Genomic DNA, 55,570 nt, shown 5'->3' with positions numbered 1-55,570 from the left:
GAGGGCTCGGTGTAGTCCGTGGTGGCGTGCGGGGTGAGGTCCTTGCTGGTCGTGCCGTGGTCGCTCAGCTCGAAGATGTGGTCGTGCCCGTCGACCGAGCGGACGAACACCACGTCGTCACCGTCGGGGGAGATCGCGGGCTGGGAGCCCTTGGCGATGGCGGAACCCTGCTGGCGCAGGTAGTCGTCGCGGATGAACACCTCGCCGGTCCGGGTGTTGGCGTAGACGGCGGCGCCGTTGTGCCCGCCGCCGTTCGGCCAGGTGTTGCCGGTCGTCGGCAGCGGAGCCACGTCGGGATCGGAGAGGTTCCCCAGCGGCAGGTCGGCCGGGGTGCCGTTGACGGCGGTGGCCGGCACGGTCTTCAGCCGCGAGACGCCGTCCTTCGAGACCGCGAAGAACAGGTTGTTCTTGCCCTGGAGCTGGTACTGCGAGTCGGCCGCGGCCACCTGCCAGGCGGGGTGGGACCAGGTCTGGCCACCGGGGTTCCTGGCGACGACGACCCGGCCACTGCCGTCCGGGTTGGCGACCACCAGGTCTCCCGAGCCGTCGATGAAGGCGGCCTTGGCGCCGTTCGGCGACCAGGAGAGGTCCCGGACGGCGGTGCCGAAGTCCACCGAGGTGCCGTTCATCAGGACGTACCGGGTCCCGTCGCTGATGGTGAGGGCGCTGTGGGCGGTGCCGTTGACGGCGGCGGCGGGGGTCGCGGCGGCGGACGGTGCGGCGGTCGACGGGCTCGCCGGGGCGGACGGCGAGGGGGCCGCGGAGCCGGGCGTCGCGGAGGCGGACGGCGAGGGAGCGGCCGAGGGGGTGGCCGAGGGGGTGGCGCCGACCGGGCCGAGCGGGGCGGCCGAGGCGGTGGTGGCCACGGCGGAGGCGGCCGAGGACGTCCCGTCGGTGGTCGGGCCGCAGCCCGTCAGCAGGGCGCCGCCGGTGGTGACGGCGAGGGCGACGGCGATGGCGGTGCGGCGCAGGCGGATGCGAGCGGTCATGACTGGTTCCCCCCAGTGGTGACGACGGTTCGGGTGGTGCGTGTTCGGTCGAGCCGCGCCGTCACGTCAGGGACTGTCGATTCACCTGTTCGACCTGCTGCTGCTCTGTTCGATGAGAGAAGTCTGGCAATCGAACGTCCGTGGAGTGTGTGCCAACCGTCACGGCTCTGCAACGCGCCAGCGGGGGCCGAAACGGCTCGCCCGCCTCCGCGCCGGCGGGCCGGCTCTGTGGTTCTGTGGAAGGGCAGGTCAGAGCTCTACGACACCGGAGGCAGCGACACCGTGACCACTCATCAGAACTCCGCCGGCACCGAGCGCGCCGACCTGCTGGAGACCCTCGCGAAACACCGCGGCTTCCTGCGGCACACCGTCCGCGGACTCGACGACGAGCAGGCCGCCCGGCGCACCACCGTCAGCGAGCTCTGCCTGGGCGGCCTGATCAAGCACGTCACCGGCGTCGAGGCACGCTGGATGCGGTTCGCGGTCGGCGGCGCCGAGGCGATGCGCAGCGAACCCGTCGACTGGGAGGGCCAGTTCCGGATGCTCGACGGCGAGACCCTGGACGGACTGCTGGACGCGTACGACCGGGTGGCACGGGACACCGACGAGCTGGTGGCCGCCCTGCCCGACCTCGACCTGGTCCACCCGCTGCCGGAGGCGCCCTGGTTCGAGCCGGGCGCCGCCTGGTCGGTGCGCCGGGTGCTGCTGCACGTCCTCGCGGAGACCGCCCAGCACGCGGGCCACGCCGACATCATCCGGGAGTCCCTGGACGGCGCGAAGACCATGGGCTGACCGCCCGCCCGCCGCCGCCGCTGCCCGCGCGGGGCACCGGACGAATGGTTAGCGTGAGGAACCGGACCGCCCGCGGAGCAGGAGAGGAGCCGGCACCATGGCCGTGCAACCGGAAGGCACACCGTGCTGGGCCGACGCGATGTTCGCCGACGTGGAGAGCGCGAAGGCGTTCTACGGCGACGTGCTGGGCTGGACCTTCGGCGAGAGCTCGTCGGAGTACGGGAACTACACCCAGGCCTACTCGGACGGCAGGGCGGTGGCCGCCGTCGTCCCGCCGATGCCCGGCCAGGAGAGCCCGTCGGCGTGGTGCCTGTACCTCGCCTCGCCGGACGTCGCCGCCGCCGCACGCCGGATCCGGGAGGCCGGCGGCGAGGTGGTCATGGAACCGATGCGGGTCGGCGAGTTCGGCTCGATGCTGCTCGCCCGTGATCCCGGCGGTGTCCCGTTCGGGGTCTGGCAGGCCGGCACCCACGAGGGCTTCGAGAAGCGCGGCGAGCGCGGCGCGTACTGCTGGGCCGAGGTGTACACCCGCGACCCCGCGGCGTCGGACGCCTTCTTCCCCGCGGTCTTCCCCTACCGCGTACGGCGGATGGACGACGGCGCGATCGACTTCAACGTCTTCGAGCTCGCCGACGAGCCGGTGCTGGGACGGATGGCGATGACGCCCGACTTCCCGCCCGGGCTGCCCCCGTACATCGGCGTCTACTTCGCCGTCGAGGACTGCGACGCGGCGGTCGCCAGGACCACCGAACGCGGCGGCAGCGTGGTCTTCGGCCCGCTGGACAGCCCCTTCGGGCGCTTCGCCGCCCTGATCGACCCGCAGGGAGCGGCCTTCGCCGTGCTCGACCTCGCCCGGACGACCGGCGAGATGCCCCGGATCTCCGACGTCTGACGGGACGGGCCGGGGCCGTCCCGTCGGGCGCGTTCCGGGTCGGTGCTGCCGCCCGCCTCCGACTCCGCCTCCGGGAGAGGGAGCCGATGACCACCTGGGAGACGGCGCACCGCGCCGCCGCCGAGCGTCCCCTGCGCGACCTGCGCACCCTGTGCCGTCCGGTGGTCGCCGCGACCCTGCTCGCCGCCGCCCTGCACGCGGTGTGGGCGCTCTTCCTCGCGTCCGACACCGGGGACCTGGCGGCGCAGTACGCCTGGACGGGGTTCATCCGGCAGCACCCGGACTCGGCCTACAACCTCTCCTGGTACGGCGGGATGCACCCCGCCTCCTACAGCCTCCTGACGCCCTACCTGATGGGCGTTCTCGGCGTGCGGACCACCGGGGTGCTCGCCGGGACGGCGGCCACGGCGCTCGCCGCCGGCCTGCTGGTACGCACCCGGATCGCCCGCCCGATGCCGCCCGCCCTGTGGACGGCTCTCGCCCTGTGGTGCAACGTCGTCTCGGGCCGGGTGACCTTCGCCGTCGGCATCGCGTTCGGGCTGGCGGCGGCCTTGGCGGGCCTCCCGCCGACCCGGGCCGGACGTGCCGCGGGAGCCTTCGCGCTCGCCGCCCTCGCCACCATGAGCAGCCCGGTCGCCGGGTTGTTCCTGGGCGTGGTCGCGGCGGCGCTGTGGCTGACCGGCCGGCGCCGGGGCGCCGCGGCGCTCGCCGCCGGACCTGCGCTTGTGGTCGCCGGCACCGCGCTGGTCTTCCCGTTCGAGGGCGTCCAGCCCTTCGACTGGTGGGTGGCGGCGCCGGTGACGGCGTCGGCGGTCGCGGTCGCGGTGCTGGTGCCGCGCGGCTGGCGCACCGTCCGCGCGGGGGCGGTGGCGTACGCGCTCGGGGTGGTCGTCACCTGGGCGGTGCCCTCGCCGGTCGGCAGCAACGTCGAGCGGCTGTCCCTGCTGTTCGCCGGTACGGTGCTGCTCGCGGCCGCCCTCGAACACCGGCAGGCCGGCCGCCGGGCGGTCGCACTCGCGGTGGCGTTCCTGGCCGTCGCGGTTTGGCAGACCGGCAAGCCGGTCGGAGACCTGCTCGCCGCCGACCCGTCGGCCCGGGCGGCCCGCTCCACCGTGCCCCTGCTCGACGAGCTGCGCCGGGTCGGCGCCGACCGCGGCCGGATCGAGGTGGTGCCGCTGCGCTCGCACCGGGAGGCCTCCGGCCTCGCGCCCTACGTGAACCTGGCGCGCGGCTGGAACCGGCAGGTCGACGTGGTCCGCAACCCGCTCTTCTACGACGACACGCTCACCCCGGACTCGTACCACTCCTGGCTGCGGCACTGGAGCGTCGGCTACGTGGTCCTTCCCGCCGCCGAACTGGACGACGCCGCCGTGCAGGAGGCCGAGATCGTGGCGCGGGGCCACACCTGGCTGGACCAGATCTGGCGGGACGACAGCTGGCGGCTCTACCGGGTCACCGACACCGTCCCGCTGGTCGATCCGCCGGCGACCGTGCGCGAGGCCGGCCCGGCGACCCTCACCCTGGACGTACCGCGGGCGGGCCCGGTGCTGCTGCGCATCCCGTGGTCGCCGTGGCTGGGCATCGAGGACGCCGACGCCGACGACGCCGACGACGCCGGTGTCGCCGGCGGTCCCGGCGGCTCCGGCGGGCTCACCCGGGGCTGCCTCACCGAGGCGGGGGAGTGGACCGTGCTGTACGCCCCGGGGCCCGGCACCTACCGGATCGGCGGCCGTTACGGTCTGCCCCGCGGCAACCCGTGCGCGCGCGACGGGGGCGCCGTGGACACCCGGGCCGCCGCGGGCCGGGGTTGAGCGGCCGGCCGGCGAACGGCCCGGGGGTCAGCGGGCGCGCAGGGCCCCGGCCGTGCTGCCGGTGCGCTCCCGCAGCAGGATCCGCAGCGTGTTGGCGTGCTCGTACCCGACCTTGCGGGCTATCGCCTCCAGCGACAGGTCGGTGGTCCGCAGCAGGTGAGAGGCCTGCTCGACCCGCAGGTCCTGGACGAAGCGCACGGGGGAGGTGCCCAGGGTGCGGCGGACCGTCCGCTGGAGTGTGCGCTCGCTGACTCCCAGGGCGCGGGCGGCCGCGCCCATGCTCACCGGCCCCGCCAGGTGCAGCCGGACCCACTGTTCGAAGGCCGCGACCACCGGGTCGGCCTGGGCCAGCGCACTCGGGATCGTGTACGCGGACTGGGACGGCCGCTCGTCCACGACCAGGTACCGGGCGACCAGGTCCGCGAGCGCGGGGCTGCTCATCCGGACGATCGCGAGCGCGAGGTCCACATGGCCGAAGGCCGCACCCGCCGTCGTCACCCCGTCGGACGTGGTCACCATCCGGGTCTCGTCGACGGTGACCGCCGGGTAGCGCAGCCGGAAGGTGGGGGCCAGCCACCAGCTGGTGGTCGCCCGGCGCCCGTCCAGGATGCCGGCCTCGGCCAGCAGGAACGTTCCGGTGCAGGCCGAGGCGACGGGTGTCCCGCGGTCGCGGGTGTCGGCCACCAGTCGGCGTACGGCCGACGACGCGGGCCCCGACACGTGCTCGACCAGGGCGTCGGGGCGCCGCTCGGCCAGCGCCGGGACCAGCAGCAGGTCCGCCGCGGCGGCCGCCCTCGCGGCCGGGACCGTGGTGACCGCGTGCCCCGCGCCGGTGCGCACCGTACGCCGGAAGCCGACGGTGGTCAGCCGCCAGGCGGGCGGCGGCTGCGGGAGGTGTTCGCGCATCGCGTTGGCGCCTTCGATGACGTCCAGCACGGCCGCGAGTCCGGAGTCGAAGACGCCGTCATAGGCCAGCACTGCTATCTCCATGGCGGAAACGGTATCCGACAGGTCGTTCACGACACTGGGCGAGCTCCGGGTACGGGCCTAGGTTGGAGGTGTTCCCGGACAACCGGGCACGATCACGACATACGGAGCGAAACCATGAAGATCGGACTTCTGGCCCGGATCGAGGCCAAGCCCGAGTACGCCGACAAGGTCGAGGGTCTGCTGCGGGACGCGCTGCAGCTCGCCCGGGAGGAGGAGCACACCGTCACCTGGTTCGCGTTCCGCGAGAACGCCACCACCTTCGGGATCTTCGACACCTTCGAGGACGAGGCGGGCCGCACCGGCCACCTGCAGGGCCGGATCGCCGCAGCCCTGATGGAGGCGGCCCCCACGATGCTGAGCTCGCCGCCCGACATCCGCCCGGTCGACCTCCTGGCGGTCAAGCTCCCCTGAGCCTGCTCCGGGCCTGTCCTGAGCAGCGGCGAGGCCCGGACTGCCATTGCAGTCCGGGCCTGCGGCAGGTCACTCGCAGTTGGTTCCTCCCGGCCCGCCGAAGAAGAAGTACTCGTTCCACGGGGCGGCCGCGTGGCCGACCGCGACGGTGAAGCACTTCGGAGACGGCTGGGACCCGGTCAACGACGCGGACAGGGCGCCCCCGCCCACCGGGAAGTAGTAGACGTCGCGCTGGTAGGCGGCGAACTGCCAGCCGCTGCTGGCGAACGCGCCGCTTCCCATCGGCGGCCATGCCGTGGTGTCCACGACCTCGCCGCCGTAGTCGATGTCGCCGGCGTTCCTGGAGAGCGGACCGTTACCGAACAGCGAGCCCCGGTAGTAACCCACCGCATTGCTCGCAGCGGTGCCCCCGAGATAGAGCCACCAGTTTCCGCCCGAGAAGTACCAGGTCGTCTCGATCTCGTACTGCGCGCCACCCGAGACACTCGACGGGCTCAGCGTTCCGCCGATCGCCCAGGCGGAATTCGTCTGGGTGAACGCCGAACAGTCGAGGTTGTAACACCCGGTGTTCTGGTACCCGTCGGCCGTCCAGTAGATGAACAGGACCGGCTGGGTGGTGCCGTATTTCGCCGGATAGATCTGGGAGCCGCACTCGACGGTCTGGACCGGCGATCCGGCGGCGTACCACTGCTGGGAGAGCGAGAATACCTGCGACCCGATGTTGGGGTCCCAGATGTTGATGAAACTGTGGCCGCCGAGGTTGTCGACGATCTGGAACGCGTGGGCGTACTTGTGGACATTCGCCTCGATGGCGGCCGGGCTCATTCGGGGGTGGCGTCCCATCCCGGCGGGTGATTTCTGAAAGAAATCCTTGAGGGAGCGCCCGCGGGCCAGTTCCTCAAGCGTGATCCGGCGCATGGGAATCGTGCCGGGCGGGCACGACATCGCATGCCCGAACTTGTCCAGGCGGTCTGACCGCAACTGTGGCTGCACCGACAGCGCCGGGCCCTCGCCCTGTGGGTCGGGCCGGGGTGGAGCGTCCGGCGGGGCGGCCGGGCCCTCGCTGCCGCCTTTGAGCGCGGGTTGATCGCCGATGGGGACGCAGTCGAAGATCTGCCCGTTGTCGTCGACGAAGCTGTGCGGGACATCGACCCCTGAGTAGAGGCCCAGAATGTGCTGCCGCATTGCGGCGAATTCATCCGCACCGGCGGTCGCCGACCTCGATCGCCTGGCGAACTCGTCGTGCCTGGCCGAGGTGACCTCGTCGATGAACTGGGCGAAGCTGGGGAATGGTGATTCGTCCTGGGGTGCCATGACCGGATGCTCCCTCGCGGCCGTGCGGGCGCTACCGTTTCGGCGCGCGACGCACGGACGCCACTGGACTCGGTTGGGGTTGGCGTGACGGTCGGTAGCGGCCGCCGCTATCGGTGAAACTTCATTCTTGAAGCTTCGACGGTTGCGATCCGAAATGATGGCCGGACCACGCGTCGGGGCGCCCGTCAGAACTGTCTCGGTTCCCGCAGGACTCCCCCTCGGCTATACGATAACTCCTGTCCGGACGGCCTTCCTGTCGGGCGTCGCGGATTGTGGAATGTGCAACGGATCCCGGCGGTGAAATCCGGCGCCGGATTCGATGCGGCCGTCGGGGGCCGGTCAGCGGGCCTGACGGCGCCCTGCGTCGAGGACGTGCTCGGCGAGTTCACGGGCGGCCGCCGCCGGGCGGGTGTCGGGTCGGGTCGCTCCGGCCGCCAGCAGACCGTCGATGAGCAGGAGGAGCTGGTCGGCGGCGTGCGCCGGCCGCGGATGGCCGAGCTCCACCAGTTCCCGTTCGAGGAGACGGTGCACGCTGCCGCGGTAGTCGCGCGTGACCTCGTGCCCGGGGTGGCCGGGGTCCGCGAGGGCGAGGTCTGCGGCCAGGTACCGGCAGCCGCGGAAGCCCGGTGCGTCGACCACCCCGGCGAGGTTGTCGAAGACGGCCAGCAGGCGGTCGCGCGGATCCTCGCCCGCCGCGCGCATGGTCTCGCGGTAGCCGGCCTCGTCCTCGGCGGTGCTGCGGCGCAGCACTTCGGCGATCAGGCCGTCCTTGCCGCCGAAGTGCTCGTACAGCGAACGCCGGGCCACGTTCGCGGCTTTGAGGATGGCGTCGACACCGACGCCCATCCCCTGGCTGTACGTCAGTTCCTGGGCGGCCTCCAGCAGACGTTCGCGGGGGCCGGGAGCGGTGCGTGCGGTCACGGCGCCACCCTGTCACCCATTGACCGGTAGATCAACCGGTCTATATGGTGATGGTAGACCGAATGGTCTATCTATCGCGCCAAGGGGGAACCATGTCCGTCCGCACCACGGCCGAGGTCGTCGACCGCTTCAACCACGCCTTCGTCCGCCACGACGCCGGCGCCCTCGCCGATCTGATCGGCGAGGACTGCGTCATGGAATCCGTCCAGCCGGCCCCCAGCGGGGAGCGCGTCGAGGGCCGCGCGGCCTGCCTGGCGTGGTGGCAGGCCCTCGCCGACGACCGCACCGCGCGGTTCGAGCCCGTGGACGTCTTCGCGGCCGGCGAGCGGGCGACGATCCGCTGGCGGTACCGCTACGGCGAGGGCCCCACGGACTGGGTGGAGGGCGTGAACGTCATGCGCGTGCGGGGCGGCCTGATCGTCGAGGCCCTCGGCTACAGCAAGACCGCGGGCGAGGTCCCGCTGGCAGCCGGGACCGGCGCCGATCACTGACCGCCGGGTCGCCGGGAGCGGGAGCGAACCCCCGCTCCCGGCTGCACGGCCGGCCGGCCGGCCGTCACCGGCCCGGGCCGGCCGCCGTCGGCACCTGCCGCGGTGACGACGGCAGGACCCGCAGCCGGCTGACAGGGGAGACCAGTAGACCGATCACCACAGCGGCGGAGCCGGCGGCGGCCACGGCCAGGGCGCCCCTGGCGCCGATCCGCCCGGCGAGCAGCCCGGCGGACAGACCGCCCAGGGCCCCGCCGCCGAACAGCAACGTCCGGAACGCCGCCGTCATCCGCCCCATCATCGACTGCGGTGTCATGGCCTGGCGGAGGCTGACGATGATCACCCCGGCCACGCCGAGGCCGAGGTAGGTGGCGAAGAAGGACAGGACGAACATCCCGATCATCACCGGGCGCGGCCCGGCCGCGGACGGGATCAGGGCCGGGCCGAGCAGCAGCGCGGACTGGGCGACCAGGTAGACCCGGCCGAGCGGGAACCGCGCGATGACCCGCCGGGAGATCAGTGCGCCGATCAGGCCGCCCACCGAGGCCGTCGCGAAGACGGCGCCGAGGCCCGTCGAGCCGAGGTGGAGGTCGTGGGTGCCGTAGAGCAGGAACATCGTCCACACCGTGACCATCGAGAAGTTGCAGCAGAAGCCGGTCAGCGCGAGTGCCCGCAGCACCCTGTCGTGCATGACCCAGCCCAGACCGTCCTTGAGCTCGCGCAGCAGCCGGCGTTCGGCGGCCGGTTCGGGCCGCGGCTCGGGAGTGCGGATCAGCAGCAGGGAGATGACGGACACCGCGTACGAGCAGGCGTCGACGATCAGGGCCGCCGGCGCGGTGAGGGCCGACACGAGGACACCGGCGATCCCGGGCCCGGCCACGTCGGCGGCGGAGGAGCCGGCGCCCATCCTGGCACCGGCCTCGACGTAGTGCTCGGGGCTCTTCACCAGCACCGGCACGTAGGACATCCAGCTCACGTCGAACACCACCGACGCGATGCCGACGGTGCAGGCGATCACCATCAACGTGGGCAGGTCGAGGGCGTGCCACCAGTACAGCACCGGGACGAGGGCGAGCAGCACCAGCCTGACCAGGTTGGCGCCCAGCATGACGGGCCGCCGCCGGGCCCGGTCGGTCCAGACGCCGATCACCAGCGCGAGCCCGAGGTAGGGCGCGAGCTGCAGGAAGCGCAGCAGGCCGACCTGCTCGTCGGTCGCGCCGAAGGCGCCGATGGCGGTCAGCGGCAGCGCGAGGTTGGTGATCTGGGTGCCCAGCAGCGACACGGTCTCGCCGAGCCAGAACCTGAGGAAGTCGCGGTTGTGCCAGAGGCCTCGGGGCTGTGGCGCGTCCGCCGTCGTCGCGGCCGGGGCCGGAGAGGTCCGCGTCATCGGGTTCGCCCCGCGAGTTCGGCGACCGAGTCCGCCACCCGGTCGACCTCGTCCTCGGTGTTGTAGTAGTGCGGCGACATCCGAAGGCACCACTGCACCTCCTTGTCGGCGAAGTCGAACTGGGCGAACTCCCGGTAGCTCAGCGCCGAGTTGACGCCCCGGGCGTCCATCGCCGCCTTGAACGGCCCCGGCTCCCAGCCCTCGACCGCGAAGGTCACCAGCGCGGCGGGGGCCGGTCCGCGATCCAGCGTGCGCACGCCCGGCACGGCGGCCAGCCGCTCGCGCAGCCGGCCCGCCAGGGCGGGGGTACGCCGTGCGACCGGCGCCTGCCGGACCCGCAGCGCGTAGCGGACCGCGGCGGCGCAGCCGAGCACCGTGGCGTACGGGAACTCCCACTCCTCGAAGCGGGCGGCGGTGTCCACCGCCCGGTAGCGGTCGGGAGCCACCCAGCGCGCGCCGTACATGTCGATGAACAGCGGCTCGTACCCTGCCTCCAGGACCCGGTCGGAGACGTACAGGAAGCCCGAACCGCGCGGCCCGCGCAGGAACTTGCGGCAGGTGGCGGTGAGCAGGTCGCAGCCGATCTCCTCGACGTCGATCGGGAGCTGCCCGACCGACTGGCAGGCGTCGACCAGGTACAGCAGGCCGAGCTCCCGGCAGTGTCGGCCGATCTCGGCCACCGGCTGGACCAGGCCGGAGTTGGTGGGCACATGGGTGGCGGCCACCAGGCGCGGGCGGTGGGCGCGCATCAGCGCGGCCATCGCGTCCACGTCGACTCCGCTGCCGTCCGGGTGGTCGGGAGCGTGCACGATCCTGACGCCGTGGCGCCTGCGCAGCGCGAGGAAGGCGATCTGGTTGGAGATGAAGTCGTTGCGGGTGGTGAGTACGACATCGCCGGGGCGGAAGTCGATCGCCGACAGCGCCTTGGTGTAGGCGTGGGTCGCGCTTGCGGCGAAAGCGATGTTGCCGGGGCGGGTGTTGAGGAGCTCGGCGGTTGCCGCGTGGAAGACGGCGACCTCGTCCGCGCGTGCGGCGGAGGCCTCGTAGCCGCTGATGGCGGCCTCCAGGTGCAGGTGGTCGACCATCGCCTGGAGCACCGGGCGGGCCATCAACCCACAGCCCGCGTTGTTGAAGTGGATGACCGACTCGCAGCCCGGGGTGTCGGCCCGCAGGGCGGCGAGGTCGAGGAGCGGTTCCGGCGCCGAGAGAGAAGCGCTACCATGATTCTTCATGTCTGACAGTAGCAGTACTGAAGCCCTGCTGGCGATCCTCCGGAGGGACCTCGCCGGGCTCGCCCCGGGCGAACGGCTCTCCAGCAGCCGGGAGCTGATCGCCCGTCACGGTGTGGGGCCGGTCACCGTGTCCCGCGCGATCGCCCAGCTGGCGGCCGAGGGCGCGGTGGTCACCCGCCCCGGCAGCGGTACCTACGCGGCTCCGCGCCAGGCCCGGGCCGGAGCGGCCGCGGAGGACACCTCCTGGCAGGCCATCGCCCTGTCCGGCCACGACCGGGGGCCCGGCGCCACCGACCCCGACGCGGCTCCCGGCGAGTTCGGGCCGTCGGCGCCGGTGCCGGCCGGGACCATCGCCCTCTCCGGCGGCTACCTGCACGAGAACCTCCAGCCCACCAGGGCGCTCGGCGCCGCGCTGGCCCGCGCCGCCCGCCGCCCGGACGCCTGGCACCGCGCCCCGGCCGCGGGCCTGGCACCGCTGCGAGCGATCTTCGCGCGCCAGGCCGGCGGCGCCGTCGCCCCGGAGGACGTACTGGTCACCGGCGGAGGTCAGGGCGCGCTCTCCATGCTGTTCCGGGCCATCGTCGCCCCCGGCAGCCCGCTGCTCGTCGAGTCACCCACCTACCCCGGCGCGCTCGCCGCCGCCCGCGCCGCCGGACTGCGCCCGGTACCCGTACCGACGGACGACGAGGGGGTCCGCACCGACCTGCTCGCCGAGGCGTTCGCCATGACCGGGGCCCGGCTGTTCTACTGCCAGCCGACCTTCCACAACCCCACCGGCGCCGTCCTCGCACCGGAACGCCGCCGCCAGGTCGTGGACGTGGCCCGGGCCGCCGGGGCCTTCCTGATCGAGGACGACTTCGCCCGCCACCTCGGCCACGGCCGGCCCGTGCCCCGACCGCTGGTCGCCGACGACCGAGACGGCACGGTGATCCACCTGACCTCGCTGACCAAGCCCGCCTCGCCCAGCCTGCGGATCGGCGCGCTGATCGCCCGAGGGCCGGTGATGCGCCGCCTGCTGGAGGCGCGGCGGGTGGACGACTTCTTCATCGCCCGACCGCTGCAGGAGGCCGCCGTCGAACTGCTCAGTACCCCGGCCTGGGACCGCCACCTGCGATCCCTCGCCACCGCACTGCGCGAACGCCGCGCCGTCCTGGTCGACGCCCTCTCCCACGAAGTCCCCGACTGGACGCCCGGCCTCCCGCAGCCTTCGGCCGGCCAGACCCCCGCCGGCGGCCTGCACCTGTGGCTGCGGCTGCCGCCGGCCCTCGTGGACACGGCGGTCACCGCCGCGGCCCGGGACCACGGGGTGGCCGTCGACGCGGGTCGTCACTACTTCCCGGCCGAGCCGCCGACCGACCGGCTGCGCCTGAACCTCGCCGCCGCGGCAGACCTCGCCGAACTGGCCGAGGCGGCCCGCCGTCTCGCCGTCACGGCCCGCTCCCTGGCCGGCAGCTGACCGCGGGCCGGCCTCCGCTCCGGGTGGGGAGGGAGGCCGGCCTGGGGCGGGGCGGGGTCAGACGGTCGGGAGCTTCGCGGTGAGGGCGGTGGGGACGCTGACCACGTCGTCGAAGCTGAGCTTTCCGGGGCCGAAGGCGTCGGCGGTCAGGGCCTTCTTCTTGCCGCCGGTGACCTGCCAGACGGTGTTGCTCTCCGGGGACAGCAGCATGGTGCCGTCGGCGGGGGCGGCCTTCGCCGCGACCGACTTCAGCCACTCGCCCGGGATGCCCTCCAGCGGGCGCTTGTCGTAGCCGAGGCCGGTGAAGTCGGCGTAGGTCAGCGGTACGGCCAGGCCACCCGCCATCACGTACACGCTGGCGTCGGCGCCGGAGGCGTCCTTGACGACGGTGCCGTTCGGGAGCTGGCGTGCCGCGGCGCCGTTCAGCCACTCACCCGGGACGCCCATCAGCGAGCGGGTGTCGTAGCCGTTGGCCGCCCACTCGGAGGCCGAGATGTGCAGGGCCGAGCCGTTGACCATCACGTAGCGGGCCGGGTCGTTGCCGGACTGGTCCATCACCACGCGGCCGTTGGCCACGGTGTGCTGGGCGGCCGTCTGCAGCCAGGCGGTCGGGACGCCCATGTCGGGGCGGGTGTTGTACCCGTCGGCGGTCCAGTCGGCAGCGGAGATCGACAGTGCGGCGCCGTCGACGACGACGTAGCGGCCGGCGCCGCCCGCCTGGTCGTGGACCACGGTGCCGGCCGGGGGCGCGCTCGGCAGGCCGTTGAACGCCGAGTTGTCCACGAGCACGATCTTGCTCAGGTCGTAGTGGTCGGGGGTGACGTCGGAGGCCGCCACCGGGACGCCCGCCCCGGAGATCATCACCTTCACGTCGGGGCCGTTCGGCGACTTCACCAGCGTCCCGGCCGGCAGCGAGGCGGGGTCGGGGTAGGAGGGGCTGGCGGGGTACGGGTTGGTGTGGTCGGAGCCGAGGCCTGCGGCGGGGCCGCAGGACGGCCAGGCACCCTGCCCCTGGCCGGCCAGGATCTTCTCGCCCGTCAGGATCTGCTGCTGCTTGGTCGCCAGGTCGGGGCGGGTGGCGTACGAGGTGCCCCCGAAGGCGCGCCAGGTCGACATCGAGATCTGCAGGCCGCCGTAGTAGCCGTTGCCGGTGTTGATGCTCCAGTTGCCGCTGGCCTCGCACTGGGCGACCTTGTCCCAGGTCGAGACGGAGGCGGCCGAGGCGTCGGTACCGGTGAGCAGCGGGGTGGCGAGCGCGAGCAGGGCGGTGGCGGTGACGGCGAGCGCGGACTTCTGGCGGGCGGAGGAGCGCATGGCGGGTCCTGTTCGGGGCAAGGTGCGGGCGAGGGCGAGGGCGACGGCGGGTGGCGCTGGGCGAGCGGGCCGCCCGGCCGGAGGAAGACCGGGCGGCCCAGGGGTGGTGCTCAGGCCGATGGTGCTCAGGCGGTGACGGTCGGGAACTTCGCGGTGAAGGCCGTCGGGACGCTGACCACGTCGTTGAAGCTGAGCTTTCCGGGGCCGAAGGCGTCGGCGGTCAGGGCCTTCTTCTTGCCGCCGGTGACCTGCCAGACGGTGTTGCTCTCCGGGGACAGCAGCATGGTCCCGTCGGCGGGGGCGGCCTTCGCCGCGGCCGACTTCAGCCACTCGCCCGGGGCGCCCTCCAGCGGGCGCTTGTCGTAGCCGAGGCCGGTGAAGTCGGCGTACGTCAGCGGCACGGCCACGCCACCCGCCATCACGTACACGCTGGCGTCGGCGCCGGAGGCGTCCTTGACGATCGTGCCGTTGGCGACCTGGCGGGCCGTGGTGGAGCCCAGCCACTCACCCGGGACGCCCATCAGCGAGCGGGTGTCGTAGCCGTTGGCCGTCCACTCGGAGGCCGAGATGTGTACGGCAGCGCCGTTGAGCATCACGTAGCGGGCCGGGTCGTTGCCGGACTGGTCCATGATCACGGTGCCCGTCGGCACGGTCTTGGCGACGGCGCCCTTCAGCCACTCACCCGGGACGCCCATCAGCATCTGGGTGTTGTACTCGTCGGCCGTCCACTCGGCGCCCGAGATGTGCAGCGCCGCGCCGTCCACCATCACGTACCGCGCCGGGTCGGTGCCCGACTGGTCCATCACGACGGTGCCGGTGGGAACCGTGCGCTGCGCGGCGGCCTGCAGCCAGGCGGTCGGAACGCCCATGTCGGCACGGGTGTTGTAACCACCCGGGATCCAGTCCTCGCCGCCGATCCGGAGAGCCGCGTTGTCGATGACCACGTAGCGGTCGGCGCCGCCGGCCTGGTCGTGGACGACCGTGCCGGCCGCGGGGGCGCTCGGCAGGGCACGGAAGGCGGAGTCGTCGATCAGCACGATCTTGCTCAGGTCGTACTTGTCGGGCGTGACGTCGGAGGCCGCCACCGGAATGCCGGAACCGGAGATCATCACCTTCACGTCAGGGCCGTTCGGCGACTTCACGAGCGTCCCGGCCGGCAGCGAGCCCGGGTTGGGGTACTGGGGGGTGCTGGTGCCGGCCGGCGAGATGTAGCCGCTGATCGTCTGCCGCCACGGCGCCTGGCCGACCCGCCAGCTGGTGGTGGAGTTGGTGGAGACGTGGCCCGGGAATCCGCCCTGGTTGCCGCCGGTGATGGTGACGGTGTCGCCGTTGACACCGGTGACGAGGGCCACGTGGTCCGCGTAGTCGCTGCCGTTGTAGTTGTAGACGACCGCGTCACCGACGTGCGGGGTCTGCGACAGCGTGCCGTACTTCTTGCCGTAGTCCATGAAGCTGGCGGCCCGGTCGTCCAGCGTGCCAAGGCCGGTGACCCCGTTCCGGGCCCAGACCCAGCCGGCGAAGTCGGCGCACCAGGCATGGGTACGGGTGGTGCCGCCGGTGCAGCTGCTGGACTGGTTCGGTCCACCGACGTAACCGCCGTGGGCACAGTACGAGTTGCCGTTCTCGGCGCGGGCCGTGGCGGAGATGCCGTCGGTGAGCGGCGAGGCGCCGGCCGGGGTGGCGACAACCGCGGTGAGCACGGACACGGCCAGGGCGGAGGCGGAGGTGAGGCGGATCGCGGCGGTCTTGAGGGTCTTGGACATGGCGAAGCTCCTGAAGGCGAGGAAGAAGGTCTGGTGTGCTGCCGCGGGCACCGCAGGCAGGCATGGCGAAGCCGAAGAGTGTGGGTGCCGCACCGTGAGGCGGGATCGGCTGCCCTGCAGGAGCAGTCGGACCGGTGGACACGGGGCGCCGGAGGCGCTGGAGATGCCGGGAGTGCGGTGAGAGGTGGAACTTGGGGCCGCTGGGCGGCGGGGCCGGCTACTCCCGGACGGCGGGGGCGGTGGTGCGGGCGCCCAGAGCGTGGGCGGCGTGGGCGTTGACCGCGGCGGCCCGGAGGAGGTGGCTGCGAAGCACGGGAGTGGTCCTTCCGAGAGCTGGAGTGGAGTGGTGATGTCCGGATGCGCGTCCCGCGGTGACGCTTCCTCCGGTGTCGCCTGCCGGGTCCGTGTGCTGTTCCCTGCTGGCGATCACTAGCTTCGTCGCAGCTCAAGGCCTACGGAAGGGCTTTCAGGTGGACGGAAACGGTCCTGGACGATTCTGTCCAGTGAGGCCGGAAACGGCCGTCGGCAGCCGCTCGCGGTACGGCGCCACCACTGGGGCGTCGCCCCTGGCGACCGTCCACCTGCGCAGTTCCGCCTCGCCCCGGCCGTCGGCGAGCAGGCAGACCCCGAGGGGATGGGCGCCGACGTAGTCCACCGGGGTGCCGGCACCATCCGGCGTGCAAACGAAATCAGCCCTGCTGGAGGGGAGTTGGGTCATCGGTCCACCGCCGTCATCCCGTTCGCCGCTCGACGGGACCACGAGCGAGGCCGGCGAAGGGCGGACTTGCCCTTGGCTGCTGAGCCTCACGAGGGAGCGGTGACCTTCTGCTTCTCAGGCCGCATGGGCATCGCCGGAGGTGAGCCGATCGCTGGTCGGCCGGTCCGTGGGCGGCGTCCCATGTTCCCCCGGGTGCAATGCTGTTGGCGTATGAGCCGGCATGCGGGGCCGCGATCCCAGAGGGCGCCGACCCAACCGTTGCTGCTGTCCATCCCTCGGCCCCTCCCGCTCGTGCGCGACGAAGCCGGAAGGGTGGGACGTGGCGGAAATGTGTTCGTCGGTGAGATGTGGTCGCTGTACGATCACTCGGCCGACCGCTGCCGAGTCGCGGCTGGGCTCATTCGTATTCAGATCCCGGGGGACCGTTGAAGATCCGTCGTTCGCTCGCTGTTGCCGTCTTCCTTGCCACGGCCGCCGCACCCGTCGCCATGGGCGCCACCCCGGCGTTCGCCGACACCGCCCCGGCGGGGCAGGAACAGACCGACCCGGCCGAGGCGAAGGTGGACGAGGAGAACCGGGCGGCGATCGAGAAGCTGCTCGTCTACCCGAACGACTACCTGCTCACGGCCCCGAGCGACTACCTGCGCGAGCACGCGGCGACGGCACTCGCCGGCACCCCGGCGGACCGGGCGCGCTTCCTCGCGGTGGAGGTGGACGGGATTCGCCGGGACGACGCGCGGATCGCGATCCTGCGGGTCATGAACGTCGGTGGTCCGGCCGTGAGGAAGGCCGGCAACACCACACTCGACTCGGACGACATCGAGGTGCTCCGCGCCTTCCTGAAGGTCGGCCAGTACGTGGCCCGCGCCGAGGACGAGAACCGCGCCGAGGTGCAGCGGATCCTCGACGATCCGAGCAGCGGACGGATTGTGCGCGAGGGCGCGCAGAAGGCGCTCGCGGGTACTGCGGCGGACGTCGAGCACTTCCTCAAGGTGGGGCTGAAGTCGGCCGCGGAGGTCGACGACCGGATCCTGCTCACCCAGATCATGTCTCGCGGTGGCCCGGCGGTGCGGAAGGCCGCCAACGCCGGGCTCGACGGCACCATCGACGATGTCCGCGCCTTCCTGAAGACCGGCCAGTACATCGCCCGGGCGGAGGACGAGAACCGCGCCGAGGTCCAGCGCATCATCGACGACGCGAACACCGGCCGGCACGTCCGGGAGGCAGCCGAGAAGGCGCTCGCCGGCACCGCCGCGAACGTCGAGCACTTCCTGAAGGCCGAGCTGGAGCCGCTGCGGGCGACCGACGACCGGATCCACGTCTCCCAGATCGTCGAGGCCGGCGGTCCCGAGGCCAAGAAGGCCGGCACCGCCGCGCTCGACGGCACCATTGCGGACGTCCGGGCCTTCCTGAAGGAGGGCCAGTTCACGGCCCGCGCCAAGGACGAGGCCGCCGCGAAGGCCGCTGCCGAGGCCGCGCAGGGCAACTCCGGTACCAGTGGGCCGGGCACCACCGTGGTCCCCGCTTCCGTCACCACCGGCACGACGACCACCCCGACCACGGTCACCACCACGGACGGCCAGGGCGCCGGCGGCTCGCTGGCCGCCACCGGCTCGACCACCCCGCTCGGGCAGCTCGCCGCGATCGGCGGCGCGGCCGTCGTGCTGGGCGCCGGCGCGGTCGTCGCCTCGCGCCGCCGCTCGCAGGCCTGATCACCCTCCTCCGCCGGCCGGCGCGCTGCTCGCGCCCGGCCGGCGGAGTGTTTCCGGCCCACCGTCAACCCGGCCGGGAAGCCTTCGCGTGAACGTCACCCCCGTCGCCGGCAGCAGGGCCTGACCCCGTCCCGGCGCGACCCGCGGGGCCGGCGCTCTCTGGATGCGTCCGGCTGGCCGCTGCCGTACACCGGTGTTGGCCTACATCGATCAGCTCAGCGTCCTCAGCGCCACCGCGTCGTAGGGCTTCAGTTCCTCGGACCGGCCCTCCAGGACCTTCGCTGCCCACTCCGGATCCTGGAGCAGGGCGCGACCGACGGCGACCAGGTCGAACTCGTCACGCTCCATGCGGTCGAGGAGGTTGTCGATGCCCTGGACCGGGGCGCCCTCGCCCATGAAGGCGCGGATGAAGTCGCCGTCGAGGCCGACCGAGCCGACGGTGATCGTGGGCCTGCCGGTGAGCTGCTTGGTCCAGCCCGCCAGGTTCAGGTCCGAGCCCTCGAACTCCGGGAGCCAGTAGCGGCGGGTGGAGGCGTGGAAGGCGTCGACGCCGGCTGCGGCGAGCGGGGTCAGGATCGCCTCCAGCTCCTCCGGGGTCTCGGCGAGCCTCCCGTCATAGGCCTCCTGCTTCCACTGCGAGTAGCGGAAGATCACCGGGAAGTCGGGCGAGACGGTCTCGCGGACCGCGGCCACGATCTCGGCCGCGAACCTCGTACGGGCCACCGGGTCGCCGCCGTAGGCGTCGGTACGGCGGTTCGTCCCCGCCCACAGGAACTGGTCGAGGAGGTAGCCGTGGGCGCCGTGCAGTTCGACGCCGTCGAAGCCGATGCGCTCGGCGGCCGCGGCGGCCTCGGCGAAGGCGCCGATGACGTCGTCCAGGTCGCGCTGGGTCATCGCCTTGCCGGTGCCCTCGGTGCCGTCGACGCGGATGCCGGAGGGGCCGACGGCGGGGGCGTCGGCGTAGGGCGGGTCGCCCTGCTTGCGGACCATGCCGATGTGCCACAGCTGCGGCACGATCGTGCCGCCTGCCGCGTGAACGGCCTCGGCGACCTTCGCCCACCCCGCGAGCTGCTCCTCGCCGTGGAATCGCGGCACACGGTCACTCTGCCCGGCCGACTCGTGGCCGACGTAGGTTCCCTCGGTGACGATCAGGCCCACGCCTGCGGCGGCGCGACGGGCGTAGTACGACCGCACGTCCTCACCGGGGACGCCCCCTGGGGAGAACATGCGCGTCATGGGCGCCATCGCGATGCGGTTCGGGACGGTCAGGCCATTCAGCGCGACCGGTCGGGACAGTATCTCGGCCGCGCGGGAGGCGGAGGAGGCAGTGATGGTCATGGGGTGTCCCTCGGAGGTACCAGACGGTATATGCACGTGCATTGAATGCGTGAAGGCGTCAACCGCTTCGGCGGTCACAGCATTTCGCCCATCCGGTGAGCCGCGCTGTGATCCCGGACACGCGCGCGGACTCGGTCGTGGTCCGGCGAAGCGCCGCAGGCCTGGATCGGTGTTCACCGGGTTGCGGACGGACCTCTGTCGCCTGACCGAACTCCAGAAGGGGTTGGACGAGGGCGACACAACGGCCTTCGACATCAAGGCTCTTCGGGGACACAGCTCGCGGTGGCGTCTCAGAGCCGGCGACTACCGCGTCGTGTACACGATCGAGGACGGCCGGCTGATCGTGTGGGTGATGGCTGCCGGAGACCGCCGCGATATCGGCGGTCGGACAGGACGAAACGCCTGGGCATGCTCAGCGCTCGGTGGGTCGAGTGGCCGCGCTCCGCAGCGCGTCGAGCAGTCTGCGCAGTGCGGGCTGGACGGGCGACGACTCCCGTACCGCTGCGTAGACCGCCCGCCTCGGCTCTGGATTGCGGACCTCACGTACGACCACGTCGGGATGGCGGTTGCCCAACCCCAGCTCCGGAATCAGGCTCACCCCGAGCCCAGCGGCGACGAATCCCTGCGCGGTGGCGTAGTCCCCGCTCTCGACGACGAAGTCCGGGGTGAAGCCGGCCGAGCCGCAGGCGTCGAGGACGGGGTCCAGGCAGGGGCCGGGCTGGTCGCTGCCGACCCAGGGCTCGTCGGCGAGGTCGGTCAGGTCGAGGGCTTGCTTCGCGGCAAGCCGGTGGCTCCGGGGCAGCACGGCGACGTACCTGTCGTCGGCCAGGTGCACGAACCGGATGCCGTCGACGGACACCTTGTTCCGTGGCCGGACCACGAGGGCGACGTCGGCCCGTCGCTCCTTCACGTCCAGTAGTGAATCCTCGGCGTCGCGCAGCTTGAGTTCGACCTGAACACCCGGTTGCTCGCGGCGGAGCGCCGCCACGGCGGGGGCCACCATCGTCGCTCCCGCCGTGGCGAAGTACCGGATCACCACCCGCCCCGTCCGTCCGGCCCGCAGCTCGGCGAGCGCGGTCTCCGCCTCGGCGACGTGTCTGCCGATGACGGTCGCGTACTCGGTGAGCAGCCGCCCGGCCTCCGTGGGCCGCACGCCCCGTCCGGTCCGCTCCAGCAGCCCGATCCCGGCCTCCTTCTCCAGCGCCGCCATCTGCTGGCTGACGGCGGATGGCGTGTAACCGAGATTCCGCGCTGCCGCGGTGACCGATCCACTGGTGACCACGGCCCTCAGCACCTGCATACGCCGCATATCAAGCATGTAGAACAGCTTAACTCTCCATCCAGATCTTTTCGCTTGTCTTACGACTGGCCGACACGGCACCGTACGGGAAGGAAGAACCCACCAGGAGGCGGACAGTGCTCAGCGGCCCACGCGGGACCTCGATACGCATGGCCGTCCTCGCCCTGCTGTGGGGATCGGGCTTCCTCTGGACCAAACTCGCCCTGGCCGGCGGCCTGTCCCCGCTCCACATCACCGTCATCCGCTGCGCGCTGGGAGCGGGTGTGCTGCTGGTCCTGGCCCGCTCCGGCGGCCAGCGTCTCCCGCGCGCCCGCCGGACCTGGGGCCACCTCGTGGTGGCCGCCTTCTTCTGCAACGCCCTGCCGTTCTTCCTGCTCGGTATCGGCGAACAGAGCGTCGACTCAGGCGTGGCCGGTGTCCTGAACGCCACAACTCCCCTGTGGTCCTTGGCCGTCGGAGTCACGCTCGGCACGGAGCGCGGTATCCGTCCGGTCCGCCTGGCCGGGCTCCTGCTCGGCTTCGCAGGGACGGTGCTCATCTTCGCCCCGTGGCAGCGGGGCGGCCTGACCGGCTGGGGCGTACCGGCCCTGCTCGCCGCAGCCGTCAGCTACGCGGTGGCCTTCGCCTACATGGCCCGGCACCTCATCGGCCGCCAGAGCGCCCCGCTGGCCCTCTCGGCGGCCCAACTCCTCGCCGCGACAGGCCTGACCACCCTTGCCCTTCCCGCGGATACCACGGCCCCGGCCGTTCCCACGCTCACCGCGGTGACCGCCGTCGCCATCCTGGGCGTCCTCGGCACGGGTGTCACGTTCCACCTCAACTCCCGGCTCATTGCGGACGAGGGCCCCACCGTCGCTGCGACCGTCGGCTATCTGCTGCCGGTGGTCTCGGTGGCGCTGGGCGCGATCGCCCTCGACGAGCGGGTCGGCTTCCGCGTCGTCGCGGGCATGGCCCTGGTGCTCGCCGGCGTAGGAATGACGCGCCGTCAGAACGGCGACCCGGCCCCGTCCGACGCCGAAGTGCGGCAGCGTAGCTCCGGATCGGGCACCTGACGAAATTGACCACGCAGGCCGAATCGCCTTGGCGGAAAGCCGACTTCCGTCACCTGTTCGCCGCGACGGCGCTCAGCCGGCTAGGCACCACCATCGGCTACGTCGCCATTCCGTTCATCGCCGTCTCCGCCCTCGACGCGAGCCCCGGCCAGGTCGGGGCGCTTTCCGCTCTGAGCACCGCCGCCTTCCTCCTCATCGGTCTGCCGGCCGGAGCATGGGTGGACCGGATGCGTCGCCGGCGGGTGTGGCGGGTCTGCCGGGTTCGGGGTCATGTCGGGCGGCCGAGGCCGTCCAGCCCTGGTCGAGCAGGAGACAGGCCTGGTCGATGGCGGCGGCGGGGTCGGGGCGGGAGCCGGCGAACGCGAGGATTTCCAGGGTGAACCGGGCGTAGGCGGCGCAGATGAGGTCGTCGTGCGGCCGGCCGGTCTGGTCGGCGAGAGCGCGGACCAGAGCGTGTTCGTGGCGCAGCCACATCGCGCGGGAGTACTCGCGCAGGGCCGGGGTCTCCTGGACGAGCCGCTGGAAGTCGGCGAAGCGGGGGTCTCGGGTGTGGGCCGAGTCGACGAAGCCGGTGAGGTGGGCGCGCAGAGCGTGGGGGATGGTCTGGCCCGGCGGCCGGTCGGTGACCGCGCGGACCAGGGCGGCCTCGTTGCGGGCGTCCTCGTCGAAGACCAGGGCCTCTTTCCCCTGGGGGAAGTAGTTGAACAGGGTCGACACCGACACGTCGGCGCCCTCGGCGATCTCGCGGACGCCCACCTGCTCGTAGCCGCGTTCCAGGAACAGCCGCAGCGCCGTGTCGGCGATCGCCTGTCGGGTGGCGGCCTTCTTGCGTTCGCGCCGCCCGCCCGTTCCTGCGCGGTCGATCGTCTCTGCCATGCCTTGAACCCTACCCGGCAGAGGAGAAATTTGGAACGGTTGCATATTTGTATCTGTTGCAAATATCGTGGGCGGCGCCTGACGAGTCCGTGGCGCGGGCCGCGGCCGTGATCCGGCGCCGGCGAAAGGGAACACCATGACCTCCGTAGCACCTGCCCAGGCCAGGATCAGCATCATCGGCGCCGGCCCCGGCGGGCTGACCTGCGCCCGCATTCTCCAGCGGCGCGGCATCGCGGTCACCGTCCACGACCGCGACCCGGGCCCCGACGCGCGCAACCAGGGCGGCACCCTGGACCTGCATGCCGACAACGGTCAGATCGCCCTGCGCGAAGCCGGCCTGCTCGACGAGTTCTTCAAGCTGGCCCGCCCCGAAGGGCAGGAGATGCGCCAGATGGACCCGACCGGCACGATGACGTCCCACACGGTCCCGGGGGCCGACGAGCTCTTCAAGCCGGAAATCGACCGAGGCCAGCTGCGCGACCTGCTGCTCGACTCGCTGCAGCCGGGAACCGTGCACTGGGGCCGCGCCCTCGACACGATCGGCGGGCCCGCCGACGGGCCGCGGCAGCTGCACTTCGCCGACGGCACGACCGTCGAGACCGATCTGGTCATCGGCGCCGACGGCGCCTTCTCCCGGGTACGCCCGGCCGTGTCCCCGGCCGCCCCCGAGTACACCGGGGTGAGCTTCCTGGAGGCATGGTTCTCCGACGTCGAGAACCGCCACCCCGACATCGCCGAGCTGGTCGGCCAGGGCGGCGCCCATGCAGCCGACGGCGACCGCGGCCTGTTCGCCCAGCGCAACAGCGGAGACCACATCCGCGTCTATCTCATCCAACGACTCCCGGTCGACTGGATCAGCCGGAGCGACCTGACCGTCGACGACACCGACGGCATCCGCGCCCTGCTCCTCGACGAGTACGCCGACTGGTCGCCCCGCATGCGCCGGATGATCAGCGGCAACGACGGCCCCTACGTCGACCGCCCGATCTTCGCCCTCCCCGTCCCGCACACCTGGGAGCACAACCCGACCGTGACCCTGCTCGGCGACGCCGCCCACCTCATGCCCCCGCTCGGCGTCGGCGTCAACCTCGCCATGCTCGACGCCTGCGAACTCGCCCTCGCTCTCGCGAACGAGGCCACCGTCGACGACGCGATCCGAACCTACGAGAAGACCATGCTCCCCCGCTCCACCGAGACGGCCAGGATCCTCGAAGGCGGCGCCGAGCACCTGCTGTCCGCCGACATCCCCGACTTCGGCGACGACGGAGACGCCCGGCCCTGAGCCCCCGCCCGCGAGAACAGGGGCACCGGTAGAGCCTGGGCGGTTGGGCCGCGGGGCCGAGTGGTCGGTCTGGATCGGCGACGCGGCCGCGCCGTCCTCGTCCCCAACGGCCACCCAGCTGCTGGCCGGGCAGTTGCCCGCCGGGCTGCGGACGGCGCCGGACGGGGGTGAATGCAACCGGAACTGCTACCAGGGCAAGCCCGGCTGGAGGTCTGGGTTCGGCATTCCTACTTCTTTGATAATCTGGGTCCATGACTGAGATGCCCTACAGCATCGGCGAGGGGCCGGCCACCAGGGTCAGCCTCTCACTGCCCGAAGGTACGGCCGAGGCCATCCGCCAGCGGGTGGGCAAGCGCGAGTTCTCCGCGTTCATCGCCGCAGCCGTCGAGCGGGAGCTGCGCGGCCAGATCCTGGACGAGTACCTGGCCGACTATGAGCGCAGGCAGGGGCCGATCTCGTCGGCGGAGCAGGAGCGGGCCCGTCAGGTCTTCGACGAGGTGTTCGCCGAGGAGGGCGGATGGCCCGTCGCAAGCTGAGTCACGAGGGCACTTTGGTGCTCGACTCCGAGGGCCTGTCCAAGCTGCTCGACGACCACGAGCCGGCCGTCGCGCTGGTTGCGGAGGCCCGCAAGCGGGGCATGGAGGTGGTGATCAGCGCCTTGACCATCATCGAAGCCGTGTACGGCCGGACGGACCAGGCCCGTCTCCGGTGGATTCTGTCCGGGCTGCGGATCGTGCAGGTCGGGGATGAGGAGGCCCGGGCGGCTTCCGCGACGCTGATCGCTGCAGGCCTTCACGGCCACAAGTACGCGATCGACGCGGCGGTAGCCGAGATGGCGCTGCGTCAGCAGCGGCCGGTCGTCGTGCTGACCTCGGACATCGACGACATGGTCAAGCTCTGCGGTGATCGCGTCCGTCTCGTGGCCGTCTGACGGTCACCGTTCGACGGCAGGCCGGATTGGAGGCAGGGCCACCGAGAAGGTCCGTTGAGACTGCAGATGAGACGGTGAACGACGAAGGCCCGGACCGCTGAGCGGTCCGGGCCTTCTGCCGGCGGAGGATACGAGATTCGAACTCGTGAGGGGTTGCCCCCAACACGCTTTCCAAGCGTGCGCCCTAGGCCACTAGGCGAATCCTCCGTGGGAGAGCTTAGTACATGTTCAGGGGTGCTCGCGACCACCTATCCGCAGGTGGCTGTGGGCGGCTGCCTGCGGATCGTGGAAGCGGGCCGGCGGTACAGCCGGGGCCCGGGATCCGCTACTCTGGTGCCAGCCCCTCGTGCGGCGTTATCTCTCTGAACCCCCCCAGGGCCGGAAGGCAGCAAGGGTAGGAGGGCTCTGGCGGGTGCACGGGGGGTCCTTGCGTTCCCGGGGGCCGCAGGGCGACGCGTTTGTCTGCCGCGCCCGATATCGTCGGTGGCGTGTCCCTAGCCCTGTACCGCCGCTATCGCCCGGAGACCTTTGCGGAGGTCATCGGCCAGGAGCATGTGACTGCTCCGCTCCAGCAGGCCCTGCGCAACAACAGGGTCAACCACGCCTATCTGTTCAGCGGTCCCCGTGGCTGCGGCAAGACGACCAGCGCGCGGATCCTCGCCCGCTGCCTCAACTGTGAGCAGGGCCCGACCCCGACCCCGTGCGGGGAGTGCCAGTCCTGCCGGGACCTGGCGACCGGCGGCCCCGGCTCGATCGATGTGATCGAGATCGACGCGGCCTCGCACGGTGGTGTCGACGACGCCCGTGAGCTGCGTGAGCGGGCGTTCTTCGCCCCCGTGCACAGCCGGTACAAGATCTTCATTCTGGACGAGGCCCACATGGTGACCTCGGCCGGCTTCAACGCGCTGCTGAAGGTGGTGGAGGAGCCTCCGGAGCACCTCAAGTTCATCTTCGCCACCACGGAGCCGGAGAAGGTGATCGGGACGATCCGCTCCCGCACCCACCACTACCCGTTCCGGCTGGTGCCGCCCGGCACCCTGCGGGACTACCTGGCGCAGGTCTGCGGCCGGGAGGGGATCGAGGTCGAGGACTCGGTCTTCCCACTGGTCGTGCGGGCCGGTGCCGGTTCGGTCCGGGACTCGATGTCGGTGATGGACCAGTTGCTGGCCGGCGCCGCCGAGGGCGGGGTGACGTACCGGATGGCCACCTCGCTGCTCGGGTACACCGACTCCGCGCTGCTGGACGAGGTGGTGGACGCCTTCGCCGCGCAGGACGGCGCGACCGTCTTCCAGGTGATCGACCGGGTGGTCGAGGGCGGCCACGACCCGCGCCGTTTCGTGACGGACCTGCTGGAGCGCCTGCGCGACCTGGTGATCCTCGCCACCGTGCCGGACGCCGGGGAGAAGGGTCTGCTCGACGCGCCCGCCGACCGGGTCGCGATCATGCAGGCGCAGGCGGACGGGTTCGGTGCGGCCGAGCTGAGCCGGGCCGCCGACATCGTCAACACCGGGTTGACCGAGATGCGGGGGAACGCGGCCCCGCGGCTTCAGTTGGAGCTGATCTGCGCCCGGGTGATGCTGCCGGGTGCGTACAGCGACGAGCTGTCGCTGCAGGCCCGGCTGGACAAGCTGGAGCGGCGGGCGGCGGCGGGCACGCTGGCCGCTCCGACGGGTGGCTTCGCCGTGCCGCCGATGGCCGAGAGCGCTCCGCCGCCGGCCGCACCGGCAGCCCCCGTGGCGGCCGCCCCCGTCCCGGCCGCGGCGCCCTCCACACCCGCACCCGCACCCGCACCCGCTCCCGCCCCGGCCGCCGGCCCCGCGCCGGGCGCCTGGCCGATCCCGCGGAGCTTCCCGCCCGCAGCCGCGGCGCCCGGGGACCAGCCCGCCCAGCCCTCCCCGCCGGCCCAGCCCGCCGTGCCCGAGCCGGTTCAGCCCCCGGCCCAGACCCCGGCCCAGACCCCGGCCCAGACCCCGGCCCCGGCCCAGGTCCATGCCCCGGCCGCGGTCCCGCCCCCGTCCGGCCAGCCGTCCGCCGCCGCCCAGCAGGGCGCCGGGCAGATCCGGCAGATGTGGCCGCAGATCCTGGACGCGGTGAAGAACCGGCGCCGGTTCACCTGGATCCTGCTCAGCCAGAACGGCCAGGTGGCCGGGTTCGACGGCAGCGTGCTCCAGGTGTCCTTCGTCAACGCCGGTGCCCGGGACAGCTTCGTCTCCAGCAACAGCGACGACGTGCTGCGCCAGGCGCTCGCGGACGCGCTCGGGGTGGACTGGCGGGTGGAGTGCATCGTGGATCCGTCCGGCGGCTCCGCCGGCGGGACGCCGCCCCCGCCCGCCGCGGGCGGCGGCGGAGGCGGCTGGGGTGCTCCGGCGCCGGCCGCCCGGCCCGCGTCCGCGTTCCAGCCGTCCGCCGCCCCGGCGCCCGCGCCGGCGCAGCCGGCCCCGCCGGTGCAGGCCGCGCCGCTGGTCCGGCCGCAGCAGCAGGCCCCGGCGGTGCCGCAGTCGCCGTCCCAGGCCCGGCCGTCCCAGCCGCAGGCGCCGCAGCAGCACGTGGCGCCGGAGGACGACGTCCCGGAGGACGACGACCCGGATCTGAACGAGCAGGTGTTCTCCGGCCAGGAGCTGATCATCCGCGAGTTGGGCGCCACGGTGCTGGAGGAGATCCACCACAACGGCTGATCGGGTGACGCGTACGGTGGGAAGGTGTCGTCGGCACCGGCGACGTTTCCGTGTACAGGCAGGAGAGATCCGTGTTCCCTGGTGGTGGCCAGCCCAACATGCAGCAGCTGCTGAAGCAGGCGCAGAAGATGCAGGAGGAGCTGGGCAAGGCGCAGCGCGAGCTGGCCGAGGCGCAGGTGCGCGGGTCGGCGGGCGGCGGTCTGGTCGAGGCGACGGTGACGGGTTCGGGTGAGCTGGTGGCGCTGACGATCGCGCCCGAGGCGGTCGACCCGGACGACACCGAGACCCTGGCCGACCTGGTGCTGGCCGCGGTCCGGGACGCCAACGCGGCGGCGCAGAAGCTGCAGGCGGAGCGGATGGGTCCGCTGACCCAGGGGCTGGGCGGGGGCGCCGGGATCCCCGGCCTTCCGTTCTGACCTGGGAGTTCACGTCGTTCGTCGGCCGCCCGGTGGTCACGCGGGCGGGTCGGGTGATGTGTGATTAATGAGGTGGTCGGGCGTCGGACGGTGTGTCCGACGCCCGATTCGTTGGATGATGGCACCGGAGCACCCGGCACCGGGGCAGCAGGCCCCGGAGCGGTGCCCGGCCGAAGGAAGGCGCGGAGTTGTACGAGGGCGTGGTTCAGGACCTGATCGACGAACTGGGCAGGCTGCCCGGCGTCGGGCCCAAGAGCGCACAGCGGATCGCCTTCCACATCCTGCAGGCCGACCCGGTCGACGTCCGCCGGCTGGCGTTCGCGTTGCAGCAGGTCAAGGAGAAGGTCCGGTTCTGTGCGGTCTGCGGCAATGTCGCGGAGGCCGAGCAGTGCCGGGTCTGCCTCGACCCGCGCCGCGATCTCGCGGTGATCTGCGTGGTCGAGGAGCCCAAGGACGTGGTGGCGATCGAACGCACCCGGGAGTTCCGGGGCCGCTACCACGTGCTGGGCGGCGCGATCAGCCCGATCGAGGGCGTCGGGCCGGACGATCTGCGGATCCGCGAACTCATGACGAGGCTCGCGGACGGCACGGTCACCGAGCTGATCCTGGCCACCGACCCCAACCTGGAGGGGGAGGCGACCGCCACCTACCTGGCCCGGCTCTGCAAGCCGATGGGCCTGAAGGTGACCCGGCTGGCGAGCGGCCTGCCCGTCGGCGGGGACTTGGAGTATGCCGACGAGGTCACCCTCGGCCGGGCCTTCGAAGGGAGACGACTGCTCGATGTCTGACGTAACCCACAGCCTCACCCATACCGACGAGCCGGACGACTTCGCCGTCCAGATCGCCGACTCGGTGGAGAGCTTCGTGCTGGCGGTCTCCGAGGTCGCCAAGGGCGACGAGCCGGGCAGCGCGGTGTCGCTGCTCCTGCTGGAGGTCTCCCAGCTGCTGCTGACCGGCGGACGGCTGGGGGCGATCGAGGACGTCCTGCCCGAGGACCGCTTCGAGCCCGACACCGGGCCGGAGCCCGACGGTGTCGAGCTCCGTGAGCGGCTGGCCGAGCTGCTGGCCCCGATCGACGTGTACCACGAGGTCTTCGACCCGTACGGGCCGCCGGAGAAGCCGAGCGCGTTCCGGATCTCGGACGACCTGGCCGGGGTGGTGGCGGAGCTGCAGCACGGGCTGACGCACTACCGCGAGGGCCGGGTCAGCGAGGCGCTCTGGTGGTGGCAGTTCTCGTACCTGTCGAACTGGGGCTCCACCTGCACGGCCGTGCTCCGGGCGCTGCAGTCGCTGATCGCGCACGTCCGGCTGGACAGCCCGATCGGTGCGGCGGCGGACGGGGCCGACACGGACGACGACGGACTCACCGACGAGCAGCTGGAGCAGCAGGCGGGCGACCTGATGGCGGCCGAGCTGGGGCTCTGAGCCCCGACGCGGGGCCGCGGACCGGGTGGTCCGGGCGGATGTGACGCAGGCATCAGCGATTTCCGGGGAGTCGAAATCCCGAGGGTCGCGCCCGGGCCGGCCCGGCGATTCTCCGGGCGGCCCGCGGTTCGCCCGGAGACCTGCCGGTCGGGGCCGCGCGCCCCCGTTCACCAGGCGATACCAGCGTCTCATCATATGGAATGTGGCGGATCGGCCTGCCCCGCTCGATAGACTGACGCGGACCGCACAGCCCCGTTTCCCCGGGGCTGAGGGGGCCACCAACCCCCCGAAACCGACTCAAGTCGAGGAGCGCACGTGGGCCTTGTCGTGCAGAAGTACGGCGGCTCATCCGTTGCGGATGCCGAGGGCATCAAGCGCGTGGCCCGTCGGATCGTCGACACCAGGAAGGCCGGCCATGAGGTCGTCGTCGTGGTGTCCGCGATGGGCGACACGACGGACGAGCTCATCGAACTCGCGGAACAGGTGACCCCTCTTCCGTCCGGCCGTGAGTTCGACATGCTGCTGACCGCTGGAGAGCGCATCTCCATGGCGCTGCTGGCCATGGCGATCAAGACGCTGGGCCACGAGGCCCAGTCCTTCACCGGCAGCCAGGCCGGTGTGATCACCGACTCCACGCACAACCGGGCGCGGATCATCGATGTGACGCCGGGCCGGATCCGCAACGCCCTGGACGAGGGCAACATCGCGATCGTGGCCGGATTCCAGGGTGTCTCCCAGGTCAGCAAGGACATCACCACGCTCGGCCGGGGCGGTTCGGACACCACGGCGGTGGCCCTGGCCGCGGCCCTGGGCGCCGAGGTCTGCGAGATCTACACCGACGTGGACGGCGTCTTCACCGCCGACCCGCGGGTGGTGAAGAAGGCCCGCAAGATCGACTGGATCGGCTTCGAGGACATGCTGGAGCTGGCCTCGTCCGGCTCCAAGGTGCTCCTGGACCGCTGCGTGGAGTACGCGCGGCGCTACAACATCCCGATTCACGTACGCTCGTCCTTCTCCGGCCTGCCGGGGACAATTGTCAGTGGCACCAACCCGAACAAGCCCGAAGGGGGCGAGATGGAGCAGGCCATCATCTCCGGAGTCGCCCACGACACGTCCGAGGCCAAGATCACGGTCGTCGGCGTACCGGACAAGCCGGGCGAGGCGGCCCGCATCTTCCGCGCCATCGCGGATGCCGAGGTCAACATCGACATGGTGGTGCAGAACGTCTCCACCGCGTCGACCGGCCTCACCGACATCTCCTTCACCCTGCCCAAGACCGACGGCCAGAAGGCCATCGACGCGCTGGCCCGGGTCAAGGAGGGCATCGGCTACGAGTCGCTGCGCTACGACGACGCGATCGGCAAGCTCTCCCTGGTCGGCGCCGGGATGCGCTCCAACCCGGGCGTCACCGCGACGTTCTTCGAGGCGCTCTCGGAGGCCGGCGTCAACATCGAGCTGATCTCCACCTCGGAGATCCGGATCTCGGTGGTCACCCGGTCCGAGGACGTCCCGGAGGCCGTCCGCGCGGTGCACAGCGCGTTCGGCCTGGACAGCGAGACGGACGAGGCGGTCGTCTACGGCGGCACCGGGCGCTGACCCGGCCCCGGCACCCAGCGGTCTGCGGCCGGTCGCCCTCGGGCGGCCGGCCGTCGCCGTGCCCGGCCGCCCACCGCTCCCACCTGCTGCTTCCGCCGCCGGGAGGCGCTCCTTCGGACGATGGGTCAGAATCCCTTCCCAGAACCCTGGAGGCGGATTCCGGCGGTACGGAAGAATGTCTCCGGGGTCAGGGCAACCATGACAGGGGTTCGAGTGTCCAAGAGGCGTGGCGAATGCAATGGGGGCAGTGGGCGTGGCGGCACTGCCGGTGATGACGCTGCCGGGGGCGGCCCGGCGGCCGGCCGATAGCGCCGTGGCAGCTGCTTCGGCGGCATCGGACGCGACCGGGGCCAGCGTCGACCAGCTCACCGAGACCTACCAGGCCCACTACCGGTCACTGCTGCGCCTGGCCGCCCTGCTGCTGGACGACCTGTCCTCCTGCGAGGACGTGGTGCAGGAGGCCTTCATCCGGGTGCACGCGGCCCGCCGCCGGGTCCGTGAGCCGGAGAAGACCCTCGCCTACCTGCGGCAGACCGTGGTCAACCTCTCGCGGTCCACGCTGCGACGGCGGATCCTGGGCCTGCGGCTGCTGCCCAAGCCCATGCCTGACATGGCCAGTGCAGAAGAGGGCGCCTACGATGCGCTGGAGCGCGACCGCCTCCGGGCGGCGCTCCGGGGGTTGCAACGCCGTCAGCGGGAGGTACTGGTGCTGCGCTACTACGCGGATCTGACCGAGGCTCAGGCGGCCGAGGTGCTCGGCATCTCCGTCGGCTCGGTGAAGGCGTACGGCTCACGCGGACTGAGCGCCCTGCGGACCGTGATGGACACCAGTGATGACTGACGGTCACAGCCGCCGCGGCGGCCTCGACCCGACGAGCGGTCAGCCCGGCGAGGGCAGCCCGCTGGAGCGGGAGCTGCGGGCCCTGCTGCACCGGTCGGTCGCCGATCTGGAGCCCGACACGGCGGCGCTGTCCCGGATCAGGATCGCGGTGCCGCGCCGCCGGGTCCGCTACCGCAACACCTGGACGGGCGCCGCCGCCGCCGTGCTGATGGCCGCCGCCGCCGTGCCCGCGATCCGGGGCGTCGGCCCGCTCGACCTTACCGACGGCTCCGGCGACGCCGCGCACCCCCCGGTCCACGCGGGCAGCTCCCCGACCGGCCCGAACCGGGGCGGTGAGCACCCGCTGCCGTCCGCCCGTCCGGCCGAGGGCACGGCCGGGGTGAGCCTGCCGACCGACCCCGGGACGGCGACGCCGAGCGTGCCGACAACCGCGGGCACCGCCGGGCCGTCCGCCCCGCCCCCGGCGCCGTGGTGCGCCCCGGCGGACCTGGGCGAGCCGCAGACCCACCTGGAACCACCGGACGCCGCCGGCAAGGTGTACGGCTGGATCGCGCTGCGCAACACCTCCGCCGGAAGCTGTCGGGTGCCGGAGGACGGCCGGCTCACGGTCACCGCGGCCGTCGGCAGCGACCCCGGCAGCGTCAAGGTGGTGCCGCACCGGGCGGGCGACGCGGCGGCCGCGCTGCCCGCCCCGCCGGCCCAGCCACCGGAGGTGCTGCTCGCACCGGGCTCCTGGTACCGGATCCGGTTCGGCTGGGTGCCGGGCACCGGCTGTACGACGCCGGGCGCCGCCCCGAGCAGCCAGGCGGTGCCCGCCGCCGTGCACGCCGGGCTGATCGAGCCCGCCTCGGCCGCACCGGGCGCGGTCCAGCCGGGGGCCGGTGCGAGCCCCAGCCCGACCGACCCGACCAGCCCCGTGCCCACCCCCACCCCCACCCCGACCAGGCCCGAGTCGGCCATCACCCTGGCGTACGCGCCGCAGGCCGACGCGGCCGCGGTGACGAGCACGGTGCTCAAGGGGGCCTGCGGCGGGACGGTCTACCAGACCCTCCCCGAGCCGGGCGGCGCCGGCGGCCAGCCCTCGGCGCCGGCGGGCGGATAGCGGCCGGAGCACGGCTCCGCCGGACGGTGGCCCGGCGGACCCGGCGGCGGGGCCGGGGTGAGCAGTGGTTACGGTGGGGGGTGTGTACCGGTTTCTCCTGACCCCGCGCTGGCTGGGCGGCACCGCCGTCGGCCTGGTCGCCATCGTGGTCTGCCTGCTGCTCGGCTCCTGGCAGCTCGGGCGCTTCGAGGACCGGGTCGGCACCCAGCGCGACCTGGCGGACGCGGCCGCCGCCACCGGTCCGGCCGTCCCGCTCGGCACCGTCCTGGACGGCGAGCAGGCCCGGGTGAGCACCGACACCGTCGGCCGGGCGGTCACCGTCACCGGCGACTACGACGCCGCCCGCCAGCTGCTGGTGCCCAACCGCACGGTCGACGGGCGCCAGGGCTACTACGTCCTCACCCCGCTGCGCACCCCGGACGGCCGCGCTGTCGCGGTGGTCCGCGGCTGGGCCGCCGGCGAGCCGGGCGCCGCCCCGCAGGTGCCGGGCGGCGCGGTCAGCGTGACCGGCCGGCTGCAGGCGCCGGAGACCAGCGGCAGCGGCGGTGCGGTGGCCGGCGGCCTGCCCGCCGGCCAGCTCGGCACCATCAGCCCGGCCACCCTGGTCAATGCGCTGCCCTACCCCGTGTACGACGGCTGGGTGGCGGCCGACGAGGCGCCGGCCGGCCTGACCGCCGTCCCGACGGTCCGGCCGCAGGGCGGCGACGGGCTGAGCCTGCGGGCCTTCCAGAACCTCGGCTACACCCTGGAGTGGTTCGTCTTCGCGGGCTTCGTGGTCTTCATGTGGTACCGCCTGGTCCGCCGCGAGGCGGAGGCGGTCCAGGACCGGGCCCTCGGACTGGACCCGGCCCTGTAGCCCCGCAGGGCTACCGCTTCGCGCTCGGGCTCACCACGGGCAGCGGCACCTTGGACGGTGTCGGGCTGGGTGCGGGCCTGCCGCACCCGTCGCCGTCGCCGTCGCTGTGCGAGTCGGTGTGGTGGTGCACCGTCCGGGTGCTCTTGGAGCTCTTCGAGCCCTTGCTGCCGCTGCTCTTGCTCCCGCCCCCGCTCTTGCCGCTCTTGTCCAGCGCCTGCGCGGGTGCGGCGAGGGCCTGGTAGCAGTCGTCGTAGCCGTCGTCCGAGGCGCAGCCGCTGGCGGTCAGCAGCAGGGTGAGCACCACGGCCACGGTGGTGGCGACGCCGCCGCGTCCGGTCCGGTTCACGCGCTCTCCCCGAGGTGGCGGCGGACGAAGTCGATCTCCAGTCGGAGCTGTTTGATCCGCTCCTCGACGACCAGGGAGCCGTGCCCGGCGTCGAACCGGTACACCTCGTGCACCTTGTCCAGCTCGGTGAGCCGCTGCACGTAGTTGTCGATCTGCCGGATCGGGCACCGGGGGTCGTTCACCCCGGCGCTGATGTACACCGGCGCCCGGACCTGGTCGACGTAGCTGAGCGGCGAGGAGGCGTGCCAGCGCGCCGGGACCTCCTCCGGGGTGCCGCCGAAGAGCGTGCGGTCCAGGGACTTGAGCGCCTCCATCTCGTCGGCGTACGCGGTCAGGTAGTCCGCCACCGGGACGGCGGCCAGGCCGAGCGTCCAGTGCTCGGGCTGTACGCCCAGGCCCAGCAGGGTCAGGTAGCCGCCCCAGGAGCCGCCGGAGAGCACCAGCCGCTCCGGGTCCGCCAGGCCGGAGGCGATCGCCCACTCCCGGACGGCGCCGATGTCCTCCAGCTCGATCAGGCCGACCCGCTCGCGCAGCGCGTCCGTCCAGGCCTGGCCGTAGCCGGTGGAGCCGCGGTAGTTGACCCGGACGACGGCGAAGCCGTGGTCCAGCCAGGCGGCCGGACCGGCGGCGAAGGAGTCGCTGTCGTGGTGGGTCGGGCCGCCGTGCACCTCGAAGACGGTCGGGAACGGGCCCACGCCGTCCGGCCGCTGGACCAGCGCGTGCACCCGCCCGCCCGGCCCGTCCACCCAGACGTCCTCGACCGGTACCGAGCCGGGCGGTACCGGCCCGGGTGCCCGCAGCACCACCGCGCCGGAGGTGGACCGGACCACCGAGGGCTCGGCCGCGGAGGACCAGAGGAACTCCACCGTGCCGTCCGGCCGGGCGGTCGCTCCGGCGACGGTGCCGCGCGGGGTGTCCAGCCGGGTCAGCGTCGCGGTCGCGAGCTCGTACGAGAACAGCTCGCTGCGGGCCTCGTACTCGTGCTCGATCAGCAGTGCCGCCGCGCCCGGCCGCCACTGCGCCGAGAGGTCGCCGGGGAACTCCCGGCCCTGCTCGTCGTGGAGCGGCAGCGCGCTCTCCGTCCCGGTGGCGAGGTCGTAGACCACCGGCTCCCAGCGGCCGCGGCGCTGGTGCGCGAGCAGCAGCCGGGTGTCGCCGTCCGCGGGGGCGAAACCGAGGCAGACCAGCCCGCGCGGATCCGGCCGCCCGGTCACCTCGTCCAGCTCGGCGACGGCCGAGCCGTCGGCGGTCCGGATCACCCGGATCGCGGCGTGCATGGCGTCGCCGTGCTCGGTGTGCTCGAACGCCAGCAGCGAGCTGTCGTACGAGAGGTCGCCGAGCCCGCCGTACTCGGCGTGGCGGTAGATCACCTCGGCCTTCGCGGATCCCGGGCGGCGCAGGTACAGCTCGGTGCCGTCCTCCTCGCCGGAGGTGCCGATCACCACCGTGCCGTCCCGGCCCAGGGCGAGACCGGTGGAGTAGGCGGCGGGCACGCCGGGGACGGCCTCCTCGTCCGGCCCGCCGGCGAAGGGCTGCCGGCGCCAGACGCCGAGCTCGTCGCCGTCGGTGTCGTCGAACCACCAGACCCACTCGCCGTCCGGGCTCAGCTCGGCGTCGGTGGTGCCGGTCGGCCGGTCGGTCGCCCGGCGGTGGTGGTCGGTCGTGCGGTCCCAGGCGTACACCTCGTAGGTCCCGGTCGCGTTCGACACGTACAGCGCACGTTCGGGGGCGTGGTCGGCCCAGTCCGGCAGCGATACCCGCGCTGCCCGGAACCGCTGCTCCCACGCCGGTGCGGCGCTTGTCTCCTCGCTCATGACCCCATCCAACCCGATCGGCGGCAGGTAGCGGAACGCGCGGGGGCGGGCTGTTCGCGCCGGGGGAGTGCGTCGGCCGCGGGGGCCGGGCGCCGCCGGACACGCGGCCGGACCTGGCCCGACGCGCCCTCGGCCGGGGTTCGGGTTATCAAGGAATGCTGCTAAACCCGGACAAATGGAGCGCCGCATGCCCGCCATCCTGCCCGTCACCTCCCCCGCCTCGCCCGCCTCCTCGGCCTTCCCTGCCTCGGCGGTGAGCGCCGACCGCCCGGTGCTCACCGCCGAGGCCTGCGGCCTCGTCGCCGAGGTCGAGGCGTACCTGGCCTCCCTCCCGGCGCCGGCCCGCCTGCCGGCTCCCTACGTCTGCCCGCTCGGCAGCGTCGCGGTGCCCTGGAACGCGGGCCACGCCCTCCCCCGCCGGACGTTCCTGGACCGGCTGGCCCGCCGCCCGGCCCGCCCCGTCGACGTCACGGTGGCCGGTCACCTCCGGCTGACCTCCCGTTACCTCGCCGACGCCGGCTGGCTGCAGGGCGCGATGTGGGACTGCGAGGGCCGGGTCTGCCTGCTCGGCGCCCAGGCCGCCGTCCTCGCCCACGGCTACGGCACGCCGTACACCGCCCGCCGGGCCCGCACCCAGGTGATGGAGGTGCTGCACGCGACCGGCCGGCCCGTCGGCTCCCCGGACGAGTACAACGACGCCGCCGGCACCACCCAGGCCGACGTGCACCGGCTGCTCGACCATGCGGCCACCCGGGCCGAGCGCCTCGGCATCTGACGGCCGATCGGCCACTCGTCCGGCGGTGCGTGTCGACGGAATCGGCCGGCCTGATGGTACGTATCGTCAGAAAAGCGACATTACTGAGTGCCGACCGTACGGGCGACCGCCCGGAGCCCTCCGGGAGAGCGAATGCCCGTGCCCCACCGTCCGTCCGCCCCCGCCGGCGCCGCCACCACCCCCGCCGACGCCGGCGCACTCTGGCGCCTCGGCTCCTGGTGCGCCCGCCACTGGGTGATCGTCCTGGTGATCTGGCTGGTGGCGCTCGGCGGCCTCCAGGCGGTCAACCGGCTGCACGGCGGCGAGTACTCGGACGACTTCTCCCTCCCCGGCTCGCAGTCCAGCATCGGGCAGAGCCTCCTGCAGGAGCACAACCCCTCGGTCGGCGCCTACAGCTCGCCCGTGGTGCTGAACGACGCCCAGCCGCTCAGTACGTTCCAGAGCCAGATCGGTCAGGTGGTCGCCGCTCTGCAGCAGCTGCCGCACGTGACCTCGGTCCAGAACCCGCTCACGGTGCCCTCCCAGCCCACCGGCCCGCTCTCCGCCGACGGTCTGACGGGCTTCATCACCATCCGCTTCGACGCCAACCCCAGCACCCTCGGGGATCCGTACCTGACCGGGATCGACGACGCCGTCGCCCCGCTGCGGGCGGCCGGCGTGGACGTGGAGTACGGCGGGTCGCTGGGCGAGCTGGCCCGGCCCGTGGCGGACGACCGGACCAGCGAGGCGATCGGCTTCGGCGTCGCGATCCTGGTCCTGCTGATCGGGTTCGGCAGCGTGATCGCGGCCGGTCTGCCCCTGGTCACCGCACTGATCGGGGTGATCGTCGGACTGGCCTGCCTCGGCCTGCTGGCGGCACTGACCACCTTCGCCACCGTCTCGCCGACCCTGGCCACCATGATCGGTCTGGGGGTGGGCATCGACTACGCCCTCTTCCTGATCACCCGTCACCGCCAGGACCTGATGGACGGCATGGACCCGATCGCCTCGGCCGGCCGCGCGGTGTCGACCAGTGGCCGGGCCGTGCTGGTCTCCGGCTGCACGGTCATCGTCGCGCTCACCGGCCTCTCGGCCTCCGGCGTCACCTTCATCACCAAACTCGGCCTCGCGGCCGCCGTGACCGTGGTCTCCGCGGTGCTCGGCGCGCTCACCCTGCTGCCAGCCCTGCTCGGCCTGATCGGCCCACGGATCGACCGCTTCCGGGTGCGCACCCCCGTCGCCGAGTCCTCGGCCGGCCCGGGGGAGGAGGCCAAGGGCTTCTGGCACCGGTACGCACGGCGGGTCGAGTTCCGGCCCTGGTCCTTCCTGGTCGGCGGCGTGGTGGTGATCGCGGTCCTGGCGATCCCGGTGTTCTCCATCCAGCTCGGGCACATCGACGACGGAGCCGACCCGATCACGTTCACCGACCGGCGGGCCTTCGACCTGATGACCGACGCGTTCGGCCCCGGCTCCAACGGGCCGCTGACCGTGGTGGTCGACCAGACCGCCGTGCCGTCGGCCGACCGCGCCGCGCAGTCCGCCACCGTCCAGCAGGCGCTCACCGGCGTGCCGGGCTCCTCCAGCGTCACCCCGCTCCAGCCGACCCCGGACGGCGAGGTCCTGTTCGGCACCGTCTACTCCTCGACCGTGCCGCAGGACGAGAACACCACCCACCTGGTCAACCGGCTCCGGGACACCGTCCTGCCGGAGGCCGTGGCGGGCACCCCGGCCGAGGGCTACGTGACCGGCAGTACGGCGGGCCAGGTCGACTTCCTCGACATCGTGTCCGCCCGGCTCCCGGTGATCATCGCGGTGGTGGTCGGCCTGGCCTTCCTGATCATCCTGCTGGTCTTCCGCGGCCCCCTGGTCGCGCTCAAGGCCGCCGTCCTCAACCTGCTGTCCATCTCCGCCTCCTACGGCGTGGTGGTCGCGGTCTTCCAATGGGGCTGGGGCGGGCCCGCCCTGGGTGTCAACGGCAAGGTGCCGATCGAGAGTTACGTGCCGATGATGATGTTCGCCATCGTCTTCGGCCTGAGCATGGACTACGAGATCTTCCTGCTCTCCCGCGTCCACGAGGCCTGGACCCGGACGGCGGACAGCAAGGCGAGCGTCGCCCACGCCCTGGAGATCACCGCCCGCGTGATCAGCTGCGCCGCGCTCATCATGTTCTCGGTCTTCGCGGCGTTCGTCGTCAGCGACAACATCGTCATCAAGATGCTCGGGCTCGGCCTGGCCGTCAGCGTGCTCATCGACGCCACCGTCGTCCGCCTCCTGCTGGTGCCCGCCGTGATGACACTGCTCGGCACGTGGGCCTGGTGGACACCGCGCTGGCTCGACCGGGTGCTGCCGCACCTCAACCCCGAGGGCTGACGCCGCCGCGGCACGGGGGCGCGGTGACGGCGGCAGCGCCGAGCCGGGACAGACGGTCCTGGCCTGGACCTCCGGCGGCGCGACGGGGTGAACCCCGGTCGGTCGCGCCCCCGGTCGCGCCCCCGCTACGGCGTGGCGCACGGGGGACGGCCGACGCGCCGCCATGATGATCGAGGACATCGGCAGTGGCGTCGCGACCCATCGGTAAGGGCTGGTCGGCAGCCCGCGTCGCGAAAGGCACCACCGTGACCACATCATCCCCCGCCGGCGCCTCCGCCGACGACGCCGGGCAGCGCCCCCACGCAGCCGGCAGCACCCCCCCGGCCGGCCCGCAGCCGGGTGCCGGACCCGGGGAGGCGGAGGTCTACGACCGCCGCTGGCAGGCCCTCTTCGTCTGCCTGCTGGCCGGCTTCATGTCGCTGCTGGACATCAGCATCGTCAACGTCGCCCTGCCGTCCGTCCGGACCGGCCTGCGGCTCTCGGACAGCGGTGTGCAGTGGGTGCTCTCCGGGTACGCGCTGGCCTTCGGCCTGGTGCTCGTCCCGGCGGGGCGGCTCGGCGACGCGCGCAGCCGACGCGGCGTCTTCATGACCGGGCTCGCCCTGTTCACCGCGGCGAGCGCCGTGGCCGGGGCCGCGCAGAACGAGACCTGGCTGGTGACCGCCCGGTTCGCCCAGGGCGTCGCGGGCGGCCTGCTGGTCCCGCAGATCTCCGGGTTCATCCAGCAGCTCTTCCGCGGCCCGGACCGCGGCCGGGCCTTCGGGATGCTGGGATCCACCATCGGCATCTCGACCGCCGTCGGCCCGCTGCTGGGCGGGATCCTGATCGAGGCCTTCGGCGCCGAGGAGGGCTGGCGCTGGGTCTTCTTCGTCAACCTGCCGATCGGCCTGGTCGCGCTCGTCCTGGCCCATCACCTGCTCCCCGGGCCGACGGTCTCCCCGGACCTGCCCCCCGCGGGCGGCGCGCCGCAGCCCGCCCGCGGACGCGGTGACTTCGACCCCGTCGGGGTGCTCCTGCTGGGCGCAGGCACCCTGCTCCTGCTGCTGCCCTTCGTGGAACAGCAGTGGCACGGCGACGCCAAGTGGCTGCTGATCCCGGCGTCGGTGGTCCTGCTCGCGGCCTTCGTCGGCTGGGAGCACCACTACGGCCGCGACCGTGAGCCGGTGGTCCGGATGAGCCTGTTCCGGGCCCGCTCGTACTCGCTGGGCGTGCTGCTCTCGCTGGTCTACTTCGCCGGATTCACCGCGATCTTCTTCGTCTTCAGCCTCTACCTGCAGAACGGCGAGCACTACAGCGCGCTGCTCGCGGGCCTGGCGATCACCCCGTTCGCGCTCGGCTCGGCCGCCTCCGCGGCGATCGGCGGCCGGGTGGTGCACCGGTACGGCAGGCCGCTGGTGACGGCCGGGCTGGTGCTGGTGGTGCTGGGGCTGGCCGCCGCGGCGGTCACCGTCCACGTCTGGTCCGGGCGGTACGTCGGCTGGGCGACGGCGCTGCCGCTGCTGGTGGCCGGTGTGGGCAGCGGCCTGGTCGTCTCGCCGAACCAGACGCTGACGCTCAGCCAGGTCCCGGTCGCCCGGTCGGGCAGCGCCAGCGGTGTGCTGCAGACCGCGCAGCGGATCGGCTCCGCCGTCGGCATCGCCGCCGTCGGCTCGGTGTTCTTCTCCTGGATGGGCACCCATCGGGCCGACTGGCCCGGCGCCTTCCAGCTGGGCCTGCTGATGGCTCTCGGCTTCGTCGTCCTGGCCCTCCTGGTGGCCCTCGCGGACGCCGTCGCCTGCCGGGCACGCCGCGGACAGGCGGAGGCTGCCGACCCCGACGGGGCCGGCAGCCGGGGCGGCGCCGAACGCTGAACCGGTCAGGCGCTGCGCATCCCGCCCGCGCTCACACGCCGAGGCGCAGCACCGTGCGCAGCGCCTCGTCCAGCACCGACTCCGCCGCCGAGGGGCCGGCCGCCACCTGGGCCTCGGACGCCCGCCAGGCCACGAAGCCGTCCGGGCGCACCAGGACGGCGCCGTCGGCGGTCGTGCCGTAGGCCTCGGCCCAGCCGGGCCCGGCCTCCGGGGCGAGCTCGTGCTCGGGCGCGTGGCCGATCCGGTAGGCGGCCAGCGGCATGTCGTGCCGCTGTGCGAGCCGCTGCGCCGCGGCCTGCCAGGCACCGCCGTCGGGGCCGGTGAGCAGCACCATCGAGTCCTCGAACAGGTCGAGGGTGGAGATCCGCACGCCCGCCCGGCGCACCCACAGGTGCGGCGCGCGGCTGCCCGGCTCGCCGGTCGAGGCGAAGCCGTCGGGCACCGGCGGCGCCTGCGGATCCGTGCCCACGACCGCGCCCACCGGGTAGCGGTAGCCGAGGGCGACGGCCAGGACGTTCTTCTGGCGTCCGGTGCCGGGCGCCGCGTCGTAGCCGGGGTGCCGGTGCTCGGCGGAGCGGGCGGAGGCCCGCGCACCGGTGGCCCGCGCGACCGGCCGCCGCTCCTCGCCGTACGTCTCCAGCAGGCCGGGGCCGGCCCAGCCGTCGAGCACGGCGGCCAGCTTCCAGGCCAGGTTGTGGGCGTCCTGGATGCCGGTGTTGGAGCCGAACGCGCCGGTGGGGGACATCTCGTGCGCGGAGTCGCCGGCCAGGAAGACCCGCCCGGACCGGTAGCGTTCGGCCACCCGTTCGGCCGCGTGCCAGGGGGCCTTTCCGGTGATCTCGACCTCCAGGTCCGGCACCCCGACGGCCGCGCGGATGTGGGCCGTGCAGCGCTCGTCGGTGAAGTCCTCCAGCGTCTCGCCGCTGTCCGGGTTCCAGGGGGCGTGGAAGACCCACTGCTCCTGGTTGTCGACCGGGAGCAGGGCGCCCGGCCCCTGAGGATTCGTCAGGTAGCAGGCGATGAAGTGCCGGTCGCCGACCACGTCGGCGAGCCGCTTGGCGCGGAAGGTGATGCTGACGTTGTGGAACAGGTCGCCGGGGCCATCCTGGCCGATGCCGAGCCGCTCGCGGGCGGGGCTGCGCGGCCCGTCGGCGGCGATCAGGTAGTCGGCGTGCACGGTCCGCAGCGCGCCGGTCTCCCGGCTCCGCAGGACGGCCCTCACCCCGTCGGCGTCCTGTTCGAACTCCACCAGCTCGGTGCTGAAGCGCAGGTCGCCGCCGAGCTCGCGGGCCCGCCGCAGCAGGACCGGCTCCAGGTCGTTCTGGCTGCACAGGCACCACCCGGTCGGGCTGAACCGGGCGAGCGCGCCGCCGGGGTCGATCTCCTTGAACAGCCACTCCTGGTCCGCGCCGGTGAGGGTGTCGGCCTGCAGGATGCCGTGGTTGTCGGCCAGCACCGAGGCCGCCTCGCGGATCGCCTGCTCCACGCCGGCCGCGCGGAACAGTTCCATCGTCCGGACGTTGTTGCCGCGTCCGCGCGGGTGGTGCGAGGTGTCCGAGTGCTTCTCCACCAGGAGGTGTCCGACACCGAGCCGGCCCAGGAAGAGTGAGGCGGACAGCCCCACCAGGGAGCCGCCCACGATGAGGACCGGCACCCGGTCGCTGACCTCTGACTTCATCGAATACTCCAGTCTCTGCGGGACCTGCGGCGGGATACGGGGCCTGCCGGCGGCTGGGCGCCGGCGTCGGACAGCCCAGATACAGAGTCCGGCGGCGAAGGCCCGTACGCCCGGTGAGGGGATGTCATGTCCCGGGTTTTCGCTCGGATGGCTTCCAGCCCTCGCGCCGTCCGTGACGGCGCCTCACGATCGACCTCAGGCCTGGTGGCCCGTACCACCCCGGCGGCCCGCTCCCCACCGGACGCCCGGTCCGACGCCACGTCAGCTCGCCGGACCGGCGCCGGACACGTACCGCCAGGCCCCCGGCACTGCCCGCCCTCCCAAGGAGAAATCGGAAAATGACGACCCTGACCGAACCCGTATCGCGGCCCCAAGCCCTCGTCGCCTCGCGGCTGCGCGTGGTGCTGTTCTGCGACATCATGGACGGCACGCAGCAGCGCTTCCTCGACGCGTACGAGCAGCTCCGCCACCAGGTGGCCGCCGTGCCCGGGCACGTCAGCGACCAGCTCTGCCAGTCCATCGAGGACCCCTCGCAGTGGCTGATCACCAGTGAGTGGGAGAGCGCCAAGCCGTTCCTGGCCTGGGTGGACAGCGAAGCGCACCGCGAGATGGTCAAGCCGCTGCACGGCTGTGTCCGGGACACCCGTTCGCTGCGCTACAACATCATGCGCGAGACCGCGGGTGACGAGACCTTCGACGGCCCGGCGCCGGTCACCGACGGTACCGTCCGGCACGCCCTCACCTTCAAGGTGAAGCCGGGCAGCGAGAGCGCCGTGGCGAAGATCCTCGCGGGCTACAGCTCGCCGGCCGCCCGGGTGGACGACCACACCAGGCTCCTGCGGACCTCGCTGTTCATGCGCGGCAACCGGGTGGTGCGCGCCGTCGAGGTCGCCGGCGACCTGGCCGCCGCACTGCGCCACGTGGCGCAGCAGCCCGAGGTCCGGGCGGTCGAGGAGGCCATCAACCCGTACCTGGAGGAGGCCCGGGACCTGAACAACCCGGAGTCCGCGCGGTCCTTCTTCATGCGGGCAGCGCTGCCCGCGGTGCACCACGTCGCGCGCTCCACGGTGCCCGGCAAGGTCACCCGGTACGCCCTGCTGTACCCGGTCCGCACCGGCTGCGGAGCGGCGCTGGCCGACCTGCTGGCCGGCCAGGACCAGCTCGCGGCGGCCGAGCCGGGCGGTGTGCTCGCGGCCGCGACGCTCTTCCAGCGCGAGGACGTGGTGGTCCGCGTCGTCGACCTGACGGCCGCTCCGGAGACGTCGCCGGAGGTGGTGCTCGGCGTGGTCGGGGACCGCTCCGAGGGTGTGTTCGCCCGGCTGGTCGACCTCGACGGGCACGAGCTGAGCGACGGCGCGGCGGTCGGCCGGTTCCTCGCCGAGTGCCGGATGGACCTGGTCACCGACCGCCGCTCGAAGGACGTCTGAACCCGCGTCGTCCCGTCCCGGGGCGGCGGCCCGCCCGCTCCGGGGTCTTCCCGTCAGTCATCTTGGAGGTAGCACCATGACCACGCAGTTCCCACGCATCGTGCACGTCGACGAGGCCGAGCCGAACCGACGCCGCGGCGGTGACCTGCGCGCGATGCTCACACCGACCACCGTGGGTGCCACCAGCGGGTTCATGGGCCTGGCCATCGTGCAGCCGGGAGACCGGATCGGTGAGCACTACCACCCGTACTCCGAGGAGTTCGTGTACGTCGTGTGCGGTGAGCTGGAGGTCGACCTCGACGGGGTCGCCCACCCGCTGCGCCCGCAGCAGGGCCTGATGATCCCGCTCAACATGCGGCACCGCTTCCGCAACGTCGGCGACACCGAGGCCCGGATGGTCTTCCACCTCGGCCCGCTGGCCCCCCGGCCCGAGCTCGGCCACGTGGACACCGAGGAGACGCCCGTCGAGCAGTCGGCTCGGGCCGTCCCCCCGGAACACGCCCGGGTGAACTCGTGACCAGGCGGGTGGCGGTCACCGGGATCGGCATCGTGGCCCCCGGTGGCGTCGGTGTCCGGGCCTTCTGGGACCTGCTCACCGCCGGCCGGACGGCGACCCGCGGCATCACCCTCTTCAACCCGGAGGGCTTCCGCTCCCGGATCGCCGCCGAGTGCGACTTCGACCCGGCGGCGTGCGGGCTGGACGCGGAGCAGATCGCCCGCGCCGACCGGTACGTGCAGTTCGCCCTGGTCGCCGCCGCCGAGGCGGTGAGCGACTCGGGTCTGGACCTCGCCGCCGAGGACCCCTGGCGGGTCGGGGTCTCACTCGGTACCGCGGTCGGCGGCACCACCCGGCTGGAGCACGACTACGCCCTGGTCAGCGCCGGCGGCGCGCGCTGGGACGTGGACCACCGCAAGGCCGAACCGCACCTGCACCGGGCCTTCGCCCCGAGCACGCTGGCCTCCGCCGTCGCGGAGCAGACCGGTGCGCACGGCCCGGTGCAGACCGTCTCGACCGGCTGCACCTCCGGCCTCGACGCGATCGGGTACGCCTTCCAGTCCATCCAGGACGGGCGGGCGGACGTCTGCGTCGCCGGGGCGTCCGACTCGCCCATCTCCCCGATCACCGTGGCCTGCTTCGACGCCATCCACGCGACCTCCGAGCGCAACGACGACCCGGCGCACGCCTCCCGGCCGTTCGACGCCAACCGGGACGGCTTCGTGCTCGGCGAGGGCGGCGCCGTCCTGGTGCTGGAGGAGCTGGAGCACGCCCGCCGCCGGGGCGCCCGGGTGTACTGCGAGGTCAGCGGCTTCGCGACGTTCGGCAACGCGTACCACATGACGGGACTCACCCAGGAGGGCCGGGAGATGTCCGAGGCGATCGACAGCGCCCTGGCCCAGGCCCGGGTGAACAGCTCCGACATCGACTACGTCAACGCGCACGGGTCCGGCACCAAGCAGAACGACCGGCACGAGACGGCCGCCGTCAAGCGCTCGCTCGGCGCGCACGCGTACGAGACGCCGATGAGCTCGATCAAGTCGATGGTCGGCCACTCGCTCGGCGCCATCGGCGCCATCGAGCTGGTGGCCTGCGCCCTGGCCCTGGACAACGGCGTGGTCCCGCCGACCGCCAACTACGAGACCCCGGATCCGGAGTGCGACCTCGACTACGTGCCGAGGACCGCCCGCTCGATCCCGCTGCGCAACGTCCTGTCGGTCGGCAGCGGCTTCGGCGGCTTCCAGTCCGCGGTGGTGCTCCGCCGCGAGGGGGTGACGGCATGACGACCGTACGGACACCCCGCCGTGCCGTGGTCACCGGCGTCGGCGTCATCGCGCCCAACGGCGTCGGCGCCGACGACTTCTGGAAGGCGACCCGGGAGGGCGCCTCCGTGCTCGGCCCGATCACCAGGGAGGGCTGCGAGCGGCTGCCGCTGCGGGTCGCCGGGGAGGTGCACGGCTTCGACGCCCAGGACGCGATCGAGGGCCGGTACCTCGTCCAGACCGACCGCTTCACGCACTACGCGATGGCCGCGGCCGACCTCGCGCTGGAGGACGCCCGGCTCACCGCCGACCCGGACGACCCGTTCCGGGTGGGCGTGGTGACTGCGGCCGGCTCCGGCGGCGGCGAGTTCGGCCAGCGGGAGCTGCAGAACCTCTGGGGCCAGGGCCCGCACTTCGTCGGGCCCTATCAGTCCATCGCCTGGTTCTACGCCGCCAGTACCGGCCAGATCTCCATCCGCGGCGGTTTCAAGGGGCCGTGCGCGGTGGTGGCCAGTGACGAGGCCGGCGGCCTGGACGCCGTCGCGCACGCCGTCCGGACCATCCGGCGGGGCACCGACCGGGTCGTGGTCGGGGCTGCGGAGGCGCCGCTCGCCCCGTACTCGATGGTCTGCCAGCTCGGCTACCGGGAGCTCAGCCTCGGCGCGGACCCGGACCTCGCCTACCTGCCGTTCAGCGCGGCCGCCCGCGGGTTCGTCCCCGCCGAGGGCGGCGCGATGTTCGTGGTGGAGGACGAGGAGTCGGCCCGCGGCCGGGGCGCCCGGATCCGGGCCGTCGTCGCGGGCCACGCCGCCACCTTCACCGGCGCGTCCCGCTGGGCGGAGTCCCGGGAGGGGCTCGCCCACGCGATCCGCGGCGCACTGGAGGAGGCGCGCTGCGCCCCCGACGAGATCGACGTGGTCTTCGCGGACGCGCTCGGCGTACCCGAGGCCGACCGGGCCGAGGCCCTGGCCCTCGCCGACGCCCTCGGCGAGCACGCCGCCCACGTCCCGGTCACCGCACCCAAGGCCGGCACCGGCCGGGCCTACTGCGGCGCACCCCTGATCGACGCCGCCGCCGCGGTGCTCGCCATGGAACACGGCCTGGTGCCGCCCACCCCCAACGTCACCGACGTCTGCCACGACCTCGACCTGGTGACCGGCTACCCGCGTACGGCCGAGCTGCGCACGGCCCTGGTGCTGAGCCGGGGGCTGATGGGCTCCAACGCGGCCCTGGTGCTGCGCCGGCCGTGACCCCAGGCCGGAACCGCCCGACCGACCCGACAAGGAGAACACCCTGATGAACCATCACCTGACGCACGAAGAACTCGCCGCACTGATCAAGACCCGGGCCGGCATCACGGTCGCCGCCGACGCGATCGAGCACCCCGACGCGACCTTCGACGAGTTCGGTGTCGACTCGCTCGGCCTGCTCGGCATCGTGGGCGAGCTGGAGAACCGGTACGGCACCCAGATCGCGCCCGGCGCCGAGATGTCCAAGACCCCGCAGCAGTTCCTCGACGCCGTCAACTCGTCCGTGAAGACAGGAGCCTGACATGCCCGGCCACACCGACAACGAGATCCTCATCAACGCCCCGGTGGACCTGGTCTGGGAGATCACCAACGACCTGGAGAACTGGCCGCAGCTGTTCAGCGAGTACGCCGCCGTCGAGGTCCTGGAACGGGACGGGCAGCGCACCACCTTCCGGCTCACCATGCACCCGGACGAGAACGGCACGGTCTGGAGCTGGGTCTCCGAGCGTGAGACGGACCGCGCCGCCCTCGCCGTCAAGGCCCGCCGCGTCGAGCCCGGGCCGTTCGAGTTCATGGACATCCGCTGGGAGTACGCCGAGGCGCCGGACGGCACCAGGATGCGCTGGATCCAGGACTTCGCCATGAAGCCGACCGCCCCGGTCGACGACGCCGCCATGACCAACCACATCAACCGCAACTCGCGGATCCAGATGGAGCTGATCAGGGACAAGGTCGAGAAGCGGGTGGCCAACGCATGAGCGAGCTGCACCGCACCCTGATCGTCGCCAGGATGAAGCCGAAGTCGGCCGAGGGCATCGCCGAGGTCTTCGAGGCCTCCGACCGCGGTGAGCTGCCGCACCTGATCGGCGTCACCGGGCGCAGCCTGTTCCAGTTCGGCGACCTCTACATGCACCTGATCGAGGCCGACCGGCCGCCCGGCCCCGAGGTGGCCCGGCTGGCCGGCCACCCCGAGTTCCGCGAGGTCAGCCGACAGCTCACCGCGTACGTGGAGGCCTACGACCCCGCGACCTGGCGGGAGCCGAAGGACGCGATGGCCCGCGAGTTCTACCGCTGGGAGCGCGCCCGCACCTCGTGACGCCCGCCCGAGCACCCCTTTGACCGCCGGCGACCCACCGACGGCAGCAGGTCGAGCGCCCGGTGACCGCGACGGTCACCGGCGCCGACCGCTTCCGCCGGCAGTCGCCCGCCGCCCGCCCCGAGCCCCGCACGGCCCTACCGGCCGCCGGGCCCGCCGCGGGTTCCGCGCGTTCCCGACCACCTACGGGAAGCCGTAGGCGCAGTTCCGTGCGTCCCCTCTTGCCGACCGGATCGGCAAACGCACACGAAGGTACGGAAAGGAAGATTCCCATGCGTTCTGCACGCACCCTTCTCACCGGGGCGGCGCTCGCCGCGACCGTGCTCCTGGCCGGCCCGGCCGCCCAGGCCGACGACGGTTCCGAAGCCGCCCGCCCCGAGCTGACCTGGGAGCAGAAGCAGGCCAAGGCCGCCTCGCCCGAGGGGCAGAAGGCCTGGGCGGAGAAGCAGGCTTCGGCCGCCGCCGAGGGCGGCGAGGCGGCGGCGCAGCCGAAGCCGACGGGCGGTGTGCACGCGGGCGGCGGCGGCACCGCCCTCACGGCCGGCGGGTCCGTCGCCGGGCAGGTGGCCGGCTCGATCCTGCTGGGCGGCGGGCTCGCGGCCGGTGCGGTGGCGCTGCGCCGCCGTTCCGCCGGTGCCGGGGCCCGCTGACCTCTCGTCACGCGCACAGCGATCCGGCCCGTCGGCTCAGCCGACGGGCCGGATCGCTGGTGTCCCGGGTCAGGACGGCACGATGCTCTCGAACGCGTGCAGGTAGGGGTTGACCGGCCGGACGTCCTGGACGAGCAGGCCGGCCTCCGTCATCAGGGCGAGCATGCTCTCCCGGGAGTGCTTGGCGCCGCCGACGTTGAGCAGCAGCATCAGGTCCATCGCCGTGGTGAACCGCATCGAGGGGCTGTCGTCGACCAGGTTCTCGACCACCACCACCCGGGCGCCCGGGCGGGCGGCGGCCAGGACGTTGCGCAGCGTACGACGGGTGCTCTCGTCGTCCCACTCGAGGATGTTCTTGATGATGTAGAGGTCCGCGCGGACCGGGATGTCGACCCGGCAGTCGCCCGGAACGAGGCGTGCGCGGTCGGCGAGGGCGCCGCCCGGCTGCAGCCTGGCGTCGGCGTGCGCGACGACCTGCGGGAGGTCCAGCAGTGTCCCGTGCAGCGCCGGGTGCTTCTCCAGCAGACTGGCCACCACGTGGCCCTGGCCGCCGCCGATGTCCACCACGCTGGAGACACCGTCGAGGTCCAGGAAGGCCGCGAGGTCGGCCGCGGACTGGCGGCTGGAGCTGGTCATGGCCTGGTTGAACACCCGGGCCGAGTCGCCCGCGTCGTCGTGCAGGTAGTCGAAGAACTCCTTGCCGAACAGGTCGGGGAAGATGTTCCGGCCGGTGCGGACGGCCTCGTCCAGGCGGGGCCAGGCCTGCCAGGTCCACGGCTCGGTGCACCACAGGGCGATGTGGTGCAGGGTGTTCGGGGCGTCCTGGCGCAGCTGGCGGGACATGTCGGTGTGGGCGTAGCGGTCGCCGTCCGTCTCGGTGAACACGCCGTAGCAGGAGAGCGCCCGCAGCAGCCGGCGCAGCGGTCTGGGCTCGGCGTGGACGGCCGCGGCCAGTTCCTCGACGGTCGCGGGCTGCTCGCCGAGCGCGTCGGCGACACCCAGCGACGCGGCCGCGCGGACGGCCGCCGCACAGGCCGCGCCGAAGACCAGCTCGCGCAGGCGCATGGCGGCCTGCGGGGACGCGGGCTGCGCGGCGGGGGCGGCCGTCGCCGGCGGCGGCGCCGGCTGTGCGGTGCTGCGGCGGCGCGCGGTGGGTTGGGCGGTGGTCATCGGGTCACCTTTCTCATGGGGGTGTCCGGCCCCGGCGGGGCCGGGCGGGTCAGCAGTGGCCGGACGGTTCGGAGACCCGGCAGGTGTTGCCGGCGAAGGAGTTGCCCGTCCCGGCGGGGTCGCGGTCGGCGAGGTCGGCGGGGCCGTTGCGGAGGGCGACGTTGTCCTGGACGGAGATCCGGGTGTTCGGGGTGCCCACCACGCTGCGGAACAGGACGATGCCGCCGGACATCGAGGAGGCGCCGTTGTTGTCCTCGACCCGGTTGCCGGTCACCTCGGTGTCCTCCACGCCGGTGAGGAGGATGCCGGTGCCCTGGATGTAGTCGAGCCGGGGGTTGGGCGGGCAGTACTGGTTGTTCGCGAACACGTGGTTCTGGCGGACGGTCAGTGAGCCCGCCTTCGGGGAGCCCTCGTCGCCCACGAGGAAGATGCCGCCGCAGTTGCCCGAGACGCTGTTCTGCTCGACGGTCAGCTCCCGGGCCCGGCGGACCACGACGCCGATCCGGTTGCCGGTGAGGCGGTTGCCGCTGATCACGGTGCCCTGGGTGTCGATGGCGCCGCCCTCCTCGTTGACGGCGTTCGCCAGGAAGACGCCGGCCTGACCGTTGTCCCTGGCCTCGTTGCCGACCACCGTCGCCCGGATGGACCTCTCCTGGCTGATGCCCTGCTGGCCGTTGTTCCGGGCGAGGACGCCGCGGACCTGCAGACGGTCCGTCATGGTGGCGGCGATCCCGTTCTTCTTGAACCCCTGGACGGTCAGCGCCTCGATCCGCACACCGGACAACAGGGTGGCGGCGGTGCCGCTGACACAGAGGCCGTGGCCGGCCGCCGCGCACGCCTGGTCGGCCTGGCCGTCGGACGGGGAGATCACGGTGGCCCGGCCCGCCCCGCGGATGGTGAGGTTGGGGGTGGTGACCTGCACACTCCCCCGGTAGGTGCCGGCGAGGAGCTGGATGCCGTCCCCGGGGGAGGCGGCGTCGACCGCTTGCTGGATCGACTCACCCGGCCGGACGACGTGCCAGCCCGTCGCGTGGGCGGGGGGCGCCGTTCCCAGGCCGGCGAGCAGGGCGGCCGCGAGGCCTGCGCAGTAGTGAATCGGTCGTGTGGGCATGGGGTGGTGACCTGCCTTCCGGGTGTTCGGTGGTGTGCTTGGGCGGTGACGTGCCGGGGCCCCGCGGGGTGCACGCCCGTCGAATCGAAGCTATGGGCGATCGGACAGGGCCGCCACTCAGGGTGGCCGGGCGAATTCCGAGGGTGAGTGGGCGTGTGGCTGCGGGCCCGTCGCGGGTCGCCGCACTACGGTGGGCGCAGCCCGCGTCGGCGGGCCGCCGACGATGCGGTGCCAGGCGGAGGTGATCCAGTGTCGGAGCCGGCCCCGGCCCGTCCGCACATGCCCGGATACGGGATCCTGCCCGCCGATCAGGGCACCGGTCTGCTCCCGTGGTCGTGGGCCCGGCAGCGGCTGACCGGCTCGCACGACTACTGGATCTCCACCGTGCGACCGGACGGCAGGCCCCATGCGATGCCGGTCTGGGGCGTCTGGCTCGACGGGGCGCTGTGGTTCAGCAGCAGCCGCGGGTCACGCAAGGCCCGCAACCTCGCCGGTCGCGCCGACTGCGTGGTGACCACCGACAACCCGCGCGAGCCGGTGGTGCTGGAGGGCCGGGCCGGCCTGGTCGTCGAGCCGGCGGAGATCGCCGCGTTCCTGGCCGCCCTCAACGACAAGTACGGCACCGACTACGGGATCGACTTCCTCGATCCGGCGGTGAATTCGACCTTCCGGGTGCGGCCCTCCGAGGTGTTCGGCCTGTTGCAGGAGGACTTCACGGGCTCGCCCACCCGGTGGAGCTTCGCGGCTCAGCACTGAGGCGGGGCCGGTGGCGCGGCGGAACGCCGGAGGCCTGCCGGAGTGTTCCGGCAGGCCTCGCTGCTACGGGTGCGCCGCGACCGGCGCACCGGTGCGGACGCCGGTCAGGGCGCCGTGATCTCACCGTGCGCCCCGGCGAGCAGGACGTACCCCTCGCCGTTGGCCTTGATGCCGGCGCGCTCCTCCTCGGTGAGCTCGCGCTTCACCCTGGCGGGCACCCCGGCCACCAGGGAGCCCGGCGGCACCTGCATCCCCTGGGGCACCACGGCGCCGGCCGCGATCAGCGATCCGGCGCCGATCCGGGCGCCGTTGAGCACCGTGGCGCTCATCCCGACCAGGACGTCGTCCTCCACCGTGCAGCCGTGCAGCACCGCGTTGTGGCCCACCGAGATCCGCTCACCGAGCACCGCGGGGAAGCCGAGATCGCTGTGCACCGTGCAGTTGTCCTGGATGTTGGTGTCCGCGCCCACCGAGATGGACTCCGCGTCGCCGCGCAGGACGGCGCCGTACCAGACGCTCGCGCGGGCGGCGACGGTGACCGATCCGACCACCACCGCGTTGGGGGCGACGAACGCCGTGGGGTCGACGTCCGGGACGCGGCCGGCGACGGCGACGATCAGGGGCTCTGCCATGGTTCTCCCTCTGCTGCTGACGGCCGTGGGGCCCGGGCTCGCCTGGCAGGCTACCCGTGGCCCGGCCTGCTCTCGCCGCCCGGTGGCGGGCAGCCCGCAGACGCCCTGGCCGGGCGAGGGCGAACCCCCTCCGGCGGGGTGTCGGACACGCGCGGACCCCCGGGCCGAGGGGCGGCCCGGGGGTCCGGTGGTGCGGTCAGTCGGCCTGCGGACGTCCGCCGGTGGACGTTCCCCGTGGGCCGGGCCCTCGCGTGGCGCGTGGGCGCGGATCACGCGAGGCCGCTGTCACGGTGACTGGTGCCAGTCGTCGTGCCGCTCCCCGTCGCAGTCGATCCGGATGGTCAGCGACTTGGCCTGCTCCACGTTCTGCGAGTGGTCGATCGAGCGGTAGAGCAGTGTGTGCTCGCCGTCGCCGCTCACGGTGACCGGGCCGGTGTAGTCCCGCCATCCCGCGCCGTCGAGGTTGTACTCGGTCCTGGCCACGCCGGAGATGTCGTCCGTCGCGGTGAGGGTGACGGTGACGTCCTCGTGGTAGACCTCGTGCTCCCCGGCGTACGGGTGCGTCTTCGCCGTGGTGACCGGCGGCGTGGTGTCCACCGGGAGGTCCATGGCGGCCTCGTCGGGGGTCAGCTCGTTGTCCGGGGTCGGCGCCGGAACGCCGCCGGAGTCACCGGGGTGGCTGATCGAGCCGCCGCGCAGCTGGATGGCGTTCCAGTCGTTGTGGCCGGTGAGGGTGGTGATCTGCCCGTCGTTGTTGGTGTCGACCGCGACCGGGCTCTCGTCGATCATGCCGTTGCAGTTCCAGTCGACCCGGCCGGCGCTCGCCAGCACGGTGACGAACGAGCCGCCCCCGGTCGGCTTGGTGCAGTAGTGCCGGACGTCGAAGTTCCCCACACTGCCCGGGTACTGCCGCTCGTCCAGGGTGGGCTCCTGCAGCGAGGCCGCCTGACGGGAGTAGTCCATGAGCCCGCTGGTGGTCCCGGAGGCCAGGCCCATCTGGTACGAGTAGTTCATCACGCTGAAGTACTGCGGCCGGTGGTTGGGCAGGTCGAAGTCCCCGCCGTGCCGCAGGCCGAGGTTGTGGCCCAGCTCGTGCATGAACGTCCCGGCCTGCTCGTTGACCGTGCCGACGTTGTTGGTGAAGCTGCCCAGGCTGACGATGAAGTCGCTGGCCGGGGTGCCGGAGGAGATGCCGCTGGAGGCGGAACCGGGCTCCAGGTTGTGCGCCGAGATCGCGTAGTGGAAGATCGACGACCGCCCGGTGTTCACGAAACCGCCCGTGGTGGCCGTCTTCAGCGCGTTGAAGGCGTTCCAGGTGTACATGCCGTTCGCGTCCTTGACCCCCAGGTTGGCGGTCTCGGTCAGCGCCTTCGCCCGGCTGAGGGTGCCCCAGGTGGCACCGGTCGCGAAGTTGAGAACGCTGTTGGGCCCGGCGTCGACGTGCAGGTTGATGCCCGTCGTCGGGGAGTGCCGGTTGAACGGCGACTTCGCGAAGGCGTCGACCACCTTCCTGATCGCCTGCGGGTCGAGCGCGTGGCTGTGGGCCGGACCGGCCATCCAGTCGAGCTGGACGAAGACGTCCGGCTTGTTCACGTCCGCGCCCATCTTGGGCAGGTCGATGAACTGCGGGCCGGCGCCGTTGCCGGGGTCGATGGTGACGCCGTTCCGCTTCCAGTCGTCGGGGATCCCGTCGCAGGTCGTGGAGTTGCAGTCGAAGGTGAACCGGGCGGGCGAGCTCGGGTCCTCGCCGCCGCTGTGGCTCACCACGTAGCCGGTGGGAGCCTTCTCCGTGAAGCTGTTCTCACCGACGAACGGGACGTTCCAGCCCACGTCGACCGTCGCGGTGCCCTCGCCCGCGACCTGGTAGGAGATCGTTCCCTCGGTGCCGACGAGGTCGCCGCACGCCGTCGCGGTCCAGCGGCCGGTGGTTCCCGCGTTGATACGGCCCGGCGCCGGGGCGAGCAGGCAGCCGTGGATGACGTTGATGGCCGAGCCGATCAGGTCGCGGTCGCTGTTGTTGACGACCTCCACGGTCACGGTGCCCCCCGCCCGGCGCGCGGCGGCGGCCGGAGTGATGGCCGCGACGGCGGTGAGCAGGGCGAGAGCCAGCACGAACAGTGCCGCGAACCCGCTTCGCCGGGGGGCAACCGGCATCGCCGGCCCCCCGGAAGCGCCGAGAAAACGTTCTGTGGTCATACGGTCACGCTAGGTGTCGGCCCCGTCTCGATCCGTGATGACCCGTCGGGCTGTCACTCCGACGGACGCTTCCCGCTCGGCTCCGCGCTCCAGCGCCGCGTACTCTTCCGCCACCATCGCCCATACCTCGTCCGCCGAGATCAGCGCGGAGTCCATCGTCTCGGTCCAGCCGGCCTGCGGCATCTGTCCCTGCGTCAGGAACGGCGGAATCCCCGCGCTCCGGACGCGCTCGAGTACGGCCGCCTCGACCCGTCGGGCATGGCGGGACAGCTGGGACCGGTGGGTCTCCCGCCACCCGTTGCGGACGTGCTCCAGGATCCGGCCCGAGCTACCGATGCCGATCTTCACTGCGCGAAGCCCGCGGTGCTCGACGAGGTAGACGAGCTGGATCGCCGGTTCCCACGGGGCTTCGGCCACGGGAGCGGGGAACGCGTAACCCACCCCCGCCCACGAACCGCCCGCCGCCAGCCGCTCCGCGGCCCGTCGGTTGTTCTCCTGGACGACAGCCCACCGTTGGGCGTTCTCGTGCGCCGTTCTCCGCCACGCCTCGGCTCGGCGCTGTTCCTGCTCGACCACGGCCCGCCAGCCCTCCGGGTCGGCGAGCCGACGGGCTTCCACCAGGGCGAGCACCGAGTCGGCGAGCGCGGCCAGTGCTCGCCGACGGGCGAGGGCGGCTCGTCGTCGGACGGCCTCCGCCTCGCGCTCGACGCGGGCACGCTCCTGCTCCTTGAGGGCGGCGATCCGCGCTTCGAGCTTCCGGTCGACCTCCTCCCAGGTCGCCACCCCGTAGGCCTCGGGACCACTCCTCGGCTCCGCGGCGGCATCGCCTGTC

The 55,570-nt window shown here is 72.9% G+C and carries 50 protein-coding genes, 1 tRNA gene, 1 other RNA gene and 1 pseudogene (2 of these 53 running past the window's edge); 33 read left to right on the top strand and 20 right to left on the bottom strand.

Features of this window, described 5'->3' with window-relative positions:
• On the bottom strand, window positions 1-989 hold the 5' portion of the coding sequence (locus OG871_RS19015) for a hypothetical protein (RefSeq protein WP_371498096.1). 136 nt of this gene lie to the left of the window's left edge; only the first 989 of its 1,125 coding nucleotides appear in the window; it begins with the start codon at window positions 987-989; the stop codon falls past the left edge of the window.
• Between the two features lie 282 nt (window positions 990-1,271).
• Here OG871_RS19015 and OG871_RS19010 point away from each other — a divergent pair, with 282 nt between their 5' ends.
• The 3 genes from OG871_RS19010 to OG871_RS19000 all read left to right on the top strand — a co-directional run bounded on the left by OG871_RS19010 (window position 1,272) and on the right by OG871_RS19000 (window position 4,484).
• On the top strand, window positions 1,272-1,781 hold the full coding sequence (locus OG871_RS19010; RefSeq protein WP_371498095.1) for a DinB family protein: 510 nt from the start codon (window positions 1,272-1,274) through the stop codon (window positions 1,779-1,781).
• 97 nt (window positions 1,782-1,878) lie between these two features.
• Window positions 1,879-2,673, top strand: a complete 795-nt coding sequence (locus OG871_RS19005; RefSeq protein ID WP_371498093.1) for a VOC family protein — start codon at window positions 1,879-1,881, stop codon at window positions 2,671-2,673.
• Between the two features lie 86 nt (window positions 2,674-2,759).
• Complete coding sequence (locus OG871_RS19000; protein ID WP_371498092.1) at window positions 2,760-4,484, top strand: MFS transporter; 1,725 nt, start codon at window positions 2,760-2,762, stop codon at window positions 4,482-4,484.
• Window positions 4,485-4,511: 27 nt separating this feature from the next.
• On the opposite strand, the gene OG871_RS18995 is transcribed toward OG871_RS19000, so the two are convergent.
• A complete protein-coding gene (locus OG871_RS18995; RefSeq protein ID WP_371498091.1) occupies window positions 4,512-5,474 on the bottom strand; it encodes a GlxA family transcriptional regulator in 963 nt (320 codons plus the stop codon).
• A gap of 114 nt (window positions 5,475-5,588) precedes the next feature.
• On the opposite strand from OG871_RS18995, the gene OG871_RS18990 reads away from it, so the two are divergent.
• Window positions 5,589-5,885 carry a putative quinol monooxygenase gene (locus OG871_RS18990; protein ID WP_371498089.1) on the top strand — a complete coding sequence of 99 codons (297 nt, stop codon included), beginning with the start codon at window positions 5,589-5,591 and terminating at the stop codon, window positions 5,883-5,885.
• 69 nt (window positions 5,886-5,954) lie between these two features.
• Here the strand turns inward: OG871_RS18990 and OG871_RS18985 are convergent, their stop codons facing one another.
• Window positions 5,955-7,199, bottom strand: a complete 1,245-nt coding sequence (locus OG871_RS18985) for a neprosin family prolyl endopeptidase (protein WP_371498088.1) — start codon at window positions 7,197-7,199, stop codon at window positions 5,955-5,957.
• A 339-nt stretch (window positions 7,200-7,538) separates the two neighbouring features.
• A complete protein-coding gene (locus tag OG871_RS18980; RefSeq protein WP_371498087.1) occupies window positions 7,539-8,120 on the bottom strand; it encodes a TetR/AcrR family transcriptional regulator in 582 nt (193 codons plus the stop codon).
• A gap of 92 nt (window positions 8,121-8,212) precedes the next feature.
• On the opposite strand from OG871_RS18980, the gene OG871_RS18975 reads away from it, so the two are divergent.
• Entirely contained in the window at window positions 8,213-8,611 is a 399-nt protein-coding gene (locus OG871_RS18975; protein ID WP_371498086.1) for a nuclear transport factor 2 family protein, read from the top strand.
• Window positions 8,612-8,675: 64 nt separating this feature from the next.
• Here OG871_RS18975 and OG871_RS18970 read toward each other — a convergent pair whose 3' ends face one another.
• Window positions 8,676-9,995 (bottom strand): MFS transporter, encoded by a 1,320-nt coding sequence (locus tag OG871_RS18970; RefSeq protein WP_371498085.1) that lies wholly within the window; start codon window positions 9,993-9,995, stop codon window positions 8,676-8,678.
• Window positions 9,992-11,227, bottom strand: coding sequence for an aminotransferase class V-fold PLP-dependent enzyme (locus OG871_RS18965; RefSeq protein WP_371498084.1), 1,236 nt, complete (start codon window positions 11,225-11,227; stop codon window positions 9,992-9,994). The genes OG871_RS18970 and OG871_RS18965 overlap by 4 nt, the downstream gene beginning before the upstream one ends.
• On the opposite strand from OG871_RS18965, the gene OG871_RS18960 reads away from it, so the two are divergent.
• On the top strand, window positions 11,226-12,683 hold the full coding sequence (locus OG871_RS18960) for a PLP-dependent aminotransferase family protein (protein ID WP_371498083.1): 1,458 nt from the start codon (window positions 11,226-11,228) through the stop codon (window positions 12,681-12,683). The genes OG871_RS18965 and OG871_RS18960 overlap by 2 nt on opposite strands.
• A gap of 57 nt (window positions 12,684-12,740) precedes the next feature.
• Here OG871_RS18960 and OG871_RS18955 read toward each other — a convergent pair whose 3' ends face one another.
• Complete coding sequence (locus OG871_RS18955; protein ID WP_371498081.1) at window positions 12,741-13,997, bottom strand: transglycosylase family protein; 1,257 nt, start codon at window positions 13,995-13,997, stop codon at window positions 12,741-12,743.
• A gap of 125 nt (window positions 13,998-14,122) precedes the next feature.
• Window positions 14,123-15,760: a CHAP domain-containing protein gene (locus OG871_RS18950; RefSeq protein ID WP_371498080.1), complete on the bottom strand. Its 1,638-nt coding sequence runs from the start codon at window positions 15,758-15,760 to the stop codon at window positions 14,123-14,125.
• Between the two features lie 1,143 nt (window positions 15,761-16,903).
• Here OG871_RS18950 and OG871_RS18945 point away from each other — a divergent pair.
• Window positions 16,904-18,190 carry an ALF repeat-containing protein gene (locus tag OG871_RS18945; RefSeq protein WP_371498079.1) on the top strand — a complete coding sequence of 429 codons (1,287 nt, stop codon included), beginning with the start codon at window positions 16,904-16,906 and terminating at the stop codon, window positions 18,188-18,190.
• Between the two features lie 210 nt (window positions 18,191-18,400).
• Here OG871_RS18945 and OG871_RS18940 read toward each other — a convergent pair whose 3' ends face one another.
• Both OG871_RS18940 and OG871_RS18935 read right to left on the bottom strand, forming a co-directional pair.
• A complete protein-coding gene (locus OG871_RS18940; protein ID WP_371498078.1) occupies window positions 18,401-19,528 on the bottom strand; it encodes an NADH:flavin oxidoreductase in 1,128 nt (375 codons plus the stop codon).
• Window positions 19,529-19,940: 412 nt separating this feature from the next.
• Window positions 19,941-20,846 (bottom strand): LysR family transcriptional regulator, encoded by a 906-nt coding sequence (locus OG871_RS18935; protein WP_371498076.1) that lies wholly within the window; start codon window positions 20,844-20,846, stop codon window positions 19,941-19,943.
• 131 nt (window positions 20,847-20,977) lie between these two features.
• On the opposite strand from OG871_RS18935, the gene OG871_RS18930 reads away from it, so the two are divergent.
• Both OG871_RS18930 and OG871_RS18925 read left to right on the top strand, forming a co-directional pair.
• Window positions 20,978-21,880 (top strand): DMT family transporter, encoded by a 903-nt coding sequence (locus tag OG871_RS18930; RefSeq protein ID WP_371498075.1) that lies wholly within the window; start codon window positions 20,978-20,980, stop codon window positions 21,878-21,880.
• 5 nt (window positions 21,881-21,885) lie between these two features.
• A pseudogene (locus tag OG871_RS18925) lies at window positions 21,886-22,125 on the top strand (MFS transporter); the annotation flags it as partial.
• On the opposite strand, the gene OG871_RS18920 reads toward OG871_RS18925, so the two are convergent.
• Window positions 22,073-22,756 (bottom strand): TetR/AcrR family transcriptional regulator, encoded by a 684-nt coding sequence (locus tag OG871_RS18920; RefSeq protein WP_371498074.1) that lies wholly within the window; start codon window positions 22,754-22,756, stop codon window positions 22,073-22,075. The pseudogene OG871_RS18925 and the gene OG871_RS18920 overlap by 53 nt on opposite strands.
• 136 nt (window positions 22,757-22,892) lie before the next feature.
• Between OG871_RS18920 and OG871_RS18915 the strand changes: the two genes are divergently transcribed.
• From OG871_RS18915 to OG871_RS18905, 3 genes are all read left to right on the top strand, one after another.
• On the top strand, window positions 22,893-24,038 hold the full coding sequence (locus OG871_RS18915) for an FAD-dependent oxidoreductase (RefSeq protein ID WP_371498073.1): 1,146 nt from the start codon (window positions 22,893-22,895) through the stop codon (window positions 24,036-24,038).
• Window positions 24,039-24,289: 251 nt separating this feature from the next.
• Entirely contained in the window at window positions 24,290-24,574 is a 285-nt protein-coding gene (locus OG871_RS18910) for a hypothetical protein (RefSeq protein ID WP_371498071.1), read from the top strand.
• Complete coding sequence (locus OG871_RS18905) at window positions 24,556-24,969, top strand: PIN domain-containing protein (RefSeq protein ID WP_371498070.1); 414 nt, start codon at window positions 24,556-24,558, stop codon at window positions 24,967-24,969. Before OG871_RS18910 ends, OG871_RS18905 begins: the two co-directional genes overlap by 19 nt.
• A gap of 122 nt (window positions 24,970-25,091) precedes the next feature.
• Here the strand turns inward: OG871_RS18905 and OG871_RS18900 are convergent.
• A tRNA-Ser gene (locus tag OG871_RS18900) sits at window positions 25,092-25,176 on the bottom strand.
• Between the two features lie 131 nt (window positions 25,177-25,307).
• Here OG871_RS18900 and ffs point away from each other — a divergent pair.
• From ffs to OG871_RS18855, 9 genes are all read left to right on the top strand, one after another.
• Window positions 25,308-25,398, top strand: an RNA gene (gene ffs / locus OG871_RS18895) — signal recognition particle sRNA small type.
• Between the two features lie 59 nt (window positions 25,399-25,457).
• Entirely contained in the window at window positions 25,458-27,644 is a 2,187-nt protein-coding gene (locus OG871_RS18890) for a DNA polymerase III subunit gamma and tau (RefSeq protein ID WP_371498069.1), read from the top strand.
• Window positions 27,645-27,715: 71 nt separating this feature from the next.
• On the top strand, window positions 27,716-28,060 hold the full coding sequence (locus OG871_RS18885) for a YbaB/EbfC family nucleoid-associated protein (protein WP_371498068.1): 345 nt from the start codon (window positions 27,716-27,718) through the stop codon (window positions 28,058-28,060).
• Between the two features lie 188 nt (window positions 28,061-28,248).
• Entirely contained in the window at window positions 28,249-28,848 is a 600-nt protein-coding gene (gene recR, locus OG871_RS18880; RefSeq protein ID WP_371498067.1) for a recombination mediator RecR, read from the top strand.
• Window positions 28,841-29,485 carry a DUF5063 domain-containing protein gene (locus OG871_RS18875; RefSeq protein ID WP_371498066.1) on the top strand — a complete coding sequence of 215 codons (645 nt, stop codon included), beginning with the start codon at window positions 28,841-28,843 and terminating at the stop codon, window positions 29,483-29,485. Before recR ends, OG871_RS18875 begins: the two co-directional genes overlap by 8 nt.
• 315 nt (window positions 29,486-29,800) lie before the next feature.
• Complete coding sequence (locus tag OG871_RS18870) at window positions 29,801-31,081, top strand: aspartate kinase (RefSeq protein ID WP_371498064.1); 1,281 nt, start codon at window positions 29,801-29,803, stop codon at window positions 31,079-31,081.
• A gap of 271 nt (window positions 31,082-31,352) precedes the next feature.
• Window positions 31,353-31,922, top strand: a complete 570-nt coding sequence (locus OG871_RS18865) for a SigE family RNA polymerase sigma factor (RefSeq protein WP_371503356.1) — start codon at window positions 31,353-31,355, stop codon at window positions 31,920-31,922.
• The gene (locus OG871_RS18860; RefSeq protein ID WP_371498063.1) at window positions 31,915-33,024 is read left to right on the top strand and encodes a hypothetical protein; all 1,110 of its coding nucleotides are present in this window, start codon (window positions 31,915-31,917) and stop codon (window positions 33,022-33,024) included. Before OG871_RS18865 ends, OG871_RS18860 begins: the two co-directional genes overlap by 8 nt.
• Window positions 33,025-33,106: 82 nt before the next feature.
• Window positions 33,107-33,880: an SURF1 family protein gene (locus OG871_RS18855; protein ID WP_371498062.1), complete on the top strand. Its 774-nt coding sequence runs from the start codon at window positions 33,107-33,109 to the stop codon at window positions 33,878-33,880.
• A gap of 10 nt (window positions 33,881-33,890) precedes the next feature.
• Here OG871_RS18855 and OG871_RS18850 read toward each other — a convergent pair whose 3' ends face one another.
• Entirely contained in the window at window positions 33,891-34,226 is a 336-nt protein-coding gene (locus tag OG871_RS18850) for a hypothetical protein (protein ID WP_371498061.1), read from the bottom strand.
• Entirely contained in the window at window positions 34,223-36,040 is a 1,818-nt protein-coding gene (locus OG871_RS18845) for a prolyl oligopeptidase family serine peptidase (RefSeq protein WP_371498060.1), read from the bottom strand. The genes OG871_RS18850 and OG871_RS18845 overlap by 4 nt, the downstream gene beginning before the upstream one ends.
• 187 nt (window positions 36,041-36,227) lie before the next feature.
• Between OG871_RS18845 and OG871_RS18840 the strand changes: the two genes are divergently transcribed.
• From OG871_RS18840 to OG871_RS18830, 3 genes are all read left to right on the top strand, one after another.
• Window positions 36,228-36,815: a hypothetical protein gene (locus tag OG871_RS18840; protein ID WP_371498059.1), complete on the top strand. Its 588-nt coding sequence runs from the start codon at window positions 36,228-36,230 to the stop codon at window positions 36,813-36,815.
• A gap of 132 nt (window positions 36,816-36,947) precedes the next feature.
• Window positions 36,948-39,164, top strand: coding sequence for an MMPL family transporter (locus tag OG871_RS18835; protein WP_371498058.1), 2,217 nt, complete (start codon window positions 36,948-36,950; stop codon window positions 39,162-39,164).
• 245 nt (window positions 39,165-39,409) lie between these two features.
• Window positions 39,410-41,014 (top strand): MFS transporter, encoded by a 1,605-nt coding sequence (locus tag OG871_RS18830; RefSeq protein WP_371498057.1) that lies wholly within the window; start codon window positions 39,410-39,412, stop codon window positions 41,012-41,014.
• Between the two features lie 31 nt (window positions 41,015-41,045).
• On the opposite strand, the gene OG871_RS18825 is transcribed toward OG871_RS18830, so the two are convergent.
• Window positions 41,046-42,692, bottom strand: coding sequence for an FAD-dependent oxidoreductase (locus OG871_RS18825; RefSeq protein ID WP_371498056.1), 1,647 nt, complete (start codon window positions 42,690-42,692; stop codon window positions 41,046-41,048).
• A 338-nt stretch (window positions 42,693-43,030) separates the two neighbouring features.
• Here OG871_RS18825 and OG871_RS18820 point away from each other — a divergent pair, with 338 nt between their 5' ends.
• The 8 genes from OG871_RS18820 to OG871_RS18785 all read left to right on the top strand — a co-directional run bounded on the left by OG871_RS18820 (window position 43,031) and on the right by OG871_RS18785 (window position 48,873).
• On the top strand, window positions 43,031-44,119 hold the full coding sequence (locus tag OG871_RS18820) for a SchA/CurD-like domain-containing protein (RefSeq protein ID WP_371498055.1): 1,089 nt from the start codon (window positions 43,031-43,033) through the stop codon (window positions 44,117-44,119).
• Window positions 44,120-44,195: 76 nt separating this feature from the next.
• A complete protein-coding gene (locus OG871_RS18815) occupies window positions 44,196-44,636 on the top strand; it encodes a cupin domain-containing protein (protein ID WP_371498054.1) in 441 nt (146 codons plus the stop codon).
• Window positions 44,633-45,898, top strand: a complete 1,266-nt coding sequence (locus OG871_RS18810) for a beta-ketoacyl synthase (RefSeq protein WP_371498052.1) — start codon at window positions 44,633-44,635, stop codon at window positions 45,896-45,898. Before OG871_RS18815 ends, OG871_RS18810 begins: the two co-directional genes overlap by 4 nt.
• Window positions 45,895-47,127, top strand: coding sequence for a ketosynthase chain-length factor (locus tag OG871_RS18805; protein ID WP_371498050.1), 1,233 nt, complete (start codon window positions 45,895-45,897; stop codon window positions 47,125-47,127). Before OG871_RS18810 ends, OG871_RS18805 begins: the two co-directional genes overlap by 4 nt.
• Before the next feature lie 46 nt (window positions 47,128-47,173).
• On the top strand, window positions 47,174-47,428 hold the full coding sequence (locus OG871_RS18800; protein ID WP_371498048.1) for an acyl carrier protein: 255 nt from the start codon (window positions 47,174-47,176) through the stop codon (window positions 47,426-47,428).
• Window position 47,429: 1 nt separating this feature from the next.
• Window positions 47,430-47,885: an SRPBCC family protein gene (locus OG871_RS18795; protein ID WP_371498046.1), complete on the top strand. Its 456-nt coding sequence runs from the start codon at window positions 47,430-47,432 to the stop codon at window positions 47,883-47,885.
• 5 nt (window positions 47,886-47,890) lie between these two features.
• Window positions 47,891-48,223, top strand: a complete 333-nt coding sequence (locus tag OG871_RS18790) for a TcmI family type II polyketide cyclase (protein WP_371503355.1) — start codon at window positions 47,891-47,893, stop codon at window positions 48,221-48,223.
• A gap of 272 nt (window positions 48,224-48,495) precedes the next feature.
• Window positions 48,496-48,873 (top strand): hypothetical protein, encoded by a 378-nt coding sequence (locus tag OG871_RS18785; protein ID WP_371498044.1) that lies wholly within the window; start codon window positions 48,496-48,498, stop codon window positions 48,871-48,873.
• Between the two features lie 69 nt (window positions 48,874-48,942).
• On the opposite strand, the gene OG871_RS18780 is transcribed toward OG871_RS18785, so the two are convergent.
• Window positions 48,943-50,043 carry a methyltransferase gene (locus OG871_RS18780; protein WP_371498042.1) on the bottom strand — a complete coding sequence of 367 codons (1,101 nt, stop codon included), beginning with the start codon at window positions 50,041-50,043 and terminating at the stop codon, window positions 48,943-48,945.
• A 49-nt stretch (window positions 50,044-50,092) separates the two neighbouring features.
• Window positions 50,093-51,154: a nitrous oxide reductase family maturation protein NosD gene (locus OG871_RS18775; RefSeq protein WP_371498040.1), complete on the bottom strand. Its 1,062-nt coding sequence runs from the start codon at window positions 51,152-51,154 to the stop codon at window positions 50,093-50,095.
• 249 nt (window positions 51,155-51,403) lie between these two features.
• On the opposite strand from OG871_RS18775, the gene OG871_RS18770 reads away from it, so the two are divergent.
• Entirely contained in the window at window positions 51,404-51,910 is a 507-nt protein-coding gene (locus OG871_RS18770) for a pyridoxamine 5'-phosphate oxidase family protein (RefSeq protein WP_371498038.1), read from the top strand.
• Window positions 51,911-52,014: 104 nt separating this feature from the next.
• On the opposite strand, the gene OG871_RS18765 is transcribed toward OG871_RS18770, so the two are convergent.
• The 3 genes from OG871_RS18765 to OG871_RS18755 all read right to left on the bottom strand — a co-directional run.
• On the bottom strand, window positions 52,015-52,542 hold the full coding sequence (locus tag OG871_RS18765; RefSeq protein WP_371498036.1) for a gamma carbonic anhydrase family protein: 528 nt from the start codon (window positions 52,540-52,542) through the stop codon (window positions 52,015-52,017).
• 285 nt (window positions 52,543-52,827) lie between these two features.
• Window positions 52,828-54,738 (bottom strand): OmpL47-type beta-barrel domain-containing protein, encoded by a 1,911-nt coding sequence (locus OG871_RS18760; RefSeq protein ID WP_371498034.1) that lies wholly within the window; start codon window positions 54,736-54,738, stop codon window positions 52,828-52,830.
• Between the two features lie 9 nt (window positions 54,739-54,747).
• A protein-coding gene (locus OG871_RS18755; protein ID WP_371498032.1) for a hypothetical protein crosses the window boundary here: on the bottom strand, window positions 54,748-55,570 show its 3' portion. The gene runs 65 nt beyond the window's last position; the window shows 823 of its 888 coding nt (coding positions 66-888); the start codon falls outside the window, past its right edge; it ends in the stop codon at window positions 54,748-54,750.

Source organism: Kitasatospora sp. NBC_00374 (genome assembly GCF_041434935.1).
Taxonomy (GTDB): Bacteria; Actinomycetota; Actinomycetes; order Streptomycetales; family Streptomycetaceae; genus Kitasatospora.
Note: the sequence above shows the minus strand (reverse complement) of the source record. Positions and strands in the feature narration are given on the sequence as shown.

Excerpts from the sequence above, each read along its gene's own strand:
- OG871_RS18775 (WP_371498040.1), bottom strand. The coding sequence starts at position 51,154 with ATGCCCACACGACCGATTCACTACTGCGCAGGCCTCGCGGCCGCCCTG.
- OG871_RS18990 (WP_371498089.1), top strand. The coding sequence starts at position 5,589 with ATGAAGATCGGACTTCTGGCCCGGATCGAGGCCAAGCCCGAGTACGCC.
- OG871_RS18860 (WP_371498063.1), top strand. The coding sequence starts at position 31,915 with ATGACTGACGGTCACAGCCGCCGCGGCGGCCTCGACCCGACGAGCGGT.
- OG871_RS18840 (WP_371498059.1), top strand. The coding sequence starts at position 36,228 with ATGCCCGCCATCCTGCCCGTCACCTCCCCCGCCTCGCCCGCCTCCTCG.
- OG871_RS18975 (WP_371498086.1), top strand. The coding sequence starts at position 8,213 with ATGTCCGTCCGCACCACGGCCGAGGTCGTCGACCGCTTCAACCACGCC.
- OG871_RS18845 (WP_371498060.1), bottom strand. The coding sequence starts at position 36,040 with ATGAGCGAGGAGACAAGCGCCGCACCGGCGTGGGAGCAGCGGTTCCGG.
- OG871_RS18785 (WP_371498044.1), top strand. The coding sequence starts at position 48,496 with ATGCGTTCTGCACGCACCCTTCTCACCGGGGCGGCGCTCGCCGCGACC.
- OG871_RS18765 (WP_371498036.1), bottom strand. The coding sequence starts at position 52,542 with ATGGCAGAGCCCCTGATCGTCGCCGTCGCCGGCCGCGTCCCGGACGTC.
- OG871_RS18825 (WP_371498056.1), bottom strand. The coding sequence starts at position 42,692 with ATGAAGTCAGAGGTCAGCGACCGGGTGCCGGTCCTCATCGTGGGCGGC.
- OG871_RS18960 (WP_371498083.1), top strand. The coding sequence starts at position 11,226 with ATGTCTGACAGTAGCAGTACTGAAGCCCTGCTGGCGATCCTCCGGAGG.
- OG871_RS18985 (WP_371498088.1), bottom strand. The coding sequence starts at position 7,199 with ATGGCACCCCAGGACGAATCACCATTCCCCAGCTTCGCCCAGTTCATC.
- OG871_RS18930 (WP_371498075.1), top strand. The coding sequence starts at position 20,978 with ATGGCCGTCCTCGCCCTGCTGTGGGGATCGGGCTTCCTCTGGACCAAA.
- OG871_RS19005 (WP_371498093.1), top strand. The coding sequence starts at position 1,879 with ATGGCCGTGCAACCGGAAGGCACACCGTGCTGGGCCGACGCGATGTTC.
- OG871_RS18910 (WP_371498071.1), top strand. The coding sequence starts at position 24,290 with ATGACTGAGATGCCCTACAGCATCGGCGAGGGGCCGGCCACCAGGGTC.
- OG871_RS18915 (WP_371498073.1), top strand. The coding sequence starts at position 22,893 with ATGACCTCCGTAGCACCTGCCCAGGCCAGGATCAGCATCATCGGCGCC.
- OG871_RS18935 (WP_371498076.1), bottom strand. The coding sequence starts at position 20,846 with ATGCTTGATATGCGGCGTATGCAGGTGCTGAGGGCCGTGGTCACCAGT.
- OG871_RS18865 (WP_371503356.1), top strand. The coding sequence starts at position 31,353 with ATGACGCTGCCGGGGGCGGCCCGGCGGCCGGCCGATAGCGCCGTGGCA.
- OG871_RS18820 (WP_371498055.1), top strand. The coding sequence starts at position 43,031 with ATGACGACCCTGACCGAACCCGTATCGCGGCCCCAAGCCCTCGTCGCC.
- OG871_RS18970 (WP_371498085.1), bottom strand. The coding sequence starts at position 9,995 with ATGACGCGGACCTCTCCGGCCCCGGCCGCGACGACGGCGGACGCGCCA.
- OG871_RS18815 (WP_371498054.1), top strand. The coding sequence starts at position 44,196 with ATGACCACGCAGTTCCCACGCATCGTGCACGTCGACGAGGCCGAGCCG.
- OG871_RS18875 (WP_371498066.1), top strand. The coding sequence starts at position 28,841 with ATGTCTGACGTAACCCACAGCCTCACCCATACCGACGAGCCGGACGAC.
- OG871_RS18995 (WP_371498091.1), bottom strand. The coding sequence starts at position 5,474 with ATGGAGATAGCAGTGCTGGCCTATGACGGCGTCTTCGACTCCGGACTC.
- OG871_RS18795 (WP_371498046.1), top strand. The coding sequence starts at position 47,430 with ATGCCCGGCCACACCGACAACGAGATCCTCATCAACGCCCCGGTGGAC.
- OG871_RS18940 (WP_371498078.1), bottom strand. The coding sequence starts at position 19,528 with ATGACCATCACTGCCTCCTCCGCCTCCCGCGCGGCCGAGATACTGTCC.
- OG871_RS18955 (WP_371498081.1), bottom strand. The coding sequence starts at position 13,997 with ATGCGCTCCTCCGCCCGCCAGAAGTCCGCGCTCGCCGTCACCGCCACC.
- OG871_RS18905 (WP_371498070.1), top strand. The coding sequence starts at position 24,556 with ATGGCCCGTCGCAAGCTGAGTCACGAGGGCACTTTGGTGCTCGACTCC.
- OG871_RS19000 (WP_371498092.1), top strand. The coding sequence starts at position 2,760 with ATGACCACCTGGGAGACGGCGCACCGCGCCGCCGCCGAGCGTCCCCTG.
- OG871_RS18760 (WP_371498034.1), bottom strand. The coding sequence starts at position 54,738 with ATGACCACAGAACGTTTTCTCGGCGCTTCCGGGGGGCCGGCGATGCCG.
- OG871_RS18950 (WP_371498080.1), bottom strand. The coding sequence starts at position 15,760 with ATGTCCAAGACCCTCAAGACCGCCGCGATCCGCCTCACCTCCGCCTCC.
- OG871_RS18920 (WP_371498074.1), bottom strand. The coding sequence starts at position 22,756 with ATGGCAGAGACGATCGACCGCGCAGGAACGGGCGGGCGGCGCGAACGC.
- OG871_RS18965 (WP_371498084.1), bottom strand. The coding sequence starts at position 11,227 with ATGAAGAATCATGGTAGCGCTTCTCTCTCGGCGCCGGAACCGCTCCTC.
- OG871_RS18780 (WP_371498042.1), bottom strand. The coding sequence starts at position 50,043 with ATGACCACCGCCCAACCCACCGCGCGCCGCCGCAGCACCGCACAGCCG.
- OG871_RS18835 (WP_371498058.1), top strand. The coding sequence starts at position 36,948 with ATGCCCGTGCCCCACCGTCCGTCCGCCCCCGCCGGCGCCGCCACCACC.
- OG871_RS18800 (WP_371498048.1), top strand. The coding sequence starts at position 47,174 with ATGAACCATCACCTGACGCACGAAGAACTCGCCGCACTGATCAAGACC.
- OG871_RS18805 (WP_371498050.1), top strand. The coding sequence starts at position 45,895 with ATGACGACCGTACGGACACCCCGCCGTGCCGTGGTCACCGGCGTCGGC.